56 protein-coding genes (2 of these 56 only partly in view) are annotated in these 55,766 nt (G+C 68.7%); 34 read left to right on the top strand and 22 right to left on the bottom strand.

Annotated elements, in window-relative coordinates; translation table 11 throughout:
• Positions 1-726, top strand: the 3' portion of a protein-coding gene (locus tag ACGFIF_RS23915) for a hypothetical protein (RefSeq protein WP_393157370.1). Its footprint begins 276 nt before the window's first position; only the last 726 of its 1,002 coding nucleotides appear in the window; the start codon falls outside the window, past its left edge; it ends in the stop codon at positions 724-726.
• Here ACGFIF_RS23915 and ACGFIF_RS23910 read toward each other — a convergent pair.
• Complete coding sequence (locus ACGFIF_RS23910) at positions 705-1,490, bottom strand: phytanoyl-CoA dioxygenase family protein (protein ID WP_393157369.1); 786 nt, start codon at positions 1,488-1,490, stop codon at positions 705-707. The two genes, ACGFIF_RS23915 and ACGFIF_RS23910, sit on opposite strands and share 22 nt — an antisense overlap.
• A gap of 50 nt (positions 1,491-1,540) precedes the next feature.
• Here ACGFIF_RS23910 and ACGFIF_RS23905 point away from each other — a divergent pair, with 50 nt between their 5' ends.
• Positions 1,541-2,341, top strand: a complete 801-nt coding sequence (locus ACGFIF_RS23905; RefSeq protein ID WP_393157367.1) for a helix-turn-helix domain-containing protein — start codon at positions 1,541-1,543, stop codon at positions 2,339-2,341.
• Here the strand turns inward: ACGFIF_RS23905 and ACGFIF_RS23900 are convergent.
• The 4 genes from ACGFIF_RS23900 to ACGFIF_RS23885 all read right to left on the bottom strand — a co-directional run bounded on the left by ACGFIF_RS23900 (position 2,338) and on the right by ACGFIF_RS23885 (position 6,087).
• Positions 2,338-3,105, bottom strand: coding sequence for an alpha/beta fold hydrolase (locus tag ACGFIF_RS23900; protein ID WP_393157365.1), 768 nt, complete (start codon positions 3,103-3,105; stop codon positions 2,338-2,340). The genes ACGFIF_RS23905 and ACGFIF_RS23900 overlap by 4 nt on opposite strands.
• Positions 3,106-3,115: 10 nt before the next feature.
• Complete coding sequence (locus tag ACGFIF_RS23895) at positions 3,116-3,409, bottom strand: hypothetical protein (RefSeq protein WP_393157363.1); 294 nt, start codon at positions 3,407-3,409, stop codon at positions 3,116-3,118.
• A gap of 78 nt (positions 3,410-3,487) precedes the next feature.
• Positions 3,488-4,879, bottom strand: coding sequence for a M28 family metallopeptidase (locus ACGFIF_RS23890; RefSeq protein ID WP_393157362.1), 1,392 nt, complete (start codon positions 4,877-4,879; stop codon positions 3,488-3,490).
• 143 nt (positions 4,880-5,022) lie between these two features.
• The gene (locus tag ACGFIF_RS23885) at positions 5,023-6,087 is read right to left on the bottom strand and encodes a fatty acid desaturase family protein (protein WP_393157361.1); all 1,065 of its coding nucleotides are present in this window, start codon (positions 6,085-6,087) and stop codon (positions 5,023-5,025) included.
• A 226-nt stretch (positions 6,088-6,313) separates the two neighbouring features.
• Here ACGFIF_RS23885 and ACGFIF_RS23880 point away from each other — a divergent pair, with 226 nt between their 5' ends.
• The 9 genes from ACGFIF_RS23880 (at position 6,314) to ACGFIF_RS23840 (ending at position 14,693) form a co-directional block, all read left to right on the top strand.
• Positions 6,314-7,609 carry a sensor histidine kinase gene (locus ACGFIF_RS23880; RefSeq protein WP_393157360.1) on the top strand — a complete coding sequence of 432 codons (1,296 nt, stop codon included), beginning with the start codon at positions 6,314-6,316 and terminating at the stop codon, positions 7,607-7,609.
• Positions 7,561-8,208 carry a response regulator gene (locus ACGFIF_RS23875; protein ID WP_393157359.1) on the top strand — a complete coding sequence of 216 codons (648 nt, stop codon included), beginning with the start codon at positions 7,561-7,563 and terminating at the stop codon, positions 8,206-8,208. The genes ACGFIF_RS23880 and ACGFIF_RS23875 overlap by 49 nt, the downstream gene beginning before the upstream one ends.
• A 36-nt stretch (positions 8,209-8,244) precedes the next feature.
• Complete coding sequence (locus ACGFIF_RS23870) at positions 8,245-8,724, top strand: VOC family protein (RefSeq protein WP_393157357.1); 480 nt, start codon at positions 8,245-8,247, stop codon at positions 8,722-8,724.
• Positions 8,725-8,850: 126 nt separating this feature from the next.
• On the top strand, positions 8,851-9,936 hold the full coding sequence (locus tag ACGFIF_RS23865; RefSeq protein ID WP_393157356.1) for an exo-beta-N-acetylmuramidase NamZ domain-containing protein: 1,086 nt from the start codon (positions 8,851-8,853) through the stop codon (positions 9,934-9,936).
• Positions 9,936-10,901 carry a GNAT family N-acetyltransferase gene (locus ACGFIF_RS23860; protein WP_393157354.1) on the top strand — a complete coding sequence of 322 codons (966 nt, stop codon included), beginning with the start codon at positions 9,936-9,938 and terminating at the stop codon, positions 10,899-10,901. The genes ACGFIF_RS23865 and ACGFIF_RS23860 overlap by 1 nt, the downstream gene beginning before the upstream one ends.
• A gap of 1 nt (position 10,902) precedes the next feature.
• Positions 10,903-12,177, top strand: a complete 1,275-nt coding sequence (locus tag ACGFIF_RS23855; protein WP_393157352.1) for an extracellular solute-binding protein — start codon at positions 10,903-10,905, stop codon at positions 12,175-12,177.
• The gene (locus ACGFIF_RS23850) at positions 12,174-13,109 is read left to right on the top strand and encodes a carbohydrate ABC transporter permease (protein WP_393157351.1); all 936 of its coding nucleotides are present in this window, start codon (positions 12,174-12,176) and stop codon (positions 13,107-13,109) included. Before ACGFIF_RS23855 ends, ACGFIF_RS23850 begins: the two co-directional genes overlap by 4 nt.
• On the top strand, positions 13,106-13,975 hold the full coding sequence (locus ACGFIF_RS23845; protein ID WP_393157350.1) for a carbohydrate ABC transporter permease: 870 nt from the start codon (positions 13,106-13,108) through the stop codon (positions 13,973-13,975). The genes ACGFIF_RS23850 and ACGFIF_RS23845 overlap by 4 nt, the downstream gene beginning before the upstream one ends.
• 10 nt (positions 13,976-13,985) lie before the next feature.
• A complete protein-coding gene (locus ACGFIF_RS23840) occupies positions 13,986-14,693 on the top strand; it encodes a PIG-L deacetylase family protein (RefSeq protein ID WP_393157349.1) in 708 nt (235 codons plus the stop codon).
• A gap of 11 nt (positions 14,694-14,704) precedes the next feature.
• On the opposite strand, the gene ACGFIF_RS23835 is transcribed toward ACGFIF_RS23840, so the two are convergent.
• The gene (locus ACGFIF_RS23835; RefSeq protein WP_393157348.1) at positions 14,705-15,115 is read right to left on the bottom strand and encodes a hypothetical protein; all 411 of its coding nucleotides are present in this window, start codon (positions 15,113-15,115) and stop codon (positions 14,705-14,707) included.
• A gap of 305 nt (positions 15,116-15,420) precedes the next feature.
• Here ACGFIF_RS23835 and ACGFIF_RS23830 point away from each other — a divergent pair, with 305 nt between their 5' ends.
• Complete coding sequence (locus tag ACGFIF_RS23830; RefSeq protein WP_393157346.1) at positions 15,421-16,521, top strand: HoxN/HupN/NixA family nickel/cobalt transporter; 1,101 nt, start codon at positions 15,421-15,423, stop codon at positions 16,519-16,521.
• Here ACGFIF_RS23830 and ACGFIF_RS23825 read toward each other — a convergent pair.
• From ACGFIF_RS23825 to ACGFIF_RS23810, 4 genes are all read right to left on the bottom strand, one after another.
• Positions 16,492-16,929, bottom strand: a complete 438-nt coding sequence (locus ACGFIF_RS23825; protein ID WP_393157344.1) for an ester cyclase — start codon at positions 16,927-16,929, stop codon at positions 16,492-16,494. The genes ACGFIF_RS23830 and ACGFIF_RS23825 overlap by 30 nt on opposite strands.
• Before the next feature lies 1 nt (position 16,930).
• The gene (locus tag ACGFIF_RS23820) at positions 16,931-17,494 is read right to left on the bottom strand and encodes a YceI family protein (RefSeq protein ID WP_393157343.1); all 564 of its coding nucleotides are present in this window, start codon (positions 17,492-17,494) and stop codon (positions 16,931-16,933) included.
• 68 nt (positions 17,495-17,562) lie between these two features.
• A complete protein-coding gene (locus ACGFIF_RS23815) occupies positions 17,563-18,690 on the bottom strand; it encodes an RNA polymerase sigma factor (RefSeq protein ID WP_393157341.1) in 1,128 nt (375 codons plus the stop codon).
• A gap of 38 nt (positions 18,691-18,728) precedes the next feature.
• Entirely contained in the window at positions 18,729-19,067 is a 339-nt protein-coding gene (locus ACGFIF_RS23810; RefSeq protein WP_393157340.1) for a YciI family protein, read from the bottom strand.
• A gap of 114 nt (positions 19,068-19,181) precedes the next feature.
• On the opposite strand from ACGFIF_RS23810, the gene ACGFIF_RS23805 reads away from it, so the two are divergent.
• Positions 19,182-19,487, top strand: coding sequence for a hypothetical protein (locus tag ACGFIF_RS23805; protein WP_393157339.1), 306 nt, complete (start codon positions 19,182-19,184; stop codon positions 19,485-19,487).
• Between the two features lie 286 nt (positions 19,488-19,773).
• On the opposite strand, the gene ACGFIF_RS23800 is transcribed toward ACGFIF_RS23805, so the two are convergent.
• The 5 genes from ACGFIF_RS23800 to mce all read right to left on the bottom strand — a co-directional run bounded on the left by ACGFIF_RS23800 (position 19,774) and on the right by mce (position 26,141).
• Positions 19,774-21,339 (bottom strand): AI-2E family transporter, encoded by a 1,566-nt coding sequence (locus ACGFIF_RS23800; protein ID WP_393157337.1) that lies wholly within the window; start codon positions 21,337-21,339, stop codon positions 19,774-19,776.
• Positions 21,336-23,105 (bottom strand): transposase, encoded by a 1,770-nt coding sequence (locus tag ACGFIF_RS23795; protein ID WP_393157335.1) that lies wholly within the window; start codon positions 23,103-23,105, stop codon positions 21,336-21,338. Before ACGFIF_RS23795 ends, ACGFIF_RS23800 begins: the two co-directional genes overlap by 4 nt.
• A 94-nt stretch (positions 23,106-23,199) precedes the next feature.
• Complete coding sequence (gene ccrA / locus ACGFIF_RS23790) at positions 23,200-24,531, bottom strand: crotonyl-CoA carboxylase/reductase (protein ID WP_393157334.1); 1,332 nt, start codon at positions 24,529-24,531, stop codon at positions 23,200-23,202.
• 136 nt (positions 24,532-24,667) lie between these two features.
• Positions 24,668-25,570 (bottom strand): anti-sigma factor RsbA family regulatory protein, encoded by a 903-nt coding sequence (locus tag ACGFIF_RS23785; protein WP_393157333.1) that lies wholly within the window; start codon positions 25,568-25,570, stop codon positions 24,668-24,670.
• Between the two features lie 136 nt (positions 25,571-25,706).
• Positions 25,707-26,141 (bottom strand): methylmalonyl-CoA epimerase, encoded by a 435-nt coding sequence (mce, locus tag ACGFIF_RS23780; protein WP_393157332.1) that lies wholly within the window; start codon positions 26,139-26,141, stop codon positions 25,707-25,709.
• Between the two features lie 65 nt (positions 26,142-26,206).
• On the opposite strand from mce, the gene ACGFIF_RS23775 reads away from it, so the two are divergent.
• The 5 genes from ACGFIF_RS23775 (at position 26,207) to ACGFIF_RS23755 (ending at position 31,031) form a co-directional block, all read left to right on the top strand.
• A complete protein-coding gene (locus tag ACGFIF_RS23775) occupies positions 26,207-27,511 on the top strand; it encodes an AMP-binding protein (RefSeq protein WP_393157331.1) in 1,305 nt (434 codons plus the stop codon).
• Between the two features lie 53 nt (positions 27,512-27,564).
• Positions 27,565-28,779, top strand: a complete 1,215-nt coding sequence (locus ACGFIF_RS23770) for an acetyl-CoA C-acetyltransferase (RefSeq protein WP_393157330.1) — start codon at positions 27,565-27,567, stop codon at positions 28,777-28,779.
• A gap of 21 nt (positions 28,780-28,800) precedes the next feature.
• A complete protein-coding gene (meaB, locus tag ACGFIF_RS23765; protein ID WP_393157329.1) occupies positions 28,801-29,757 on the top strand; it encodes a methylmalonyl Co-A mutase-associated GTPase MeaB in 957 nt (318 codons plus the stop codon).
• A gap of 294 nt (positions 29,758-30,051) precedes the next feature.
• Complete coding sequence (locus ACGFIF_RS23760) at positions 30,052-30,210, top strand: hypothetical protein (RefSeq protein ID WP_393157328.1); 159 nt, start codon at positions 30,052-30,054, stop codon at positions 30,208-30,210.
• A gap of 107 nt (positions 30,211-30,317) precedes the next feature.
• Entirely contained in the window at positions 30,318-31,031 is a 714-nt protein-coding gene (locus ACGFIF_RS23755) for a PH domain-containing protein (RefSeq protein ID WP_393157327.1), read from the top strand.
• A gap of 8 nt (positions 31,032-31,039) precedes the next feature.
• Here the strand turns inward: ACGFIF_RS23755 and ACGFIF_RS23750 are convergent, their stop codons facing one another.
• The 4 genes from ACGFIF_RS23750 to ACGFIF_RS23735 all read right to left on the bottom strand — a co-directional run bounded on the left by ACGFIF_RS23750 (position 31,040) and on the right by ACGFIF_RS23735 (position 33,919).
• Positions 31,040-32,272: an RNA polymerase sigma factor gene (locus tag ACGFIF_RS23750; RefSeq protein ID WP_393157326.1), complete on the bottom strand. Its 1,233-nt coding sequence runs from the start codon at positions 32,270-32,272 to the stop codon at positions 31,040-31,042.
• A gap of 4 nt (positions 32,273-32,276) precedes the next feature.
• A complete protein-coding gene (locus ACGFIF_RS23745; protein ID WP_393157324.1) occupies positions 32,277-32,624 on the bottom strand; it encodes a YciI family protein in 348 nt (115 codons plus the stop codon).
• A 78-nt stretch (positions 32,625-32,702) separates the two neighbouring features.
• Positions 32,703-33,440, bottom strand: coding sequence for a maleylpyruvate isomerase family mycothiol-dependent enzyme (locus ACGFIF_RS23740; RefSeq protein WP_393157323.1), 738 nt, complete (start codon positions 33,438-33,440; stop codon positions 32,703-32,705).
• 32 nt (positions 33,441-33,472) lie between these two features.
• Positions 33,473-33,919: a DUF4231 domain-containing protein gene (locus ACGFIF_RS23735; protein WP_393157321.1), complete on the bottom strand. Its 447-nt coding sequence runs from the start codon at positions 33,917-33,919 to the stop codon at positions 33,473-33,475.
• A gap of 32 nt (positions 33,920-33,951) precedes the next feature.
• Here ACGFIF_RS23735 and ACGFIF_RS23730 point away from each other — a divergent pair, with 32 nt between their 5' ends.
• From ACGFIF_RS23730 to ACGFIF_RS23670, 13 genes are all read left to right on the top strand, one after another.
• On the top strand, positions 33,952-34,455 hold the full coding sequence (locus tag ACGFIF_RS23730; RefSeq protein ID WP_393157320.1) for a MarR family winged helix-turn-helix transcriptional regulator: 504 nt from the start codon (positions 33,952-33,954) through the stop codon (positions 34,453-34,455).
• 156 nt (positions 34,456-34,611) lie between these two features.
• Positions 34,612-36,198, top strand: a complete 1,587-nt coding sequence (locus ACGFIF_RS23725) for an ABC transporter substrate-binding protein (protein WP_393157319.1) — start codon at positions 34,612-34,614, stop codon at positions 36,196-36,198.
• The gene (locus ACGFIF_RS23720) at positions 36,195-37,571 is read left to right on the top strand and encodes a M14 family zinc carboxypeptidase (RefSeq protein WP_393157318.1); all 1,377 of its coding nucleotides are present in this window, start codon (positions 36,195-36,197) and stop codon (positions 37,569-37,571) included. Before ACGFIF_RS23725 ends, ACGFIF_RS23720 begins: the two co-directional genes overlap by 4 nt.
• Entirely contained in the window at positions 37,571-38,497 is a 927-nt protein-coding gene (locus ACGFIF_RS23715; protein WP_393157317.1) for an ABC transporter permease, read from the top strand. Before ACGFIF_RS23720 ends, ACGFIF_RS23715 begins: the two co-directional genes overlap by 1 nt.
• Positions 38,490-39,371: an ABC transporter permease gene (locus ACGFIF_RS23710; RefSeq protein ID WP_393157316.1), complete on the top strand. Its 882-nt coding sequence runs from the start codon at positions 38,490-38,492 to the stop codon at positions 39,369-39,371. The genes ACGFIF_RS23715 and ACGFIF_RS23710 overlap by 8 nt, the downstream gene beginning before the upstream one ends.
• Positions 39,371-40,831 (top strand): serine hydrolase domain-containing protein, encoded by a 1,461-nt coding sequence (locus ACGFIF_RS23705; RefSeq protein WP_393157315.1) that lies wholly within the window; start codon positions 39,371-39,373, stop codon positions 40,829-40,831. Before ACGFIF_RS23710 ends, ACGFIF_RS23705 begins: the two co-directional genes overlap by 1 nt.
• Complete coding sequence (locus ACGFIF_RS23700) at positions 40,831-41,334, top strand: GbsR/MarR family transcriptional regulator (RefSeq protein WP_393157314.1); 504 nt, start codon at positions 40,831-40,833, stop codon at positions 41,332-41,334. The genes ACGFIF_RS23705 and ACGFIF_RS23700 overlap by 1 nt, the downstream gene beginning before the upstream one ends.
• Complete coding sequence (locus tag ACGFIF_RS23695; RefSeq protein ID WP_393157313.1) at positions 41,331-42,959, top strand: dipeptide ABC transporter ATP-binding protein; 1,629 nt, start codon at positions 41,331-41,333, stop codon at positions 42,957-42,959. Before ACGFIF_RS23700 ends, ACGFIF_RS23695 begins: the two co-directional genes overlap by 4 nt.
• Before the next feature lie 67 nt (positions 42,960-43,026).
• On the top strand, positions 43,027-44,700 hold the full coding sequence (locus tag ACGFIF_RS23690) for a methylmalonyl-CoA mutase (protein WP_393157312.1): 1,674 nt from the start codon (positions 43,027-43,029) through the stop codon (positions 44,698-44,700).
• A gap of 67 nt (positions 44,701-44,767) precedes the next feature.
• Positions 44,768-46,411 carry an NAD-binding protein gene (locus ACGFIF_RS23685; protein ID WP_393157311.1) on the top strand — a complete coding sequence of 548 codons (1,644 nt, stop codon included), beginning with the start codon at positions 44,768-44,770 and terminating at the stop codon, positions 46,409-46,411.
• 52 nt (positions 46,412-46,463) lie between these two features.
• Positions 46,464-47,423, top strand: a complete 960-nt coding sequence (locus tag ACGFIF_RS23680; protein ID WP_393157310.1) for a co-chaperone YbbN — start codon at positions 46,464-46,466, stop codon at positions 47,421-47,423.
• Positions 47,424-47,540: 117 nt separating this feature from the next.
• A complete protein-coding gene (locus ACGFIF_RS23675; RefSeq protein ID WP_393157308.1) occupies positions 47,541-48,425 on the top strand; it encodes a MurR/RpiR family transcriptional regulator in 885 nt (294 codons plus the stop codon).
• A 32-nt stretch (positions 48,426-48,457) separates the two neighbouring features.
• Entirely contained in the window at positions 48,458-49,885 is a 1,428-nt protein-coding gene (locus tag ACGFIF_RS23670; RefSeq protein WP_393157307.1) for a hypothetical protein, read from the top strand.
• A gap of 4 nt (positions 49,886-49,889) precedes the next feature.
• On the opposite strand, the gene ACGFIF_RS23665 is transcribed toward ACGFIF_RS23670, so the two are convergent.
• Positions 49,890-51,050, bottom strand: a complete 1,161-nt coding sequence (locus tag ACGFIF_RS23665; RefSeq protein ID WP_393157305.1) for a citrate/2-methylcitrate synthase — start codon at positions 51,048-51,050, stop codon at positions 49,890-49,892.
• A 74-nt stretch (positions 51,051-51,124) separates the two neighbouring features.
• On the opposite strand from ACGFIF_RS23665, the gene ACGFIF_RS23660 reads away from it, so the two are divergent.
• Positions 51,125-52,264: a citrate/2-methylcitrate synthase gene (locus ACGFIF_RS23660; RefSeq protein ID WP_393157304.1), complete on the top strand. Its 1,140-nt coding sequence runs from the start codon at positions 51,125-51,127 to the stop codon at positions 52,262-52,264.
• Between the two features lie 44 nt (positions 52,265-52,308).
• Here the strand turns inward: ACGFIF_RS23660 and ACGFIF_RS23655 are convergent, their stop codons facing one another.
• A complete protein-coding gene (locus tag ACGFIF_RS23655) occupies positions 52,309-53,751 on the bottom strand; it encodes a flavin-containing monooxygenase (RefSeq protein WP_393157302.1) in 1,443 nt (480 codons plus the stop codon).
• A 196-nt stretch (positions 53,752-53,947) separates the two neighbouring features.
• Between ACGFIF_RS23655 and ACGFIF_RS23650 the strand changes: the two genes are divergently transcribed.
• Together ACGFIF_RS23650 and ACGFIF_RS23645 are read left to right on the top strand one after the other, a co-directional pair.
• Positions 53,948-54,319 carry a YciI family protein gene (locus tag ACGFIF_RS23650; RefSeq protein WP_393157301.1) on the top strand — a complete coding sequence of 124 codons (372 nt, stop codon included), beginning with the start codon at positions 53,948-53,950 and terminating at the stop codon, positions 54,317-54,319.
• Positions 54,320-54,400: 81 nt separating this feature from the next.
• A complete protein-coding gene (locus ACGFIF_RS23645; RefSeq protein ID WP_393157300.1) occupies positions 54,401-55,624 on the top strand; it encodes an RNA polymerase sigma factor in 1,224 nt (407 codons plus the stop codon).
• Between the two features lie 114 nt (positions 55,625-55,738).
• Here ACGFIF_RS23645 and ACGFIF_RS23640 read toward each other — a convergent pair whose 3' ends face one another.
• On the bottom strand, positions 55,739-55,766 hold the 3' end of the coding sequence (locus ACGFIF_RS23640; protein ID WP_393157298.1) for a MerR family transcriptional regulator. The gene runs 416 nt beyond the window's last position; the window shows 28 of its 444 coding nt (coding positions 417-444); the start codon falls outside the window, past its right edge; the stop codon is at positions 55,739-55,741.

Genomic DNA, 55,766 nt, shown 5'->3' with positions numbered 1-55,766 from the left:
CAGGCGCTGCCGCAGCACGTCGTCGCGCCGCTCGCGATCGACCCGGAGCGCGGCTGGTTCCTGACCGCCGACCAGGGGCCGACGCTCGGCGATCAGGAGGGCACCGACTGGCGTCGGCTCGTCATCGAGTACGCCGGTCTCCAGCGCGACACCGTTCCGGTCGGGGACGCGTTGCTCGGCAGCGGTCTGACCTCACTGGCGCCGTCCCACCTGTCCGGGGCGCTGCATCACGTCGCCGGCTGGTTCACGGGTCTCTCGGACGACCATCCAGTCCGCCCCGGTCCGGAAACGCTTGCCGGCGTCCGACGTGCCGCCGACGCCGTGTCCGAGGTGGAGAGGTTGCTGCCGGGCGTCGTACCGATGGCGCTTGATCAGAACGACCTGCATGCGCGGAACGTCTTCAGGCCCGATCCGGCCGGTCCGTTCCGGTTCTTCGACTTCGGTGACGCGGTCTGGGGGCATCCGTTCGCGACGCTGGCCAGTGTGCGTGAGGACGTCGACGAGGCGGTCGTGACGGCGTACCTGGAGGAGTGGTCGGACCTGGCGCCGCTCGACGTACTCCGCAAGGAGCTGGAGATCGCCGAGCCCCTGCACGTCGTCCATCGGATGGTGTCCTGGCACCGACTGCTGGAGCACGCGGACGAGATCGAGTGCGCAGCCTGGGTCGAACACATCGAGCACTGGCTGCGTGAGCTCGTCCGGGCTTACGGCTCCGCCTTGGCGTAGTCGCCGCACGGTCCGCCGCCGATGGCCTCGGACAGCGTGGTCGAGCGGCGGTCGGGGCGCACCAGTGGGTTGTAGAAGGCCGCGATCTCGGTGCTGGCCTCGGGGATGTAGTGGAAGATCAGCGAACGACGGAAGCGGTCGGCCGACGTGTTCGGGCGCGAGCCGTGGACGACGCTGCCGTGGAAGAACAGGACGTCGCCGGCCTTCATCCGGGTCTGGACCCTGGCCAGTCCATCGGGCACCGGGACCTCGGCGTTGGTGAAGGACTCGGTCAGGTCGGCGGGCTCGGGACAGACGAGCTCAGTTGTGTGCGAGCCGGGGACGACCGCGAGACCGCCGTTCTCGGCGTCGACGTCGTCGACCGCGATCCAGGCGGCCAGGCAGGTCTCGGGATCGGCGCGCAGGAACGTGTTGTCCTGGTGCAGCGCCTGCCCACGTGCACCCGGCGGCTTGAAGTAGAACATCGACTGAGCGCCCAGCGCGGGCCCGATCAGCGCGGTGACGACATCGAGGATCCGGCTGTCCAGCATGAGCTCGAGCGAGAGCTGGCCAGCCTCGACATCGGTGCGGCGATGCGGGTGCACGAACCGTGGGAAGCGGGCGAGCGGGTCGTCGTCCGGTACGCCGTCGTCGATCGCCAGCGAGTGGTCGGCGGCGACCTGGTCCATGAAAACAGACCTGACCCGCTCGATCTCGGCGTCCTCGAGGAGCTGCGGGACCTGGACGATCCCGTCACGGCGATAGATCTCTGCCAATGAACTCATACCGAAAGTGTGGGTCGGCGGCACTGGGAGAGTGGATACCCTATCGAGCTGTGAACCTTCGAGATCCTGCTACACCCGACTCGCCGACGCCAGTGGTCCGGCGGCTGCTCACCGGTGAGTTCGACGAAGGACCGGAGTACGAGACCTATCGCCGCCGCGGTACGACGGACTGGTTGCTGGCGCAGACCCTGGACGGCGGCGGGAGGTTCGGAGCCGTCGACGCCGATCCCGGCACGATCACCCTCGTCCGGCCCGGAACGCTCCACGATTACGGCACCAGGGGTGAGCGCTGGCACTTCCTGTACGCGCACTTCCATCCGAAGCCGGACTGGTCACCGCTGCTCGACTGGCCGGAAGTTGCCCCCGGCATCCTTCAGCTGAACCCGGCCGGCCCGGCCGCAGAGCGGATCGCCGGTCACTTGCGCGACGCCGTCCGGCATCAACGCAGCGTCCTCCCGCAGGGCGAGCAGCTGAGCGCGAACGCTCTCGAAGCCGCGCTCCTGTGGTGCGACACCCAGAACCCCAAGGCGGTCCGGATCGACGACCGGCTGCTGCGCGTGATCGAACTGATCGACCAGGACCTCAAGGCCAGACTCGACCTGCCCAAGCTGGCCCGCGCGGTCAACCTGTCGGTGTCTCGGTTCGCCCACCTGTTCCGCGAGCAGCTCGGCGTCAGCCCGCAGCAGTTCGTCGAACGCCGTCGCCTCGACGCGGCGTGCCGCCTCCTCGAGCTCACCACCCGCCCGATCGCCTCAGTCGCCGCCGAGGTCGGCTATCCCGACCCGCTCTACTTCTCCACCCGCTTCCGCCACCACACCGGCGTCAGCCCCACGTCGTACCGCCGCGGTTAGGGGAGGAAGGGCGTCAGTACGGCGAGGAAGTCGTCGAGGCGTTCGGCGTGGACCCAGTGGCCGGCCTCGGGGACTTCGGCGTACTGGACCTGGGGGAAGTACGACGCGATCGCGGCGCGGTGATCCTGCTGCACATAGTCGGACTTGCCGCCGTAGATGAAGAGGGTCGGGCCGGCATAACTCAGTCCTTCGGCCTCTGAGGGCCAGCCCGAGATCGCCGGGAGGGCCGCCTCGATCACCGGGAGGTTGGGACGCCAGCGGGCGCCGGACTCATCGAGGATCAGGTTCTGCAGGAGGAAGGCGCGGGTGCCGGGAGACTGGACCGCCTCGGCCAGTTGGGCGTCCACGTCGGCGCGACGCTGGACCGACGACAAGTCGGCGGTGCGCATCGCCTGCGCGTACTCGACGAAGGCCGGGGGATAGGCCACCGGTGCGGCGTCGACCACGATCAGCCGCTCGACGACCTCGGGGTACCGGAGTGCCGTGAGCATCGCGGTCTTGCCGCCCATCGAGTGACCGACCAACGCGACCGGCCCGACCCCTAGCGAGTCGATCGTCTCGCGGACGTCGTCGGCCATCTCCGGGTAGCTCATCGTGTCGGTGTGTGGCGACGTGCCGTGGTTGCGCAGATCGAAGGCGAAGACACGATGGTCGCCGGACAGTCGCCGGGCCGCGGTCATCCAGTTCCGTCCGGAGCCGAACAGACCGTGCATGACTACGACCGGCGTACCACTTTCGCCGTACGACGTGACCGGGAGCTTCATCTACTACCTCTCACCGACGGCGCTGCCAGCAGGCGGAGTGCCAGTGGCGTCGCTCGTCGAGGGACTGGGCGCCGCCGATCGCGGCGAGCAGGCTGGGGTTCTCCGGCCAGACCACGACGTGCGGCGTGGCGGGCGGGATCAGCTGGTCGCACCCGGGGCAGCGGTAGGCCTTGCTCGACGCGGAACCGGACACACGGCGGACGATCCACTCGCCGTCGGACCGCACCTCCCGCTCCTGGGCACCACCGACCAGCGGCCGCTCACTGACGGGCCGCTGCCACTTGGACGGTCTCCGGCGCGACATAGCGCCTCAAGGCTAGCTGTATGCGCCAGCTCACCCCGGGGTGGACCACCGTACGGCGGCCCACCCCTCAGGCAGTCGTCAGCTGCGGGCGACGGCGTACGCCGCGGTGCCGATCAGCTCCATCGAGACCTGGAGGCGCTCCAGGCTGACGTTCTTCGCGATGGTGTCCTCGGGCGAGTGGTACGGCGGCTCGAGGAAGGCCGGCGAGATCTCGCCCCGCCAGGAGAAGTTGGCCGACGCGATGCCGACCTCCTGGAAGGACTGGTGGTCCGACGCGCCGCGTTGGACCGGGCCGACCATCTGCGGGTCGTACCCGAGCCGCAGACCGGCCGCCCGGACCGCGTCCGTCGCCGTGTTCGCCAGGCCGGTGAACGACAGCAGCCAGTAGGTGATGGCCGGGTCCCAGCTGGTCGCGACCATGTCGTTCTGAAACACGGCCGCATGCCGGTCCCGCTGGTCCTGAGCCAACTGAGCCACGTGGTACCGCGACCCGATCAGACCCTGCTCCTCCGAACCCCACAACGCGAACCGCAACGTCGCGTTGGTCGGGATCCGGCTGAACACCCGGGCCAGCTCCATCGTCAGCACGGTGCCGGAGCCGTCGTCGTTCGCACCCGGTGCACCGATGACCGAGTCGTAGTGGCCGCTGACCACCACGATCGGCGAGTTCGGGCCACCCTTGCCGCGCCGCTCGCCGATCACGTTGTTCGAGATCAGTCCACGGTGTGCCGTGGTGCTGATCCGCAGCGGCAGCGAGTTCACCACCGCGAGCGCCTCCCGGATCAGCCGCTTCTGCACCTGGGCCACCCCGATCACCGGGATCGGCGCGGCGGTGAGACCGGCGGGTGCGAACGCGGACGCCCGGCGCGGGAACACCAGGTCGGCCGGCAACAGGATGACTCCGACAGCACCTCGCGCCGCGGCCTCCGCGACCAAGGCCGGGCGCGCGGCTGCGGTGTCGTCGGCGATGACGATCGAACCGGCGACGTCAGCCGGCCAGACCGGAGCAGTCGCGGGGCCGACGTCCCGGACCGGACCTTCGACGGTGACGTCCAGCTTGCCGCCAGGAGCGGCACCCGCCTGCCAGCACAGGTCGTTCGGCAGGATGTTGCGAACGTCGTCGATCTGGGCGGTGAACTTGTCCGCGACCGGGAACGGCTCCAGCTTGGTGTTGTAGCCGTACTTGTCGAGCTGGCCGGCGATGTAGTCGGCCGCCCGCTTCTCACTCTGAGTGCCGCCGATCCGTGGTCCGATGTGCTCGGACAGCACTTGCAGGTGGCGCAGCGCCTTCTCCGAGGACAGGCCGGACACGATCTGCCGGTCGTACCTGTCGAGTTTCGGCTGGTTCACCGCGCCGGGCCGCTGGTCGTCCGCGGCCCAGGCAGGAGCGGCGGGCAGGGCCGAGGCTGCGGTGACTCCGGCGACGGCGCCGAGCAGGCCGCGACGACTCAAGCCGGATCTTTCGGTCATGCAGGTCTCCTCACAAGGTGGGCGGCCCCGAGTGCTGAGACCGTAACCGATCCATCACCCGGGGCGCCGCACTTCGTGAAGTTTTTCCTGAGCAGGTAGGGGAATCCCGCAGTTGGTCCGGCCCGACGTCCGCCGGACCAGAACTACTGCTGTGCGGCGCGAAGCTCGCTGCCGACCTCGTGCATGTGGCGCAGCCCCATCCGGTACGACTCGGCCAGGGTGGTGCTCACGTACGGCATGCCGATGCGTTCGCAGTACTGCCGGACGATCGGCTGGGCGAACCGCAGGTTGGCCCGCGGCATGCTCGGGAAGAGGTGGTGCTCGATCTGGTAGTTCAGGCCGCCCATCATCCAGTCGGTGACCAGGCCGCCGTTCACGTTGCGTGAGGTGAGCACCTGCTTCTCCAGGTGACCCCACTGGGTGTCGGCGTCCGGCATCTCCATGCCCTTGTGGTTCGGCGCGAACACGCTGCCCAGGTGCAGGCCGAAGAACATGTGGTGGATCAGGGCGAACAGGACCGCCTGGCCCGGCGCCATGATCAGGAAGAGCGCGCCGAAGTACAGCACCAGGTGGGCGGCGATCAGGCCGAGCTCCAGCCGGGCCTCGCGGCGCGGGCGGCCGAGCAGACTGTGTTGCCGTCGAAGGAAGAGGACGCTGGAGACCTTGAGGTTGAACCCCTCGAGGGTGAGCAGCGGGAAGAAGATGCGGGCCTGGTTACGGCTCAGCCAGCCGTGCAGGCCGGTCCGGCCCTCGGCCTGCTCGAGCGTCCAGACCAGGACGCCCTCGCCGACATCGGGGTCCTTGTCGGTGTGGTTCGGGTTGGCGTGGTGCCGGTTGTGCTTGTCGTTCCACCAGCCGTAGCTCATCCCGAGCAGCAGGTTGCCGTGCACCAGGCCGACCGCGTCGTGCAGCTTGCGGGAGCCGCCGATCTGCTGGTGGCCGGCGTCGTGGCCGAAGAACGCGGCCCGGGTGGTGAGGACGCCGAGCGGGATCGCCAGCAGCAGCACCCACCACGAACTGCCCAGGATCGCGACCCCGGCCCAGGTCGCGGCCATCAGGGCGACGTTGATCCCGATCGCCATCGCGTAGGCCGCCGTCCGCCGCTCCAGCAGCCCGGCTGCCTTGATCTCGCGGAGGAGGGGTGCGAAGTCGCTGCCCTTGGTGGCAGGGCGCGTGGCAATAGGGGGTGATACCGATGGCTGAGCCATTCAGGTCCTCGTCTCAGAGCGGTGAAGGCCTAGGCGTACAGCCACGGCCAGCGTACGTCATCAAGCCTCATCGCACTAACAGCCGAAGACATGAGTGCTATTACCCGAACTCGATGGGGAGACAGTGCCCCGGCGACAGTGGACCTAACACCACTGAGACCGGACTCACCCTCGGTCATGATGGAGGGGCTGGGCCGCAACAGGCCCTGGAAACGGGAGATCACGCATGACCACCATCGCCATCCAGGCGCCGCCGATGCGCTACCCCAAGCTGGCGCAGCCGTGGATCGCGCTGTTCCTGGCGATCCTGGCCGAGATCGGCATCGCCTTCTTCGTCCTCAACGTGGTGGCCGTCCCGCTGATCGCGGTCTGGGTCGGCATTCCGATGCTGCTGGTGTTCGTCCCGGCCACCCGCTGGTTCGCGAACTGCCACCGGACCATGCTGGCCGGCTTCACCGGTGAGGCGATCCCGCGCCCGTACAAGAAGCCGCCGATGCCCGGCATCCTGATGTGGCTGCGGACCACGCTGACCGACCCGGCCACCTGGCGCGACATCGTCTGGCTGATCGTGAACGCGACCATCGGGTTCACCCTGAACCTGCTGTCCGCCGTCCTCTTCCTGGCCGGCCTGTTCTACCTGGTCTACCCGCTGCTGGTCGGCGTCACCCCGGAAGGCGTGTTCACCGAGCCGTTCGGCGGGCTCGTCACGGTCAACTTCTGGACCAGCTTCCTCGTGGTCCCGGTCGCGCTGATTGCGTTCATGATCTGGCAGGCGGCCGGCGAGCGGCTGCTGAAGGCGAACGCGTTCATGGCCCGCTCGCTGCTCGGCCCGACCGAGAGTGCCAAGCTGGCGCTGCGGGTCCGCGAGCTGGCCGAATCCCGCGCCGAGACCGTCGACACCCAGGCGGCCGAGCTGCGCCGGATCGAGCGCGACCTGCACGACGGCGCCCAGGCCCGGCTGGCCGCGCTGAGCATGAACCTGGGTATGGCCGAGGAGATGGTGAACCGCGACCCGGCGCAGGCAGCGGCCCTGCTGACCGAGGCCCGCGAGTCGGCCAGTACGGCGCTGTCCGAGCTGCGCGACCTGGTCCGCGGGATCCACCCGCCGGTGCTCGCCGACCGTGGGCTGGAGGGTGCGGTGAAGGCCCTCGCGCTGTCCTGCCCCTTCAAGGTCGACGTCACCTTCGACGTCCCCGGGCGGCCGGCCGCGCCGGTCGAGTCGGCGGCGTACTTCGCGGTGGCCGAGGCGCTCGCGAACGCGGTCAAGTACTCGGCCGCGACGAACGCCTGGATCCAGATCACCCACGAGCAGGAGAAACTGCACATCCTGGTCGGTGACGACGGCGTGGGAGGTGCGGTGATCCGGCCCGGTGGCGGTCTGTACGGTATCGAGCGGCGGCTGGCCGCCTTCGACGGTACGTTGACCGTGGTCAGCCCGAGCGCCGGGCCGACCACCGTGATCATGGAGCTGCCTTGCGAGTCCTCATCGCTGAAGACCACGCCCTCCTCCGGGACGGCCTGATCCGCCTGCTCGAGGCGCACGACTTCGAGGTCGTCGAGGCAGTCGACAACGGCCCCCGGCTGGTGCCCGCCCTGGTGGAGCACCAGCCGGATGTGGCCGTGGTCGACGTACGCCTGCCACCCACGTTCACCGACGAGGGCCTGAAGGCCGCGATCGAGGCCCGCCGTCAGGTCCCCGGTCTGCCGATCCTGGTGCTGTCGCAGTACGTCGAGCAGCTCTACGCGCGGGAGCTGCTGACCGGAGGCGGCGGCGCGGTCGGCTACCTGCTGAAGGACCGGGTCTCGAACGTCGCCGACTTCCTGGATTCGGTCCGGCGAGTCGCCGCCGGCGGGACCGCGATGGACCCGGACGTGATCGGCCAGCTGCTGGCCCGCAACACCCGGGACGAGCCGATCGGCCGGCTCACCCCGCGGGAGGCCGAGGTCCTTGGGCTGATGGCCGAAGGCCGCTCGAACGCCGCGATCGCGAGCGCCCTCTTCGTCACCGAGAAGGCGGTCAGCAAGCACACCAACAACATCTTCGCCAAACTCGACCTGCCACCGTCGGAGGACGACAACCGCCGGGTGATGGCTGTTCTGACCTATCTGTCGTCCCGCTGATCCCTTACCTTGCGAAAGCAAGGGGAAGGGGGAGTCATGCCGAACTTTGGGGGAATCGACCATCTGAGCCTGTCGGTCACCGATCTGGACCGGAGCGAGCGCTTCTACACCGAGGTGCTCGGGCTGATGCCGTTGTTCGACTTCGGGATCGCGCGGACGTTCATCGACCGGCCGAGCGGGTTCATTCTGAGCCTGATCCGGCATGAGGCGGGGACGGCGGCGCCGTTCACCGAGCTCACCACCGGGCTCGACCACATCGGGCTGACCGCGGCCAGCCGGGACGAGCTGGTCGAGTGGGAGCGCCGGTTCGACGCGTTCGGGGTGACCTACACACCGATCCGGGACATGGAGTTCGCGTCCCACCTGAACTTCCGCGACCCGGACAACATCGCGCTCGAGTTCAGCGTGTCGAACGAGGTGATGGCCGGCTGGCTCGAGGAGCTGAAGACCCGCGAGTTCACCCAGGAGGAGATCAAAGCCCGGGTCGCGGAGTACTTCGCGACACTCCACACCTGACGGTCCGCCGCTGTGCGCGGTGTGTCCGGGTAAACGTTTGTCAGTAATCTATTGACCTCTGCCTGAAGGCCTCGGTAAGTTTTCTACCCAGTTCCTGCATGATCCACGATCTGGGTGGTGGTGGCGATGGCAGTCCGGACCGGCGCGGAGCGTCTGGCCGGCGAGCCGGGGCTGGTGGACGACGGGCGCCTCGGACTGATCACGAACTTCACCGGCGTCCTGCCGGACCTGCGTCCGACCTCCGTCGCCCTGCTGGACGCCGGCCTTCGGTTGACAGCTCTGTTCGGCCCGGAGCACGGTCTGCGCGGCACGGCTCAGGCCGGTGCGAGCGAGGCCGAGGGGATCGATCCCGACACCGGGCTGCCGGTGTTCGACACCTACGGCCGCCAAGAGCTGGACGAATTGTTCGCCGATGTGGATGTGCTGCTGTTCGACATCCAGGACATCGGGACGCGGTTCTACACCTACATCTGGACGATGTACGACTGCCTCCAGGCGGCCGCGCGGCTCGGTAAGCGCTTCGTCGTCCTCGACCGGCCGAACCCGCTCGGCGGTCTGCGGGTCGAAGGGCCACTGCTGCAGCCGGGCTTCGAGAGTTTCGTCGGGCGCGCGCCGATCCCGGTGCGACACGGCCTGACCGTCGGCGAGCTCGCGCTCCAGCTGGGCGCGGCCGAGGTGATCGCGATGGAGGGCTGGACCCGCGACTCGTGGGGGACCGGTGGAGTGTGGGTGCCGCCGTCGCCGAACATGCCGACCCTCGACACCGCGCTCGTCTATCCCGGCACCGGACTCTTCGAAGGCACCAATCTCAGTGAGGGCCGCGGCACCACCCGTCCCTTCGAGACCATCGGGGCACCGTTCCTCGACGACCGGTTCGTCCCGGCGCTGCGCGATTTCGAGCTGCCTGGCGTCGTCTTCCGCCGTACCTGGTTCGAACCGGTCTTCAGCAAGTACGCCGGACAGGCGGTGCCCGGTGTCCAGCTGCACGTCGTGGACCGGACGACGTACGAGCCGGTGCGGACCGCGCTGGAGATGCTCCACGTGCTGCGGCAGTTGTATCCGGACGACTTCGGCCTGCTGCCGTCCCTCGACAAGCTGTGGGGCTCGGATTCGTTGCGCAAGGCACTCGAAGCCGGTGACGACCCGCTCACGCTGTTGCCCGAGGCAACACTCGACTGGGCCGGGCCACTGCTCTACGAAAGGACCGCGTGATGATCCGATCCTTCGAAGTCGGCGACGGACCGGCTCTCGCCGAGGCCTGGACCGCGGCGGCGCCGGCGGATCCGATCGGCTACCAGCGCTTCCGCGACCTGTTCCTGCTCGACCGGAACTTCGACTCGGCCGGCCTCAAGGTCGCCGTAGACGGTCATCAGGTGGTCGGCGCGGCGTACGCAGTACGACGTCTGGTCGCGGCGGCCGGTGACGATCTCGAACCGTCGGCCGGGTGGATCCCGTTCTTCTTCGTGCATCCGGACCATCGTGGTCGCGGACTCGGCCGCTCGTTGCTGACCGCGGCGCTGGACTGGCTCCGCGCTCTCGGGCGGACCGAGGTGTTCTTCTCGTCGTACACGCCGAACTACTTCCTGCCCGGACTCGATGTCGCTCGCTCCCCGGATGCTGCCCGGTTGCTGTCGGCGCTCGGCTTCGAGCGGCAGTACGACGCGGTCGCGATGGACCGGAGTCTGGTCGGGTACGAGATCCCGGCGGAGGTCCGGGAGCAGATCCACGGGCTGGCGGCCGACGGCTACAGCTTCGGGACGCCGACCGGGGACGAGCTGACCGCGCTGATCGCGATCGCGGGCTCGGAGTTCAACCCGGACTGGGCGCGGGTGATCCGTGAGGCTGTCGTCGCCGGGCTGCCGCTGGAGCGGATCGTCCTGGCGCGCGACCCCGCCGGCGGCGTGCTCGGCTGGGCGATGCACGGGACGTACGAGGGCGTGATCGATCGGTTCGGCCCGTTCGGCGTACTGCCGGCTTCTCGTGGCACCGGCCTCGGCAAGGTGCTGCTGCATCTGACGCTGGAGCGGATGGCCGGGCTCGGCGCGCACAGCGCGTGGTTCCTCTGGACCGGCGAGCAGTCCGCGGCCGGGCAGCTCTATCTCAAGACCGGCTTCACCATCACCCGCACGTTCACCATCCTCCGGGCGCCACTGGTCCGGGCTGACGGGAAGGACTGACATGCTGAGGACAGGCGTTCGGCTGGCCGTTGTTCTGGGGCTCTTGGCTACCGGAGCGGCCTGCTCAGGGGGCGAGGGGGCGGGGGACGGCGGCAAGGTTCAGCTCACGCTGCTGAGTCACTACGGTTCCGATCCGGCCAAGGGCGGGCTGGACAAGATGATCGCGCAGTGGAACCAGGAGAATCCCGACATCCAGGTGAAGTCGGAAGTGGTGAAGTTCGACGACCTGCTCACCACGCTGACCGTCCGGCAGACCGGCGGCCGCGGCGCCGACATCGTCAGTGCGTACGGACTCTGGGGCGGTCAGTTGCAGAAGGCCAACGTGCTGGGCAAGGTCCCCGATGACGTTGCCAAGAGCATCAAGACGAGCTACAGCCCGGCCGCACTCGGCGCCGTGACGACCGGTGACACGCTGCTCGGCTACCCGACCGAGCTGAACACCTACGTGCTGTTCTACAACAAGAAGATCCTCGCCGCGGCCGGGGTGACGAAGCCGCCGGCCACCTGGGCCGAGCTGCAGGACGTGGCGTCGAAGGTGGTGAGGCGGGATGCCAAGGGCAACATCCAGGTCGAGGGTCTGAGCCTGATCCAGGACGGTGACAACAAGTCGGTGCATCCGTTCCTGTCGCTGCTCGACTCCGCCGGCGGTAAGTTCCTCGGTCCGGACGGCACCGCGCAGTTCGACAACACCGAGGGTAAGGCGGCTTTGAAGCTGGAGGCCGACCTGGCCGCGGCGAAGGCGACCAACACCTCGGTCTCGCCGACGAAGCAGTTCCGCAGCGGGGGAGTGGCGATGGCGATCCAGGCCGGCTGGTGGGTCGGCAGCCTGAAGACCCAGATGGCGGACAAGTACTCCTCCGATGTCGGCGTGGCACCGATCCCAGGTCCGACGGCCGGGAGCAAGGGGTCGCTGGCCTACGGCTTCTTCATGGGCGTGAACCAGCGCAGCAAGCACGCGGACGAGGCCTGGAAGTTCCTTGCCTGGCTCAACGACCACAAGACCGCCAGCGGTGTCACCGGGATGGGGCAGTACCTGGCCGACATGGGCCTGATTCCGCCGCGGACGGCGGACCTGACGACGTTGAAGAAGTCGCTGGACGACCCGAACCTGGTGCCGATCTACGACGCGGCGTCGTACGCGATGCCGGAACCGAACCAGCCGGGCGCCTATGAGGCGAAGACCGCGCTGCACAACTCGATCATGACTGTGCTTGCCAATGGCAAGAGTCCGGACGAGGCGCTGGCCCAGGCCGCGAAGGCAGTCAAACCGCAATGACGACGGCGGTCCGGGTCGGCGCGCTCCGGGTGCCGGTCGCACGCGCCTCAACCTTTCACCGGGAGGGGCGGGCGGCGTACCTGTTCCTCGCGCCGTCGTTGCTGTTCTTCTGCATCTTCCTGATCCTGCCGTTCATCTTCGCGATCGTGCTGGCCTTCTCCGACTGGGGTGGCTTCGACCTCGGCACGATCGAGTGGGCCGGGGTCCGGAACTTCTCCGAGGTGCTGAGCTTCGACAGCGCGTTCGTCAAGCCGATCCTGGTGAACACGCTGCTGTTCGCCTTCGGGTCGGTGCTGCTGGCGACGGTCGGCTCGGTGCTGGTGGCGCACTGCATCGAGCAGTTGCACTTCCAGGGGTTCTGGCGGGTGCTCTACTTCCTGCCGGTGGTCGCGACCGTGGTGGCGATCGGCAACGTGTGGAAGATGATGTATCAGCCGGCCGGGTTGATCAACGGTGTACTGAACAAGCTCGGCGTCAACAGCATCGGGTTCCTGTCCGATGCGTCGTACGCGCTGCCGTCGGTGACCGTCGTCCACGCCTGGGCCTCGATCGGCGGCGCCGTACTGATCCTGACCGCCGGTCTCAAGGCGATCCCGGACATGTACTACGAGGCCGCCGCGGTCGACGGGGCCACGCCGTGGCGGATGTTCTGGCAGATCACGCTGCCGTTGCTGCGGCCGTCGCTGTTGTTCGTGCTGATCACCCAGTTCATCGGTGGACTGCAGTCGTTCGCGTTGATCATTGTCATGACCGGTGACGGTGGACCCGTCAACGCGACCAATGTCGCCGCCTTCGAGATGTATCAGCAGGCGTTCAAGTTCGGCGCCTGGGGGACGGCGAGCGCGATGGCGATGGTGCTGTTCGTGGTCATCTTCGTAATCACGCTGCTGCAGCTGTGGATCGCCCGGCGGCGTGGGGAGGAGACGTCATGAAGCGGCGCTTCCCGTGGTTCTCCTACCTGGTGGTGATCATCGGCGGGGTGGCGATGGTGATGCCGTTCCTCGACATGGTGATGAGCTCGTTCAAGGGCGCGGGGGAGTACGGCGTGATCCCGTACCAGTTCCTGCCCAAGTCGTTCAGCCTGGACAACTACCGCGACGCCTTCTCCCAGCTGGAGCTCGGCCGGCTGTTCCGCAACAGCGTGATCGTCACCGTCAGCGTGACCGTGAGCGTCCTGGTCACGTCGTCGATGGCCGGCTACGCGCTGGCGAAGTTGCGCTTCCGCGGCCGTGCGGTGATCTTCCGGTTCATCCTGGCCACGATGATGCTGCCGCCGTTCCTGCTGCTGATCCCGGTCTTCCTGATCATGCTCAACTGGCCGCTGGCCGGCGGCAACGACATCCTCGGCCGCGGCGGCGACGGCGGTCTCACCACCAGCCTGCTGGCGCTGATCCTGCCGTTCACGGTCAGCGGGTTCGGCATCTTCCTGATGCGTCAGTTCATGGTCTCGCTACCGGACGAGATGCTCGAGGCGGCCAAGATCGACGGCGCCAACCAGTGGCAGATCTGGCGGCAGATCGTCCTGCCGCAGACCAAGCCGGTCGCGATCACCCTCGGCCTGATCACGTTCATCGGGATGTGGAACGAGTACATCTGGACCCTGCTGATCTCGTCCTCCGACCCGTCCCTGCAGACCCTGCCGGTCGGCATCCAGCTGCTGCAGAGCTTCCTCGATCCCGACCGCACGATGCCCATCGTGATGGCCGGCCTGGTCGTCAGCACGCTGCCCGTGCTGGTCGTGTTCCTGCTGTTCCAGAAGTACTACGTGCGAGGCGTCGTACTGAGTGGCCTGAAGTGAGGAGTTGCTTGTGACCAGAACAGTGCTCGCCATCGGAGCGCACATCGGCGACATGGACCTGACCGCCGGACCGACCCTGGCCAAACTGGTCCTGGAAGGGGCCAACGCGACCATCATCGCGCTGACCCCGGGCGAGCGCGGCCACCCCCGGCTCGCGCCGTCGGAGTACAAGAAACAGAAGATCGGCGAGGGCGAGGCGTTCGCCACCGCCATCGGCGCCGACTTCATCGTCCTCGACCACAGCGACGGCTTCCTCCCCGACACCGACGACGTCGCACTGGAACTGGCCACCATCATCCGCGAGAAACAGCCCGACACCCTCATCACCCACTGGAAGCACAGCATCCACCGCGACCACGAACACGCCGCCCGGCTGTCCGAACGCGCCCGCTTCCTGGCCGGCCTGCCCACCGAAGACCTGGGCAAGCTGGACGAGCACCCCCGCCATTCGGTCCGCACGTTCCTGCACGCCGAGAACTGGGAGGACATGGAAGGCTTCCAGCCGACCATGTACGTCCCGATCCCCGACGAGGCCTTCTACCGCTGGGTCTCCGCCATCCGCCACCAGGCCTTCGCCCGCGGCGAAACCTACGGCTTCCGCTACATCGACTACTACACAGCCCTGATGACCACCCGAGGCTGCCTGGCCGGCTACCCCCGAGCCTGCGCCTTCCACGCCAACCCAACCCCCGAGGTCACCAAACTCGCCGGCCCGTAGAAGTCCCGGGATCAGGTCCTGCTTGGTCGTGTCTGCATCAGGGCCCAGATGGCCCACGCGCTGAGTGCGACCAGGAGCACTGACCAGACCGGCGCCTTGGGGATGAACAAGAAGAAGTTGATCGCGCTCACCACAGCCAGGACGATGGCGACCACCCGTGCCCAGGTCACGAACCTGAAGAGACAGAAGCCGGTCACGATGATGGCGACGCCCAGGACGAGGTGGATCCACCCCCAAGCGGTCGTGTCGAGGTTGAACGTGTAATGCCTGGTGACGACGAAGTGGTCGTCGTTGATGATCGCGGCGAGCCCGACGATCGTCGAGAACGCACCGATCAAGATCAGAACGGAGCCTGCGAACGCGACGCCGCCGACTGCCCACTTCGAGTCGCCCAGGCCCTCGTCGATGCTGCTGTAGGTCATCTGTCTCGACCCTCCCTGGTCGTCCGACACCCGTGCATGTCGAAGACCGCCGACACTAGGCCTACTCGAGCGGCCGCGCTTCACCCTTGGCGGAGTACCTCCACGGTCACGGTCTGACACCGACGGTCGCCCCCAGTTCCCAGTCCCACACCATCCGTGCACGACGGTGCCGGCTCACCCATCCACCACCGTGGTGGTGCCGAATTCCCCACCTCAAGGGAGGCAGCCACCATGTCGCACCATCTCGACTCACCGCCGGCCGTCAACGTCTGTCACTTCCAGTACCTGCCGACGGCGAGCTGGCGATGAACGCCAGGTTGAGCAGCATCCGTCCAGCGATCGTCGCGATGGCGGGCTTCATTCTGCTGTTACACCTTGTCGGATGGGGTGTGCTCGTCGGGTTGGTCGCGCCGAGGCAGTACAGCCTCGGCGCGTCCGGCGGATTCGGGGTCGGTCTGGGGCTGACGGCGTACACGCTCGGGATGCGGCATGCGTTCGACGCTGACCACATCGCGGCGATCGACAACACGACACGGAAGCTGACCGCGTCCGGGCAGCGGCCGGTGTCTGTCGGGTTCTGGTTCTCGCTCGGTCACTCCAGCATCGTCTTCGGGCTTTGCCTGCTGCTCGCCCTCGGTGTGCGGTCACTGGTCGGCCAGGTCGAGGACGACTCCTCCACGCTTCAGTCGACGACGGCGCTGATCGGTACGGCGGTGTCCGGCGTGTTCCTCCTCGTGATCGGCTTGGTCAACTTCGCCGTCCTCGCACGCATCGCGGGGGTCGTCCGCCGGATGCGGCAGGGTCACCACGACGAGGCCGAGCTCGAAGCGCAACTCGATCGCCGCGGCCTGCTCAACCGGCTGCTGCGCCCGGTGACCAAGGCCGTGCGCAGGCCGAGCCACATGTACCCGGTCGGCCTGCTGTTCGGCCTTGGTTTCGACACCGCCACCGAAGTGTCGCTGCTGGTCCTGGCCGGCGGAGCCGCGGCGTTCGCGCTGCCGTGGTACGCCGTACTCGTCCTGCCGATCCTGTTCGCGGCCGGCATGAGTCTGCTGGACACGATCGACGGCTGCTTCATGAGCGTCGCGTACCGCTGGGCCGTCATCAAACCGGTGCGCCGGGCGTTCTACAACCTCGTCGTCACGGCGCTGTCCGTGGCCGTCGCCCTCTCCATCGGCATCATCGAGATCCTGTCCATCGTGACCGATCAGCTCGACATCCCGTCGGGGCCGCTCGTGGCCATCAGCCGGCTCGACCTGAATCACGCCGGTTTCGTCATCACCGGCGTGTTCGTCGCGATCTGGGCCGTCGCGCTGCTCGTCTGGCGCTACGGCCGGATCGAGGACCGCTGGTCCGGCCGGAGCGTCGCCGCTGAGTCAGGACGGCGGTTCGGGGAGGAGGCCTAGCTGGCGCATCTGCGAGAGGACGTTGACGATGCCCCAGGTTTCGGTGATGCGGTCCTCGGCGAACCGGAAGATGAAGATCTCGTTGTACGTGATGCGTTTTCCGGTGGGTGGGACGCCCATGTACTCGCCCCGGTGGGTGCCGGTGACGGTGTTGCGGATGACGACCTTGTCGTCTTCGGCGATCAGGTCCTCGACCTTCACGTGCAGGTCGGGGAACGCGTGGAGGAGCATCGCCCAGATCTGCTTGAAGGCCTCGGCGCCGGTGGCATCGATGGGTAGTGGGGTGCTCATGCGTACGTTGGGGGCGGCGACCTCGTCGACCGCCTTCGCGATGATCTCGGGATCGCGGGAGTTCATCGCCTCGTGGAGGCGGTGGAAGGTCGCTTTGTTGCGGGCTGCTACGGACATGTCAGGTCTCCTCTTCCTGCAGGACGGCCTGGATCTCGAGGCTGATCGACACCTTGTCGCCGACCGCGACGCCGCCGCCGTCCATCGGGATGGTGAGGTCGATGCCGAAGTCGCGCCGGCTGATCTGGGTGGTCGCGGTGAACCCGACCCGCTGGCCGCCGAACGTGTCCGCGCCGAACCCGCCGACCTCCACGTCCAGCGACACCGATCGCGTGACCCCGTGCAACGTCAGTTCGCCGTCGATGGCCCAGCCTTCGGCGGGACGACGTACGCCGGTCGAGCGGTAGGTCATCGTCGGGTACTTCGCCGCCTCGAGGTAGTCGGCGGACCTGAGGTGGTTGTCGCGCGTTTCGTTGCCCGTGTCAACGGACGTGAGGTCGATGGTCGCGGTGACGGAGGACTCCAGCGGATCAGGGGCGGTCAGGATCGTGGCGTCGTACGAGGTGAATCGTCCGCGCACCTTGGTGATCATCAGGTGGCGGGTGGTGAAGGAGATCTCGGAATGCGCCGGGTCGACCTTCCAGGTGCCGACCAGGTAGCCGGGTATCGCGACGGCGACGGTCATGTTTCCTCCAAGGATGCTTCGTCTACATCCAGGCGACGAACGAGCATTCGCCGTGGGGACAACCCTCGTCAGAGTTCTTCGAGCCGCCGGGTCAGGAAGCGCCGCTCCGGAGTCGTCGCGGCCAAGTCGAGGGCTCGGAGGTACGCCGCTCGTGCTTCGGCATCACGGCCGAGCCGCCGGAGCAGCTCGCCGCGGGTCGAGTGGAAGTAGAGGTAACCGTCCAGGTCGAGGCGGTCGACGGCCTGCAACGCCGCAGCGGGCTCGCCGGCCTGCGCCATCGCGACGGCGTGATTGAGCTCGACCACCTGCGATCCGGTGAGTTCGGCCAGTCGCCGGTACAGCTCGGCGACCTGCGGCCAATCGATCTGCTCACGCGTCTGCAGCGACGCGATGGCAGCCTGTACGACGTACGCGCCGCGCCCGCCCAGCGCGATCGCCCGATCGAGCACTGCCCGTCCGGCCGAGATCTGGCCCAGGTCCCACAGTTTTCGGTCCTGATCCTCGAGCAGGATGAGGTCCGCACCGTCGGTGGAGAAGCGGGCTTGCCGCCGGGCGTGATGGATCATCATCAGCGCGAGCAGCCCGTGGACGTCCGGTTCGTCGGGCATCAGCTCGGCGAGGACCCGTCCCAGGCTGATGGCTTCGGCGCCGAGGTCGATCCGGCCGCTGTAGCCCTCGTTGTAGATCAGGTAGATGACGGCCAGCACCGCGTCGAGACGCTCGGGCAGTCGATGCGGATCGGGGACGGCGAACGGGATCCCGGTCGCCTTGATCTTGGTCTTCGCGCGGGTCAGCCGGCGCTTCATGGTCTCCTCGGACACCAGGAACGCCCGGGCGATGTCAGCCGTCTGCAGACCGCCGAGCGCGCGCAGCGTGAGCGCCACCTGCCCGTCCAGCGCCAACGCCGGGTGACAGCAGGTGAAGATCAGCTCGAGCCGTTCGTCCTTGATCACGGTCTCGTCGAACTCGTCCATGACTGCCTCGGTTGCCGGTAGCAAATGGATCTTCTCGGCCAGGGTGCGCTCCCGCCGGATCCGGTCGATCGCCCGGTTGCGGGCCGTCGTCGTCAACCACGCGCCCGGGTTCGACGGCGTACCCGCTTCGGGCCAGCGCTGCGCCGCGAGCGCGAACGCCTCCTGGGCAGCCTCCTCGGCCCGATCGAAGTCACCGAGGAACCCGACCAGTGAGGCCAGCACCCGGCCCCACTCGTCGCGGAAGACTTGCTCGAGCGTGGTCAGCGCTGCACCACCGGCCTGATCTCGACCGTGCCGCCGAACCGTAGGGCAGGGATGCGCGCGGCCAGGTCGATCGCCTCGTCCAGGTCGTCCGCGTCGAACAGGCAGAACCCGCCGAGCACCTCCTTGGCGTCCGCGAACGGCCCGTCGGTCATCAGCGTCCGGCCGCCATCCACGCGGACACCGGTCGCCGTCTCTGCAGGCTGCAGCCGCGCGGCCCCGACACACCGGTCGTCGTCGAACAACACCGAGTACTCGGCGAGCATCGCCGTACGCTCCACGTCCGACAGCCTCTCGTCGTACCCAGGCTCGGTGTAGATCATCAACGCGTACCGCATCACAACCTCCAGGCGAGTGGTCCCTCACCAGTACGACGAACCGGCGACGGCGGAGGGGACACCACGAATCCCGCAACTCTCTGTAACAACCCTACGCGCCACACGATGAACGCAGTGGGGGATGTCATCACGCTCAGCCGACGAAACCAACGCCGGGTGATGGCACGAGGGGGAACCATGGGACCAGCACTCCAGGGCTACTTGGCCACATCAGGCATTCTCTCCGTGGTCGGGGGAGTGATCGGCCTGTTCATCTTCAATGCCGTCGCCACCCCGGCACCGACCTGCATCCTGCCCGGCTCAGACGTCTGCCTCGAAGCCTTCGGCCTGACCTTCATGTCCTTCATCCTCTTCACCGCAGCCATCGGCGGCGCCATCGGCCTGATAACCCAATACATCAGAAGCCAACGCACCGCCTAGGTGCCGCGACTCTCGATCAGTGACAGCTCCACCGGCTCGGAGGGGTGTGCGTTGTCGATCGCTGGAATCAGGTTGGCCGGTGGGTGGCCGGCCAGGTCCACGGTCCGCTGGCGCACGGTGGGTCGCACGATCGTGGTTGAGGCGCGGGCGATAGCACGCAGGTCAGCGGCGATAAGCCGCGCAGACGGGTGGGTGGGGCTGCCGGGCGAGCACGCGACGGAGGAGCGCGCGTAGCCGGCTGCGGGGGTCTTCCGCGCGAGTCGGCTGCGCTCGCTCCTCCGGGGTGTTACGAGGCGTCGGCTTTGCGGACCCAGACTTCTCGGATGATGAGGAGGAGGGCGGCGGCGGTGGGGATGGCGAGGAGGGCGCCGACGACGCCGAGGAGGGCGCCACCGAGGAGGGCGGCGATGACGGTGACGGCGCCGGGGATGTCGACGGCTCGGCGCATGATGCGGGGGGCTATGACGTAGTTCTCGATCTGCTGGTAGACGATGCCGTAGGCGAGGCAGGCGACGCCGGTCCACAGGCCGGTGGTGAAGCCGATCAGGGCGACGATGACGACGCCGATCAGGCCACCGACCATCGGGATGAAGGCGGTGAACATCACCACGATCGCCAGCGCCAGGGCGTACTCGCGCAGGCCCACGATCTGCAGGAAGACGAACATGAAGAAGCCGGCGCAGGCCGCGACCACGAACTGGCCGCTCACGTAGCCGCCGACCCGGCTGAGCACCTCGTCGCCGAGGATGGCGACGCGGGGACGGCGGCTGGCCGGGACCAGGCTGTACGCCGCGCGCTTGACCGACGGCAGGGACGCGAGGAAGTACAGCGTCAGGATGAGGATGGTGAAGGCGGAGAACAGGGCGTTCGCGACCACCCTGCCGACGCCGAGGATGCCGCCGAACGCTCGCTGCGCCAGCGCCGGGTCCTGGATGTAGTCCTGGGCCTTCTGGATGAACTGGTAGCGGTCGTTGAGCTCGTTCAGGGTCCGCGACTTGGTCAGCAGGTCGAGGTAGTCGGGCGCGTTCTTGATCAGGCTGTTGATCTGGTCGGTGACGACCGGGACGATCGCGAAGCCGACGCCGGCCACCGCCATGATCATCAGCAGGAAGACGACGCCGACGGACAGGCCGCGCTTCAGGCCGCGGCGCATGAACCACTCGACCAGCGGGTTCAGGCCGACCGCGATGAACATCGACACCAGCAGCAGGATGAGGACGGACCGGGCCTGGCCGAGTGCGTTCCACAGACCCCAGGCGACCAGTACGCCGAGGGCCGCGAAGAACCCGAACATGAACGGGTTCGACCGGCGCAACGGCGGACCCGGCAGGCCCATGCCGACGTCGGGGTGCCGCTCCTCGATCAGCAGCTCGCCGGCCATGTTGTCGTCGGCGGCGGTGGCCGCCTTGTCGTGGGCGACGGCCGCTTCGACCTGGTCGGCCGCCCGATCGGCCTCGTCCGCCGACCGATCGGCCTCATCGGCCGACTTGTCCGCCTCGCCGGCGGCGTCCACAGCCTTGCCGGACGCATCCACAGCCTTGCCGGACGCATCCACAGCCTTGCCGGAGGCATCCACAGCCTTGTCGGCGGAGGCAGCGGCCTTGCCAGCGGCGCCCTCAGCCTCGTCAGCAGCTTCTTCGGCCTCGGTTTCGGACTCCTCCGCCTCGTCGGCCGAGTCGTCGGCCTCCTCGGCGGCTCGCTCGGCCTCCTGCGCCGACCGCTTGGCGCCCGCGGCCGCGGCCTCCGCCTCGGCGGCGGCCGCCTGGGCGGAACGGGTGACCTCCGCGAGCTCCTCGATCTGCTCGCCGGGTGCAGGCGTCGCTGTGGAGTTTTCGTCGCCGGGTGGCGTCACATCTTGTCCTTCGGGGATCGCGAGCCGGACACGGCCTCGTCGGTCTTCTCGTCGTCGGCGGGCTCCTCCTCATCGGAAGCCTCAGCCGATGCGTCCGGAACCGCCTGGACCCGAGTCTCCTCGTCGTCGAGGTCAGTCAGCCGGAACTCGTCGATCTTGGTCGAGTCGGCCGGCTCCTCGTCGGCGTCCGCGGGCCCGCCGGCGGACTTGCTGGTGAGCTCGTCGGCCAGCTTGGTGTCCACCCGCAGCCCGGTGTCGATCCGCGTCTCGTCCACCCGCGCGTCACCCGCGCCGGTGCCGACGAACGGGCTCGAGCCGGTGAACGGCCCGTCCTCTTCGTCGTACGACGACGTCGTGCCGGCGACCGGAGCGTCGTCCTTCGGCGCGAACGGGCTCGTCACGTCCTCGTCCGGGTCCGGCGCGAACGGGCTTGTCACGTCCTCGTCCGCCTTCAGCGCGAGCGGGCCGTCGACGGTCTCGTCCTCGTCCTCGTCCTCATCCGGCTTCGGGGCGAACGGGCTCGGCGCCGCCAGGGAGTTCTCCCGGGGCGCGAACGGGCTGTCGACCGGACCGCCGGACTCGGCCGGCGCGCCGTTGGTGGGACCGGAGTACGCGTTGTCCCGCGGCGCGAACGGCGCCGGGGGAGCGGCGGGCGGCGCGGCAGGGGGCGGCGTCTGCGGCCGGGCGAACGGGTTCACGTACGCCGGTGCGGCCGTCTCGGAGTCGAGCTCGGCGGCCTGGCGGGCGATGTTGCTGGCGATCTCGTTCAGGCCGGCGATCTGGGTGAGGATGCCGTCGCGGCGCTTGGCCAGCCGCTCGGTCTCGCGGGCGACGATGGTGCGCGACCGCTCGGCCTCGTCGGCGGCGTTGGCCAGCTCGGCCTCGGAGCGGGTGCGTGCGGTGGTGAGCAGTTGCTCGGACTCGCGACGGGCGCGGGAGATGGTCCGCTCGGCCGACTCCTCGGCCTCGGCGCGGATCTTGCGGGCCTGCTCGGTCGCCTCGGCGACGCGCCGCTCGGAGGCTTCGGCGGCCTCGCGCATCTGAGTGGTCAGGTTCTCGGTGTCGGCCGCGATCTGCTGGTGCTTGTCGGCCAGCTCCTTGGCCTGCTGCTCGCGCTCGTCGGCCAGCCGGGCCCGCAGCGCGGCGGACTCGCGCTGGATCGCGGTCCGGATCTTCTCCGCCTCGTGCAGGGCGCCGTTCTTCAGCGTGCTGGCCTGCGACTCCGCGGTCAGCATCAGCTGCTCGGCCTTGCGCCGCGCGGTCTGGAGCACCTCGGCGCCCTCGGTCTCCGCGGTACGGCGGAGCTCCGCGGCGTCACCCTCGGCGGTCCGGCGCATGCTGTCGGCCTCGTTCAGCGCGACGCTGCGGATGTCCTCGGCCTCCCGCTCGCCGGTCGCGCGGGCAGAGGCGGCCTCTTTGGCCGCGGTGGCGCGCAGCTCGTCGGCCTCACGCCGCGCTTCCTCGAGGGCCTCGGACGCCTGGTCCTGGGCCAGCCGGAGGATCTGCGCGGCCCGGTCGCCGAGACCGGCGTACGACGGGTTGGCGCTGGCCTCCAGCTGCCGCCGGGTCTCCTCGAGCTGGCGCTGCATGGGCGCAACACTGCCCTGGAGTTCGTCGGCGCGGTTGCGGGCCTCGACGAGTTGCATCTCCAGCGCGCGGACATAGTCGTCCACGGCCTGCTTGTCGTACCCACGGCGACTGACCGGGAATCCCCCGGCCGCGGTCGCCGTACGGTCGAAGAATGGCAGGCTCGACTCGTCAGGCATTTCCCGAGATTCCCTTCTGGCGGCTCAGCGTGAATCCCCCACCTTAAGCCTGTCAGAACACAGGTGTAACCAGCCAATCGGCCCCCGTGGACAACTACCTGTTGCGGAAGCGATTAATGGCCTCTTCATGCTGTGCCCGGAGCGAAACATCGCGAACCCCGAGGCCTTCGGTCGGGGCGAGAGTGAGGACGCCGACCTTGCCCTGGTGCAGGTTGCGATGGACGTCGTACGCGGCCTGGGCCGTCTCCTCCAGCGAGTACACCCGGCTGACGGTCGGGTGGACCATGCCCTTGGCAATCAACCGGTTGGCCTCCCAGGCCTCGCGGTAGTTGGCGAAATGGGAGCCGATGATCCGCTTCAGGTTCATCCACAGATACCGGTTGTCGTACTCGTGCATGAAGCCCGAGGTCGATGCGCACGTCACGATCGTCCCGCCGCGACGGGCGACGTACACCGAGGCGCCGAACGTCTCCCGCCCCGGGTGCTCGAACACGATGTCCGGGTCGTCGCCACCGGTCAGCTCCCGGATCCGCGCGCCGAAGCGCTTCCACTCCTTCTGGTCCTGGGTGTTCTCGTCCGACCAGAACCGGTACCCCTCCGCCGACCGGTCGATGATCAGCGAGGCACCCATCGCCCGGCAGATCTCCGCCTTCTCCGGCGACGACACCACGCACACCGGGATCGCCCCGCCGTTCAGCGCGAACTGGGTCGCATAGGAACCGAGGCCGCCCGACGCGCCCCAGATGAGTACGACGTCGCCCTGCTTCATGTCGGCGCCGTTCGAGGAGACCAGCTGCCGGTACGCCGTACTGTTCACCAGACCCGGCGACGCGGCCTCCTCCCAGGTGAGGTGGGCCGGCTTGGGCATCAGCTGGTTCGACTTGACCAGTGCGATCTCGGCCAGCCCGCCGAAGTTCGTCTCGAAACCCCAGATCCGCTGCTCGGAGTCGAGCATCGTGTCGTTGTGCCCGTCCGGCGACTCGAGCTCCACCGACAGGCAGTGCGCGACCACCTCGTCGCCGGGCTTCCAGGCGTTCACACCGGGGCCGGTCCGCAGTACGACGCCGGACAGGTCGGAGCCGACCACGTGGTACGGCAGGTCGTGGCGGGCGGTCAACGGCGACAACTTCCCGTACCGCTTCAGGAAGCTGAACGTCGACACCGGTTCGAAGATCGACGTCCAGACGGTGTTGTAGTTGATCGCGCTGGCCATCACCGCGACCAGCGCCTCACCCGGGCCGAGCTCGGGGGTGGGGACGTCGTCGAGGTGCAGGCTCTTGCGCGGATCCTTCTCCTTGCTGTCCAGACCCTCGAACATGGTCGCCTCGTCGGCGTGCACGGTGATGCCGCGGTAGTGGTCCGGTACGTCGAGCGCACCGACGGCCGCGGTGTCACCGGACAGAATCGCTTCGAGGATCTGCTTCACGTCGTACCTCCTGCAGCGGCGGTCTGGGTGAGCGGAACTTACCGCTGAGTATGCCCGCCTGGCTGTGCCTTGTGACACAGCGCGGGACGGGTGAGACGACCGTCACTTTTCCAGTCCACCGTTGTCAGTGGTCTTATCAGCGCAGGCGAGTGTGCAGCCGCACCTGGGTGAAGTCGTCACCGGATCTCAGCTGGACCAGATCGCACAGCTGGTTCGCCAGCCAGACACCGCGCCCGCCGAGCCCGTCGAGGGGCGGCAGCACGCGGCCGACGAGCAGGTCGTCGATCCGGCCGCCGTCCGCCACGTCGCAGATCAGCGCGCCGTCCGCGATCCAGACCGACAACATCCCGTGTCCGCCTCCGAAGCGGATGCTGTTCGTACAGACCTCGTGCAGCGCCAGCTCCAGGTCGTCCAGCCGGTCCCGCGACACCCCGTGCGACGACGCGTGCGCGTTGACCCACTGCCGCACCTGCCCGAGATCGGCCAGCCCGAACTTCCACCGCTCGGCCCGATCCGGTACGTCGCTCAGCGGCATCCGGAACGTCTTCTCCGCAAGGGCTTCCGCGCCGGAGTGGGTTGCCGTGGGGTCGATGCCGACCGAGGCCTCGTACGGGCAGAGCAGCCGGAAGCGGGTGTCGTTGGCGAACGCGATGTCGAGGAGGGCCTCGTGCAGGATCGCCTCGTCGTACTCGGCCGCGTTCCGGCCGGCGTACGCCGGTTCGCCGAGGCCGCGGACCGGGCGGCCCGGGTTGCGCTCGAGGGCGTCGCGCCACAGCGGGATGAGGCGGGCCGGGTTGCGGCCGGCGATGGTCATGTCGATGAAGCCGACCTGCTCGCCCTCGGGCCCGAGCGCCTCGCGCAGGCGAGCGATCCGGGCCGGCGGCAGGGCAGCCACGATCGCGTCACCTGTTGCCAGGCCGTCGCGGACGAAAGGTGTCGCGAGCCGCACGAACTCCTCGTCCGATGCGTAGACGAAGGCGTCGTGCTGGAACCCCGTCGGCACACCGTCAAGAGCGTCGGTGGCGCTGTCCCTCAGCACCCGAACAGCCTAGTCCGCAAAACGCCACTCAGTACCGTGTCGGCGCGTGCCGTCACCCCCTGTTCGAGAGCGGTGACGGTGAGGTTTCCTCAGCTTATCGAGCAACACCCTCAGCGTTGCCCCAATCACACAGAGGTCACGCGGGCTCGACGAGCTCGACCAGCACGCCCCCGGCCGACCGAGGATGGATGAAGTTGACCCGCGACCCGCCCGTGCCCCGCTTCGGCTCGTCGTACAGCAACTGTGCACCGCGCTCGCGCAGCGTGGCCGAGACCGCGTCCAGGTCACGCACCCGGTAGGCGAGCTGCTGGATCCCCGGGCCGCGCTGGTTCAGGAACTTCGCGATCGGCGACGCGTCCGACAGCGGCGCCAGCAACTGGATCGACGAACCGGACCCACCCACGGACAGCATCGCCTCGCGGACGCCCTGCTCCTCGTTGATCTCCTCGTGCGCGACGGTCATCCCGAACACGTCGGCGTAGTACCGGACGGCCTCGTCGAAGTCGGCCACGGCGATCCCGACGTGATCGATCGCCTCGAACAGTGTCTTGGTGGCGGTGAGGTGGTCCATACCGCCAGCGTGGACCAGTCGACTGCGTGATTCCAATGAAAAGTGGCCGATGCGACACTCGAGCTGTGGTGGGGGATGTGCTCATCGGCCTCGGCCGACTGCTGGCGGCCGTGCAGCCCTGGCGTGCGCCCGGGGCCTTCCACCGGCACGGCCTGACCCTGGCCACCCTGACGACTCTTGCCGCGCGCAACCATCCCGGCGACGTCGCGCTCATCGACGACGACGGTGCGCTCACGTACGCCGACCTCGAGCAACTGAACCACGACGCCGCCGACGGCGAACGGATCGCGGTCCGCGAGCCCAACGGGCGGTCGTTCGTCACAGCCGTCGTCTCCGGTCTGCGGGCCAACGCGGATGTCGTCCTGGTCGATCCCCGCGCACCGGCCGTCGAGGTGGGGACGCGACGGGCCGGGCGGCGCGGTCAGGTCGTGGTGATGACGTCCGGCAGCACGGGTACGCCGAAGGTCGTCGATCGGAAAGTGAGTACGGCGCAGGTCGTGCCGGTCGCGACCCTGCTACGCCGATTGCCCTTGCAGCGTGGGGTTCCGCTGGTGATCACGCAGCCGCTGTTCCACGGGTTCGGGGTGGGGTTCCTCGCGTTGGGGTTGGCGTTCGGGATGCCGGTCGTCGTCCGGCGGCGCTTCCAGGCGGACGAGGTGGCGGACTTCTTGCACGACCACCCGGGCGCGGTGCTGACCGGCGTACCGCCGATCCTGTCGAAGGTCGCGCGAACCGGAGTCGTGGTTCCGCTGGCGGCTGTGGTGAGTGGCGGCGGGTCGCTGCATCCGGTGGTCGCGGATCGGCTGACGAAGGCGTTCGGGCCGGCGCTGTTCAACCTGTACGGATCGACTGAGCTGGGTTGGTCGACCCTCGCGACACCCACCGATCTTGCCGAAGCGCCAGGGACGATCGGCCGGCCCGCGGTCGGTGTGACGCTGGCGATCCTCGACGATGCCGGTCAGCCGTTGCCGCCCGGCGAGATCGGTCGGTTGTGGGTCGGTGGGCGACTGGCCGGGCGATTGGCGGACTCCGGTGACCGTGGGCATCGCGACTCGGCTGGGTGGTTCTTCGTCGACGGGCGGGCCGACGACCTGATCGTGACGGGCGGGGAGAACGTATTCCCCGTCGAGGTGGAGAACGCGCTGCTCAGTCACCCGGCCGTGGCCGACGTCCGCGTGGTCGGCGTACCGGACGAGGAGTACGGCGCTCTGCTCGAGGCGCACGTCGTACGACGGGATGCTGTCGACGGATGGGAACTGCTCCGGCACGCGCGGACCCGGCTGAGTCCGGCGAAGGTGCCGCGGTCGATCACGTTCGTGGCCGAGCTTCCGGTCACGTCGACGGGTAAACCGGCCCGGCGTGTGACCTGATCGACAGGGTCGGACCTGGGGCGTACCAGTGCTGTCGCAGGTATCGTGACAACATGTCTGACGCCTCTCGCAGCTCGCAGAACCAAACCGTCATAGTGGCCGGCGCACGCACCCCGATCGGGCGGCTGCTGGGTGGCCTCAAAGGCTTCACCGGCGCCGAGCTCGGCGGGTTCGCGATCAAGGGCGCACTGGAGAAGGCCGGGGTCGCACCGGACCAGGTCGAGTACGTGATCATGGGCCAGGTGCTGCAGGCCGGCGGCGGTCAGATCACCGCCCGCCAGGCCGCGACCAAGGGCGGCATCCCGATGAGCATCCCGGCCATCACGATCAACAAGGTCTGCCTGTCCGGCCTGAACGCGATCGCTCTGGCCGACCAACTGATCCGCGCCGGTGAGTACGAGATCGTCGTCGCCGGCGGGATGGAGTCGATGACGAACGCCCCGCACCTGCTGCCGAAGTCCCGCGAGGGCTTCAAGTACGGCGACACCACGCTGGTCGACTCGATGGCGTTCGACGGGCTGTGGGACGCGTTCACCGACCAGGCCATGGGTGCGCTCACCGACCAGGCGAACAACACCGGCCTCAAGCTCAGCCGGGAAGAGCAGGACGAGTTCAGCGCCCGCTCGCACCAGCAGGCTGCGGCGGCCTGGAAGAACGGCGTCTTCGCCGACGAGGTGGTGCCGGTCGAGGTGCCGCAGCGCAAGGGCGACCCGATCGTGGTCGACAGTGACGAAGGCGTTCGCAGCGACACGTCGGCCGAGTCGCTGGCCAGGCTGCGGCCGGCCTTCGGCAAGGACGGCACGATCACCGCGGGTTCGGCCTCACAGATCTCCGACGGCGGCTGCGCCGTGGTCGTGATGAGCAAGGCGAAGGCCGAGGAGCTCGGGCTGAGCTGGATCGCCGAGATCGGCGCGCACGGTTCGGTCGCGGGTCCGGACTCGTCGCTGCAGAGCCAGCCGGCGAACGCGATCGTCAAGGCCTGCGCGAAGGAAGGGATCGAGCCGGCCGCGCTCGACCTGATCGAGATCAACGAGGCCTTCGCCGCCGTCGGGATCGCCTCGGCGCGCGAGCTCCAGGTCGACATCGACAAGGTGAACGTGAACGGCGGCGCGATCGCCCTCGGTCACCCGATCGGCATGTCCGGCGCCCGCCTCGTGCTGCACCTGGCGCTGGAGTTGCAGCGTCGTGGTGGCGGGACCGGCGCGGCCGCGCTGTGCGGTGGTGGCGGTCAAGGCGACGCGCTCATCGTGCGTGTGCCCAAAGGCTGACGCAGAGCTGATGCAGAGTTGATGTCACGACGCACCGCTCCGGTCGGCGAGCTGGTCGAGCGTGCCCGGGAGGGTGACTCCCGGGCCGTCGCCCGGCTGATCTCGCTGGTCGAGGACGAATCGCCGCTGCTGCGCGAGGTGATGGCGGCACTGTCGCCGTACGCCGGTCACGCGCACATCGTCGGGATCACGGGCTCGCCGGGTGTCGGCAAGTCCACGTCGACGTCCGCGCTGGTTTCGGCGTACCGGGAGACCGGGAAGCGGGTCGGCGTACTGGCGGTCGACCCGTCGTCGCCGTTCTCAGGCGGTGCGTTGCTGGGGGACCGGGTGCGGATGCAGGACCACGCGACGGACGCCGGGGTGTTCATCCGGTCGATGGCGTCGCGGGGGCATCTGGGCGGGCTGGCCTGGACGACTCCGCAGGCGTTGCGGGTGCTGGACGCGGCCGGGTTCGACGTCGTTCTGGTGGAGACGGTCGGGGTCGGGCAGTCCGAGGTGGAGATCGCCGGGATGGCCGACACGACGCTCGTGCTGCTGGCGCCGGGGATGGGTGACGGGATCCAGGCGGCGAAGGCCGGCATCCTCGAGGTCGGCGACATTTACGTTGTGAACAAGGCCGATCGGGACGGCGTGCAGAACGTCACCCGGGATCTGCGGGCGATGCTCGCACTGGCCGAACGGCCCGAGGGCGCCTGGTCGCCGCCGATCCTGAAGACCGTTGCCTCACGCAACGAAGGGATCGCCGAGGTGGTCACCGCGATCGAGGACCGGCTGGCCTGGATGGAGGCGAACGGCGTCCTGGACGAGCGCCGGCGCAGCCGGGCCCGGGACGAGATCGAGGCGATCGCGATGACGGCGTTGCGGTCCCGGTTCGCCCATCTGCACGGCGACGCCCGGCTGGACGTGCTGGCGGCCAAAGTGGCCGAGGGCAACACCGACCCCTACACCGCCGCCGACGAGCTGATCGCCGCCCTCTGAACCGGCGCAGATGGAACACTCGACCACTGTCTGTCACATTGTGTCGCCGGATGTGGTGAGAGTGGATCGAGTTCCGAAATCGGGCAAATACCGCAAGATTTCCGCATCCCGGCGCGATCCGCGTCTCACGGCGGCGCGCCGGTGGCTGCCATGCCCCCGAATCCGTTACAGAATGGACCTTGTAGCTGGTGAGCATTGTGCGGTGGGCTGTGTTCAGTCAGTGACAATTGGTGACGGTCCGTGATACAAACACAAACACAGTCGACCGAGTGGTTGCGAACGAGGAGTGGTGACATGCCGAAGAAGCTGTTGATCTGGTCGGTCATCGCCTTTGCGGCTTTCTATCTGTTCACGCAGCCGGCGAACGCCGCCGACGCGGTGGGGGGCGCGTTCTCAGCCGTCGGCGACGCGTTTCAGAGCGTGATCACGTTCCTGACCGCGCTGTTCAACTGATCTGCTGTCCGAGTGTCCCGTTGCGAGCGATCGTGCGGGACACTTGGCTGTAAGGGACGTGGCCGGAGCCGACCGGCCGACAGCGAGGTGTTCAGGGGAGTGAACGGATGGCCGGACTAGGCCTGTTCCGGATCTTCGACCCGAAGGTCCGGCGCCACCTGATCTCGGACGAGGGCGAAGTCGTCATCGACGAGGTCCGGCAGCACTGGGTGGTGTACACGGTGCCGATGCTCGAGGTGGTGCTGGCGACCGCACTGCTGGTCGCGCTGGCGAGCAACTCGATCGGCGGCACGCAGGTGCTGCTGGCGATCGTGCTGGTGCTGCTGTCGCATGCCTTCTGGACGTTCCTCACCCACCACCGGGATCGGTTCGTGGTCACCAACATGCGGGTCATGCGGATCCGCGGCGTCTTCTCCCAGACGGTGGCGACCACGCCGATCGCGCGAGTCCTCGACATCACCCTGCAGAAGCCGATCATCGGCCGGATCCTCGGCTACGGCCACTTCGTCTTCGAGTCGGCGGCGCAGGACCAGGGCTTCCGGGAGATCAGGTGGGTCAGCCGCCCGGACGACCGGGACCTCACCATCCAGCGGGTCATCCAGCGCACCGGTCTGCGCGCGTCGGCGAGCGTCGACGTGGTGGAGGGCGACGACGACTCCGACGACGACGGCACCGGACCGATCGGGATGGACTCCGCGCAGGAGGTCACCACGACGGTGGCCCCCGCGCCCGCCCATCAGGCCCGCCCGGCGGCCGGCGGGTCCGGGACGAAGTCCATCTTCAACAGCGACCGCGGCAACTGGACCGACGACCCGGACTGACTGACCAGTCAGTCGGGGTGGGCCTGGCTCAGGAAGGCTCGGCGACGACGTTCGCGGTGTGCGCGTTCCGGGTCCGTGGCCGGTCCGTCGAGTGCTTGGGTGAGCTCCGCGGCCGCTTCGGCGTACCGGTGATCGCGGGCGAGCAGCTCGGCGCGTACGGCGTGCCAGCGCGGGCTCGGCGGGAGGTCGTCGAGCATGGCGAGCCCGGACGCGGTGCCGTCGGCCTCGGCGGTGGCGACCGCGTGGGCCAGGTGCGCGGACGTGCTGGGTGCGATCGACACCAGCAGGTCGTACAGGCGGACGATCTCGCGCCAATCGGTGGCGGAGTAGCTGGGCACGCGGGCGTGTTCGGCCGCGATGGCCGCCTGGAGTTGATAGGCGTCGGCCTGCTGCCCCGAGCGCAGGAGCGAGTCGTTCAGGAGGGCGATCCCGCGCGTGATCGCGGTCGTGTCCCACCGCGTGCGATCCTGCCGGTCGAGCGTGACCACCTCGCCGTCGTCGTCAAGCCGAGCCGGGCGACGCGCCTCGGTGAGAAGCAGCAATGCCAGTACGGCGGTTGGCATCGGCTGCTCGGGTAGCAATTCGTGGAGCAACTCGGCCAGCCGGATCGCCTCGGTGCAGACGTCGACGTCGTACGCCGTCTGTCCCTCGACCGGAGCATGGCCCGACGTGTAGAGGCTGTGGATGACTCCGCACACGGCCGGCAGTCGAGCGGGTAGCTCGTCCTCGGTCGGCACCCGGTACGGGATCCGGGCCGCCGCGATCTTCTGCCGGGCCCGGGTCAGCCGCTTGGTGGTCGCGACCTCGGTGGTGAGTAGTACGCCGGCGATCTGGGCCGGCGACAGCCCGCACAACGTGCGCAGCGCGAGCGCGATCCGGGTCGGTGGCGACAGCGCGGGATGACAGCAGGTGAAGATCAGCCGCAGCAGGTCGTCCTGTACGACGCTGTCCGGCACGATGCCGTCCGACTGGGAGAGCTCCATCAGTTCCAGCCCGTCTCGTTCCTTGCCGGGGCGTGCACGCTCGCGCCGGATGATGTCGATCGCCTTCCGCCGGGCGGTCACGGTCAGCCAGGCGCGCGGTTCCGGCGGTACCCCGGTGACCGGCCAGGCGCCGAGGGCCGCCAGAGTTGCCTCCTGGACGGCGTCCTCGGCGAGCTGGACGTCGCCGACGGTCCGGATCAGGGTCGCCAGGATGCGCGTCCCCTCGACCCGGATCGTCTCCGCGACCGCGTCGTACATGGTGTTACTTGGCCAGGATGACCGGCCGCACCTCGACGGCGCCGTTCCACGCGGCCGGGATCTGCGCGGCGATGGCGATCGCTTCCTCCAGGTTGTCGGCCTCGATCAGGTAGTACCCGGTCAGTGCTTCCTTCGTCTCCGCGTACGGCCCGTCCGTCGTGACGACCTTCCCGCCGCGCGCGCCCTCCACCCGGACGACGGTCGCCGTCGGCGTCGGATGCAGGACGGCACTCGCCTTGATGGTGTCGGCGTGATCCACCCCGAACTGCCGGTACTCCGCCAGCTCACTCGCCTGCTCAGGCGCCCACCAGTCGACGTCCGCGGTGTAGGTCAGTGCAAGGTACTGCGCCATCGGAACACTCCTTCTTCGCCAGGCCCACTGTGGCCCCTCAGCAAGTGAACGAACAGCCGCCCGCCGCCAGGACATCGCTCAGGTGGTGCACTCCGCGACCCGCGCCCGGAACTCCCGTACGACGTTCGCGTCACCGGCGGACCGGATCGCGGAAGCATCCAGCCGGCCCCACAACCACAGGAACACCGCATCCGCCGACCCGAAGATCTCGGCAGCCACCTCACCCTCGGCGCCCTGACTCACCACGACACTCGTCGCGTCGGCACGGACCGTCCACGACCTGCCCTCAGCCGTGATCCGGACGGCGGCGTCGACGGGATGCGCGGTGTCGCCTTCCTCCCACCAGGGACCGGCGAGGTTGGGGAAGAGCAGCTCGTCGATACCGTCGAGGGCCAGCTCAGAGTCGATCGGTGTGACCACGTCATGAGCCTGCTCGACGTCGATCCGGTGGACCACACTCTCCAGTGCCATCCGCCGGTACCAGAACCCCGAGGTCTTGTCGTCCGGGTTGAACGTCCACGTCTCCAGGTCGGTCCCGGCCCTCTCCAACGCGTCCACGATCGCCGCGCGCGCCTCGTCGTACAACTCGAGCGCGTCCCGCCCGCCGAAGTCCGGCGGCCACGGGTCCGGCAACGCGCCGAGCCGCAGGACCTCCACCTTGTGCAGATACACCGTCGCCACATGCCGCACGACCGAATCGACCGTCCAGCCGGGACAGCTGGGCACCGCGGCATCCAACCCCATCCGGCCAACCTCACCCAGTCGCGCAGACTCAGCCCGCACATGCCCGAGGTAGAACCCAGCCAGCTCCGTCATACGGCTGAGCATGACACCTCCCGCGGACACTTTCAGATGCTGCGGGCCCGCAACGCGCTCTCCCAGTCGACCGTCTCCGACCGGCTGATCTCGACCACGCGCTCGGCGAGCAGTTTGAGCGGGTCGTCGGCCTCGTCGTACCGGCCGGCCCGCTGGGCGTAGAGCCAGGCTTCGCTGCGCAGCTCCTCGGCGGCCCGGCGGTAGGTCGGGTAGGAGTCCTTGAAGCCGAAGAGCGTGCGGATCCCCTCCGCGAGGGCGATGACACCACCCAGCGCCGGGGCCGCCCAGACGGGTACGTCGAAGGCGACCGAGATCGCGATCAGCAGCGCGGCCACGAGCTGCACGACGCCCAGGGCCCGATAGGCGATGCGTGCCTGATTGGCCTGCCGGTGATACCAGCGGAAGCGGATGTAGATCATCTTCTCGGCGGGCGCGTCCTGGCCGAGCTTGGGGAAGTCGGAATCTCTGAGGTTCGACATGGTGTGCCTAGTCTCCAGCTAATCTTCGGCACATGGCGAGGAAGAGGGCGTTGCCGTTCGATCCTATCGACGAGGCTTCGCGGCAGTGGGGGCGACGGTGGGGGGCGGTCGAGCAGATGCGGGCCGTCACGTCGCTGATGCGGGCCCAGCAGATCGTCATCGGTGAGCTCGACGACATCCTGCGCAAGCACGGGCTGACGTTCGCGCGGTTCGAGGCGCTGGTGCTGCTGACGTTCTCGCGGCGCGGGTCGTTGCCACTGGGCAAGATGGGCGAGCGGCTGCAGGTGCACCCGACCTCGGTGACGTCGATCGTACGGCGCCTGGAAGCGGCCGGCCTGGTCACGCGGACCCCGCACCCGGACGACGGCCGGGCCGTCCTGTGCGAGATCACCCCCGAGGGCCGCGACCTGGTCGAACGCGCCACGGCCGACCTGGTCGCCGCCGACTTCGCTCTGTCCGGCCTCACCGACGAACAGCTCAAGATGCTCTGGTCGGTCCTCGAACCCCTCCGCCACAGCGCCGGCGACTTCACCTGACCGCCGCGAAACCGGTCTGGGCCGGCTCCGCCTTGTGTTAAGAGTTCATTTCCTACTGAAACTTCCCAAGGTTCCCTATTGCCAGACACGCACCCCGGCCCCCAGGATCGGGAGGAGTCGGCCGGCGCCACGGCCGCGACGTAGCTGGAGGACCCCATGAAGCGTGCTGCTGCCGTTCTCCTCGCCGGCATCCTCACGGTGACCGGCTGTTCCGGAGGCGGCTCCGGCGGGTCGGCCGAGGGCGGGACCAAGTCGGTCTCGTACGCCGTCTCGGACCCGGTGACCCTGAACCCCGGCCGGCAGACCATCGCCTTCGCGCAGGTCAGGACGCTGTTCTCGAGCCTCACCTTCGTCAAGGCCGACGGCTCGCTGACCTATCTGAACGCCGAGTCGGTCACGTCGGCCGACGCCGTGCACTGGACCATCAAGCTCCGCCCCGGCTGGACGTTCCACAACGGCGAAAAAGTCACCGCCGAGAGCTACGTGAAGGCGTGGAGCACGGTCGCCTACGGCCCGAACGCCTGGGAGAACAGCGGTCAGCTGGTCAACATCGCCGGGTACGACGCCCTGAACCCGGCCAAGGGCAAGCCGGCCACCAGCCAGCTCTCCGGCCTGAAGGTCGTCGACGACCTGACCTTCACCGTCACGCTGAAGAGCCCCGACGGTCAGTTCCCGACCCAGCTGTCCCAGGCGCAGAGTGGGTTCTTCCCGCTGCCCGAGGCGGCGTACAAGGATCTGGACGGTTTCGCGAAGCAGCCGATCGGCAACGGCCCGTTCGAGATGGTCGGCAGCTACACCGAGAACGAGCCGATGACGGTCAAGGCGTTCGCGAACTACCAGGGCCCGAAGCCGACCGTCGACGAGATCGTGTTCAAGCCGTACACCGACATGACCACGGCCTACACCGACGTCCAGGCCGGCAACACCGACATCATCTTCGTCCCGGCGGCCCGGATGGCGCAGGTGAAGAAGGACTTCGGCGACCGCGCGTACGTCTTCGAGGGCCTCGGCATGAACTACCTCGGGCTGCCGCTGTGGGACAAGCGGTACCAAGACGTCCGGGTCCGGCAGGCGATCTCGATGGCGATCGACCGGCAGGCCGTCAGCAACGTGATCTACGGCGGCATCTGGACCCCCGCGACCGCGCTCACTCCACCCGGTGAGCCGGGGACGCCGGCCGGCCTCTGCGGCGAGCTGTGCACGTTCAACCCGGACAAGGCCAAGCAACTGCTGGCCGAGGCGGGCGGTTTCACCGGGAAGATGGAGATCCGCTATCCCGGCGGCTCCGGTCTGGACGACCTCTACAACGCCTACGCCAACCAGCTCCGGCAGAACCTCGGCATCAAGGACGTCACCGCGACGCCGACCACCGACTTCCCGGAGTTCCAGAAACTGCGCAACGAGAAGAACCTGAGCGGCCCGTACTTCTCCCGCTGGGGCGCCCTCTACGCCAGCCAGCAGAACACGCTGCGGTCCTTCTACACCAAGGCCGGCGGCTGTGTGAACTGCATCCCCTACTACACCCCGCAGGTCGAGCAGCTGCTGGCGAAGGCCGACGCGCAGGTCGACCAGAAGAAGGCGATCGAAGGGTACGTCGAGGTGCAGAAGGCGATCCTCAAGGACTTCCCGGCCCCGCCGATGTTCTTCGAGAAGTACACGTACGCCACCTCGGACCGGGTCGCCAAACTCGCCGAGGGCGCGGGCGCCCTGGAACTCGAGAACACGATCCTGGCCGACAGTTGACGAGCGCAACCAACGGCCCGCTCCAGTCGATCCTGGAGCGGGCCCACCGCGTCCCCGACACCGACCACTTCCCGGGGGTCGACGAGATCGCCGCGCGTCTCGACGACCTCGTGAGCAACCACCCGGACCTGATCGCCAAACGCAGGATCGGTACGTCGCGCCTCGGCGAGCCGATCACCATGTACTCGATCGGCACCGGCCCCGACCAGGCGCTCGTGTACGCCGGGGTGCACCCGAACGAGCCGATCGGCTTCTGGACCGCGATCCGCCTGGCCGAGGAGCTGTGCGCGGACGAAGAGCTCCGCAAGCAGACGAGGTGGAACATCATCGGCTGCATCGACCCGGACGGCGCCCGCCTCAACGAAGGCTGGTTCGCCGGCCCGTTCAACCGGGTGCACTGCCTCGAACACTTCTACCGGCCGGCTCCGGCCGAGCAGGTCGAATGGTCGTTCCCGTTCCAGTACAAGGACGCGTACTTCGACCAGGTGATGCCGGAGGCGTTCGCCCTGATGCGGGTGATGGACGAGCTGAAGCCGGCGATCGCGGTCTCGCTGCACAACACCGAGCTCGGCGGCGTCTACTACTACGTCACGAAGGAGCTCGAGGGCTTCGTCGACGAGCTGCACGCGATCACGGCGTCCTTCGGGCTTCCTCTCGACCTGGGTGAAGCCGAGTCCCCGGTTGCCCGGCCGCTCGGGCCGGCGGTCTACGAGATGATCTCGGCCGCGGCGACGTACGACTACACCGAGAGTCTGGGGATGACGCCGTACTCGGGCTCGGGCGCCTCGTCGGCCGAGTACGCGCAGCGGCACGGGACGGTGAGCCTGATCGCCGAGTTGCCGTACTGGACGCATCCGGCGATCGACGACCAGACCCCGACGGACGTGCCCTACCGCGAGGTGCTGGCGGCGAAGGCGGATGCGCTCGGCAAGGATCTGGACGCACTGGTGGAGATCTTCGAGGCCGGTCGCCCGTACCTGTCCGGCGACTCGCAGCTGGTCCGGGCGACCGCGGCCTTCCTGCCCTACCTGGTGAAGCGGCCGGAGCGCGACCGGCGCCGGGCCGAGCAGGAGGACCCGGCCCGGATGGCGACGGTGGCGGAGGCGTTCGGGCTGACGGACATCCAGCGATCCTTCCGGCTCCGGTTCGGCGGCATGCTGTTGCGCGCGATCGAGGGCGAGATCGCCCGCGGCAGTGCGGCCGCCCCGCTGCACCCGCTCGGGCGGCGGATGCGGGAGCTCTACCGGGAATGGCAGGACGAGGCAGCATCGCTCGACCAGGAGTTGCGGACCGTGCCGATCAAGCACCTGGTCGGAGTGCAGTACGCCGCCACGCTCGCGCTGCTGTACGCCGCACGACGGGAGGCGAACTGATGCTCCGATTCACGATCAGACGACTGATCGAACTCGTCCTCGTCTTCTTCGGCGTCACGTTCGCCATCTATGCGGCCGTGTTCGCGTTGCCTGGTGACCCGATCTCCAGCCTCGGCGGTGACCAGCCGTTGTCGCCGGCGGTGGTGGAGCGGATCCGCGAGCTCTATCACCTGAACGATCCACTCTGGTCGCAGTACCTGCGCTATCTCGGCCACCTGGTGACCGGGGACCTCGGCGTCGACTTCCGCGGCCGCTCGGTGGCCGGACGGCTGGCGGACCGGTGGCCGGTGACGATCCGGCTGGCGCTGACCGCGTGGGTGATCCAGGTCGTGATCGGGGTCGGGCTCGGCCTGATCGCCGGGCTGCGGAAGAACACCTGGATCGACCGTGGCGTGCTGATCCTGACCATCCTGATCGCGTCGGTGCCGATCTTCGTGATGGCGGTGACCGCGCAGCTGGTGTTCGGCGTGAAGCTCTCGCTGGTCCCGATCGCCGGGGTGAACGACGGCTGGCCGGTGTCGTACTTGCTGCCGGCAACGGTGCTGGCGATCTACGGACTGGCCGCGGTCGCCCGGCTGACCCGGGGGAGCGTGATCGACACGATGAGCTCGGACTTCGTCCGGGCGCTGTGGGCGAAGGGTCTGATCCGGCGCCGGGTGATCGGCGTCCACGTGCTGCGGAACTCGTCGATCCCGGTGCTGACCTACCTGGCGATCGATCTCGGCGCGCTGCTCGGCGGTGCCGTGGTGACCGAGGGGATCTTCAACCTGCCCGGCGTCGGTCAGTTGCTGTTCGAGTCGATCCGGGTGCACGAGGGTCCGACCGTGGTCGGGATCGCGACCGCGCTGATCCTGATCTTCCTGCTGACCAGCGTGGTCGTCGACCTGCTCAACTCGCTGCTCGACCCGAGGATCCGCCATGACTGACCAGGTGCTGGCCCAGGCCGTCGAAGAGGACCCGCTCGCCGGACGCGGTGTCTGGGCGACGGTCCGCCGCCGCGTGCTGTTCTGGCTGCCGTTGGGTGTGCTCGTCGTACTGGTCCTGATGGCTGTCTTTCCGCAGTTGTTCGGCACCGCCCACCCGCGTGCCTGCGACATCTCCGCCAGCGCCCGTCCGTCGTCGCCGGGGCATCCGTTCGGCCAGGATCTCCAGGGCTGCGACGTCTACGCGAACGTCGTACACGGCGCTCGCGCGTCGTTGTCGGTCGGCCTGTTCTGCACGCTGATCGCACTCGTCATCGCCGTACTGGTCGGCACCATCGCCGGGTACGTCGGCGGTTGGACGGACTCGGTGCTGGCGCGGCTCACCGACGTGTTCCTCGGCTTCCCGTTCCTGCTCGGTGCGATCGTCGCGCTGAACAGCCTGGGCGACCGGTCGGTGCTGTCGATCTCGCTGGTACTCGCGTTGTTCTCCTGGCCGACGCTGGCCCGGATGGTCCGTACGACGGTCCGCGCGACCCGCGACGCCGAGTACGTCCAGGCCGCGAAGGCGATGGGCTTTCCGGTCACCCGGATCCTCACCCACTACGTGCTGCCGAACTCCATCGGCCCGGTGCTCGCGGTCGCTACGCTCACCGTCGGCGGCGTCATCGTCGCGGAGTCGACGCTGACCTTCCTCGGCCTCGGCCTGCGCGCGCCGTCGATCTCGTGGGGCCTGCAACTCGCCACCGCGCAGTCCAGGTTCCAGCAGGCACCGCACACTTTGATCTATCCGGGCATCTTCCTCGCCGCGACCGTACTGAGCCTGATCACCCTCGGCGACGTACTCCGCGACGCGGTGAACCCGAAGGGACGCTCCTGATGACCACCCACAACAGAACGGACGCCGCCTTGTCCTCTTATCACCCGACGATTGCCCGGGAAGCAGTTCCCGCCATCGAAAGCTGGCTCGAGTACCAACGCCGCTACCTCCGTACGCCCGGAGTCCAGGCAGCGATCCGGATCGGTGACGAGCTCGTCCTGTCGACCGCACTCGGCTTCAGCGACGAGGTCGCCGGGACGCCGCTGCGCACGGACCACCTGTTCCGGATCGCGTCGCACTCGAAGACGTTCACCGCGACCTCGATCCTGCAACTCGTCGAGCAGGGCAAGGTCCGGCTGGACGACCCGATCGACGCCTACGTCGCCGAACTCGCCGGCAGCGCACTCGGCCCGGTCACCGTGCGGGAACTGCTCGGCCACCAGGGCGGCGTGATCCGCGACGGCGTGGACAAGGACTACTGGCAGCTGATGGACCCGTTCCCGGACCGGTCCGCGCTGATCGATCTGTGCCTGTCCGATGGCCGCGTTTTCGAGCCCAACGAGTACTTCAAGTACACCAACATCGGCTACTCCCTGCTCGGCCTGGTGATCGAGTCGGCCAGCGGCCTGTCGTACGGCGACTACGTCGAAGCCAACATCACCAGCCGCCTCGGTCTGACCCGCACCGGCGCCGAGTGGGATCCGTGGCGGGCCGGTGAGTACGCCGCCGGACACACGGGTCTGCTCGACGGCAGCGACGTACGCGAGACGATCCCGCACGTCGACACCCGCGCGATGGCAGCGGCCACCGGCTTCTACTCCACCGCCGAGGACCTGACGTCGTACGGCGCCGCGCACTTCTTCGGAGCCGATCAGCTGCTGTCGGACGCGAGCAAGCGACTGCTGCAGCGGGACGAGAGCCTGGTCAATGCCCACGGCAACGAGATCGGCCGGTACGGGCTCGGGATGGACATCGTCAAGGTCGGCGACCGGCGGCTGGTCGGTCACAGCGGCGGGTACCCGGGGCACATCACCCGCACGTTCATCGACCCGGTCGATCAGATCGTCGTCTCGGTGCTCACCAACTGCATCGGCGGTCCGGCGGGCACGCTCGCGACCGGCGTGGTCAAGCTGCTCAACCTCGCCGCGAAGGCGCCGGCCGGGTCGCAGGTGCCGTCCGACATCGATCCGCGCCGGTTCTGCGGGAACTTCGCGAACCTGATGGGCGTGATCAGCGTCGCGCTGCTCGGCGGCCGCCTGGTCGCGTTCTTCCCGGCCGCGCCGGACCCGGTCGAGAGCTACGAGGAGCTCCAGGTCGTCGACGAGAACACGCTGGCCGTGGTCCCTGCCGCCGGTTTCGGTTCGATCGGCGAGAAGGTGGACTACAGCTGGGACGCGGACGGGCAGCCGTCGGTCGTCCGGTACGGCGGCAGCTCGCGCTGGCCGGTCGAGGCGTTCCGGGCCCGGCGGTCGGCCCAGATCGCGGATGCCAAGGTGCACGAGTTGGCGAGGAGGTCGTGATGGTCGACGACGATGCGTGGGAGGAGGACTCGCGTCGCGCGGACTTCGTCGAACAGTTCGCCCTGCTCAGGGAGCTCGCGGGCTCACCGCGGATGGAGGGGCGCGTCCTCGGCTACCTGATGGTGAGCAACAAGCCCTACGTCTCGTCGGCCGAGCTGGCCCGGGCGTTGTCGGCGAGTGCCGGCTCGATCTCGAGTACGACGCGCCGGCTGATCGACCTCGGGTTCGTCGCGCGGCACGCCGTACCGGGGGATCGCAGTCACTACTTCAAGGTCGACGACGACATCTGGGGCAGCTTCCTGGCCGGCGAGCGCCGGTCGCTGGGCAAACAACGGCAGCTCTTCGCGGACATGCTCGAGGAGCTGCCCGACGACATGCCCGGTCCACGCAGACGGCTGCGGAACGCGCGCAACTACTTCGAGTGGCTGACGTCGTACCACCGCAAGATGCTGGCCGACTGGCAGGAGTACCGCGACAAGCTGGACGCCGAGGAGGGTGAGTGAGCGACGTTCTGCGCTTCGAGGACCTGACCGTCGACTTCCAGGTCGGCGGTACGACGCATCGCGCCGTCGACAAGGTGAGCTTCGCCGTCCGGCCGGGCGAGGTGCTCGCGGTGGTGGGGGAGTCGGGGTCGGGGAAGAGCGTCACGTCGCTGGCCGCGCTCGGGCTGCTGCCGTCGAACGCGACCGTCGGCGGGCGGATCACCTTCGGCGGCGACGACGTACTGTCGATGTCGCGGGCCGAGCTGACCGCGTTGCGCGGGCGGCGGATCGCGATGATCTTCCAGGACCCGGTCGGCGCGCTCGACCCGGTGTTCACGATCGGGTCGCAGCTGATCGAGATGATCCGGGCACACCAGCCGTCGCTGTCCCGGGCGGAGGCACGGACGCGGGCCGTCGAGCTGTTGACGCTGGTCGAGATCCCCGAGTCGCGGCTGAAGTACTACCCGCATCAGCTGTCCGGCGGGCAGTGCCAGCGGGTGATGATCGCGATCGCGGTCGCCTGCGATCCGGAGCTGCTGATCGCGGACGAGCCGACGACGGCACTCGACGTCACCGTGCAGCAGGAGGTGCTCGACGTACTGCTCGCGATGAGGTCGAAGATCTCCGGCGCGATCATGATCATCACCCACGACATGGGGGTGGTCGCGGATGTGGCCGACCGGGTCGTTGTCATGCGCAAGGGATCGGTGGTCGAGACCGCGGACGTGCATGCGCTGTTCGACCGGCCGACGCAGCCGTACACGAAGGCCTTGCTGGATGCGGTCCCGCGGGGTGGCGAGCGGGAGGATGCCAAGCCGGTCGAGGTCGTCCGCGACGAGCCGGCGCTGGTGATCGAGGATCTCGTCGTCGAGTACCGCGGTCGCCGGGGTCGTTCGGTCCGGGCGGTCGACCACGTGGATCTCGTGCTCACGCCCGGCGAGATCACCGGTCTGGTGGGGGAGTCGGGCTCGGGGAAGTCGACGATCGGCAAGTCGGTGCTGGGGCTCGCTCCGATCACCTCAGGTGAGGTCCGGGTCGCCGGGCAGGCGCTGACCACCGCGCCGTCCTCGGTACTGCGGCAGACTCGGTCGCGGATCGGGGTCGTGTTCCAGAACCCGGCCGGCTCGCTGAACCCGCGGGCCACGATCGCGCAGTCGATCGGTGAGCCGCTGGCCGTGCACTGCGGCGTACGCGGCGCCGAGCTGCGGGGCCGGGTCGAGGACTTGCTGGACAGCGTCGAGCTGCCGCGGGCGTGGGCCAGTCGGTATCCGCACGAGCTGTCCGGCGGTCAGCGCCAGCGGGTGTCGATCGCCCGGGCGATCTCGCTGGACCCGGCGTTGCTGATCGCCGACGAGCCCACCTCAGCCCTCGACGTGTCCGTCCAGGCCACCGTCCTGGAGCTGTTCCGGTCTATTCAGGAACGCCTTCACTTCGCCTGCCTCTTCATCAGCCACGACCTGGCCGTCGTGGATCAGGTCTGCGACCGCGCCGCCGTCATGAGCCGCGGCAAACTGGTCGAACAAGGCGACCGTGAGTCGGTTCTCCGCAATCCTCAGGACCCCTACACCACCCGTCTGCTCGAGGCCGCGCCCGTCCCCGACCCGCGCGAACAGTCCCGGCGGAGAGGGCTGCGGCTGGCGGGTTAGCGTTCACCAGTTGGAAATAGTTGGACGTCCTAGTATTTTGGGACCAGTTCCCGAGGAGGTCTGACTGATGGATGCCGAGCAGATTGCGGCCGGCCGGAGCCGGTGGCAGCAGCGGTACGACGCGGCACGGCGGCGGGAGGCGGATTTCACCACGCTGTCCGGCACCGAGGTCGAGCCGGTCTACGGACCCCCCGAGGGTGTCGACGACCCGCGGATGGACCGGATCGGCTGGCCCGGTGAGTTCCCGTTCACCCGGGGTCTGTACCCGACCGGCTACCGGGGCCGCACCTGGACGATCCGGCAGTTCGCCGGCTTCGGGAACGCCGAGCAGACCAACGAGCGGTACAAGATGATCCTGAACGGCGGTGGCGGCGGCCTGTCGGTCGCGTTCGACATGCCGACGCTGATGGGCCGCGACTCCGACGACCCGAAGTCGCTCGGCGAGGTCGGGCACTGCGGTGTCGCGATCGACTCCGCCGCCGACATGGACCGGCTGTTCAAGGACATCCCGCTGCAGGACGTCACGACCTCGATGACCATCTCGGGTCCCGCCGTACCGGTGTTCGTGTTGTACCTGGTCGCGGCCGAGCGCCAGGGCGCCGACATCACCAAGCTGAACGGGACGCTGCAGACCGACATCTTCAAGGAGTACATCGCGCAGAAGGAGTGGCTGTTCCCGCCCGAACCGCACCTGCGCCTGATCGGCGACCTGATGGAGTACTGCGCCTCGACCATCCCGGCGTACAAGCCGCTCAGCGTCTCCGGCTACCACATCCGCGAGGCCGGCTCGACCGCCGCGCAGGAGCTGGCCTACACGCTCGCCGACGGATTCGGGTACGTCGAGCTGGGGCTCAGCCGGGGTCTCGACGTCGACGTGTTCGCGCCCGGCCTGTCGTTCTTCTTCGACAGCCACCTCGACTTTTTCGAGGAGATCGCGAAGTTCCGCGCGGCCCGCCGGATCTGGGCCCGCTGGCTGCGCGACGTGTACGGCGCTCGCACCGAGAAGGCCCAGTCGCTGCGGTTCCACACCCAGACGGCCGGGGTGTCGCTGACCGCCCAGCAGCCGTACAACAACGTCGTACGGACGGCTGTCGAGGCGCTGGCCGCCATCCTCGGCGGGACGAACTCGCTGCACACCAACGCACTCGACGAGACCCTCGCGCTGCCGACCGAGGAGTCGGCCGAGATCGCGCTGCGGACCCAGTCGGTGCTGATGGAAGAGATCGGGGTCACCAACGTCGCCGACCCGCTCGGCGGATCCTGGTTCGTCGAGGCGCTCACCGACGACCTCGAGGCGCAGGCCGAGGAGATCTTTGCCCGGATCAAGGAGATGAGCCCGGACGGCACGATGACCGGCGGAATCCTGCGCGGGATCGAGGACGGCTGGTTCATGGGCGAGATCGCCGACGCCGCGTTCGAGTACCAGCAGAAGCTGGAGAAGGGCGAGAAGAAGATCGTCGGGGTGAACACCCTGACCGACACGGTCTCCGGTGAGCTGTCCATCCTCCGGGTCAGCCACGAGGTCGAGATCGAGCAGTGCAGGGTGCTCGCGGAGCGCAAGACGCACCGCGACGAGGACCGGGTACGGCGTACGCTGTCGGCTCTGGTCGAGGCGGCCAGAGGGACCGGCAACCTCATCGAACCCATGCTGGAGGCGGCGCGTGCGGAGGCCACGATGGGGGAAATCTGTCACGTTCTTCGGGAACAGTGGGGCGAGTACCGAGAGCCCGCCCGCTTCTGAGGACACCCCGGCAGAGCCTCAGCCGGCCACGGCGGCCGCCGCGGTCGGTCCGCTCGACGGTCACAGCGTGGTCGTCTGTGGTTCGGACCGCACGATGCTGCGGGTCGTCACCGAACTGGTCGGCTCCGGCGAGCGGGTCACCGCGATCGTCAACCCCGCATCCCGGCACTACGAACGGATCGGCGAGCTCGGCGCGCAGGTGATGGGCGTCCGCGTCGTCAGCGAGGCATTGCTGCGGCGCGCGGGGATCGATGCCGAGGACGGGCAGCCGTCGACCGCGCGTGCCCTGGTGCTGCTGGACAACGACGACGTCCACAACGTCCACACCGCGTTGACCGCGCGGGACATGGATCCGAATCTGCGCATCGTGGTGCAGATGGTCAACCCGCGGCTGGGCGAGCAGTTGCACCGGCTGCTCGGCGACTGTGTGGTGATCTCGGGCCCGTCGCTGGCCGCGCCGGCGTTCGTGTCGGACGCCCTCGAGGACGACGAGCTGACCTGGCTCGACATCGGCGGGCGCCGGCTGGTCGCCGGTCAGGCCGAGCTGATTCGTGAGCCGCATCTGGCCGTGCTCGCCGACACCACGTCGTCGGCGACGCCGGAACTGCTGCCGATCGTGAGCTCCGACCCGACCGGCGACATCGTCCTCGGCACCGGCGTCCGCAGCGTCTGGCGGACCAAGGACGTACGACGGGCCGGCTGGCTGATGGCGATGCGCGACGTCTTCGATCGCCGGGTCCGGCGGATCGCCGCGGTGATGCTGTTCCTCGTCCTCAGCGGGACGGTGCTGACGCACTACATCGCGAACCCGAACATCGACTGGTTGCGTGCGCTCTACCTGGCCGCCGGCGCGGTGACGTCGGCCGGGATCGAGGACGATGCGTTCTCCGGCGCGGCGCCCTGGACGAAGGTGGCCGCGGTCGTCGTGCAGTTGACCGGCATCGTGCTGGTGGCGCTGCTGACCGCGGTGATCGTCGACTCGCTGATCGGGGCCCGCCTGTCGCGGGTGATCGGCGGCGTCCGCGGCCGGCCGCGGAACCATGTCGTCGTCTGCGGTCTCGGTACGGTCGGCGCCCGGGTCCTGGAGATCCTGGCCGAGCGTGGTGTCGCGGTGGTCGGGGTCGAGCACGACGAGGACGCGCCCGGCGTACAGACCGCGCACCGGTTGCGGATCCCGGTGGTGATCGGTGACAGCAGCAACGAGGAGACGCTGCGGTCGGCCGGCGTCCAGCGCTGTCAGTCGGTGCTGGCGCTCACCGACGGCGACATCACCAATCTGGAGTCCGCGATGGTGGTCCGCGATCTGAATCCGGAGGCGCGGATCACGATGCGAATGTTCGACCACGACCTGGCCCAACGGGTCGAGCGACGCCTCGGACTCGGGCACAGCCGGTCGGTGTCGATGCTGGTCGCGCCGGCGATCGCGGCGGCGGTGGCGAACCGGCGCAGTCAGGTGACCGTGCCAGCCGGTCGCCGGGTTCTGCTGCTGACCGAGGTGACCGTGGAGCCGGGGTCGATCGCGACCGGTCTGCGGCTGGGCGAGCTGGGTGAGGCGGGCGGTCTGCTGATCCTCGCGCGGCGGAACGGGACCACCTGGGACTGGTCGCCGGCCTCCGGCAAAGTGCTCCAGCCGGGCGACCGGATCGCCGTCGCCGGCACCCGCAGCGGCCTCGCCCGACTGCTCCTGGCCACCCGGGCGCACCATAGTTGAGGCCCGTCGGGGAGGATGGACCCGTGAACGTGAACGGAATGCGAGGGCAGTCGTGAGTCAGTCGAACTTCTCCCGTCCCGGGGCGATCGATCTGTCGTCCCTGCGCAAGCCTGGCGCGGCGCCCGCCGGCCCTGGTGGCGCGCCGGCCGCGGGTGGTGCACCGGCCGGCGGCGGCGCCGCGGGGTCGTATGTGCTGAACGTGAGCGAGCCGACCTTCCAGGCCGATGTGATCGAGCGGTCGCTGCAGGTACCGGTGGTGGTCGAGTTCTGGTCGCCGCGGTCGCAGGCCTCGACCGCGCTCGGTCCGGTGCTGGTCCAGCTGTCCACCGAGTACGCCGGCAAGTTCCTGCTGGCCCGGATCGACATCGACGCGAATCCGCAGCTGGCCCAGGCGGTCGGCGTCCAGACGGTTCCGCTGGTGATCGCAGTACTGCGGGGTCAGGTGGTCCCGCTGTTCCAGGGCGCGGTGGGGGAGCCGGAGGCGCGGCAGTACTTCGACCAGCTGCTCACGGTCGCGGTCGCGAACGGCATCACCGGGCGGGCCGAGCCGGTCGGTCCGGCGGCCTCTGGGGATGCTTCGGCGGAGGAAGAGGAGCCGCCGCCGAACCCGCGCTACGAGAAGGCGGAGAACGCGGTCGGCGCCGGTGACCTGGACGGTGCGATCGCGGCGTACGAGGAGCTCCTGAAGGAGACCCCGAACGACGCGGAGGCGAAGTCCGGCCTGGCCCGGGTCCAGCTGGTCAAGCGGACCCAGGACGTGCCGGCCGACGTCCGGACCCGCGCGGCCGACAACCCCGCGGATGTCGAGGCGCAGAAACTGGTCGCCGACGTCGACCTGATGGGCGGCCACATCGAGGACGCCTTCAACCGGCTGATCAACACCGTCCAGGTGACCGCGGGCGACGAGCGCAACGCCGTCCGGCTGCATCTGCTGGAGCTGTTCGAGGTCGTCGGCGCCGACGACGAGCGCGTGATCAAGGCCCGGCGCCGGTTGATGGCCGCGCTGTTCTGATCTGGTCTGTCTGAGACCCCCTCGACCTGCGCGGTCGAGGGGGTCTTTGCGTGTGTCCGTTCTCGGCCTGGTGTGAACTCTTGCAATCTGACTCATCCTGGTTTGAGAATTATTCACATGAGCGCAGTCGCCGCGTCACCGCAGCCGAGTCTGGAAGCCCGGATCAACGGGTTGCTGCCCGCGCTCAGCCCGGCGCAGGCCCGGATCGCGACCGAGGTACTGCGGGATCCGGCCGGTGTCGCGGCGTCGACGATCGGCCAGTTGGCGGCCCGGTGCGGGACGTCCCTGCCGAGTGTCACCCGGTTCTGTCTCGCCCTCGGGCTGTCCGGGTACGCCGAGCTGCGGCTGTCACTCGCGGCCGAGAGCGGGCGGACCAGCAGCAGTTGGGAGCGGGGGACCGGTGCCGAGGTCGGGCCGGACGACTCGCTCGACGATGTACTGCGGACGCTGCTGCGCGCCGACACCCGGGCACTCGAGGACACGGTCGCGTCGATCGACGTGGGTGCCCTCGGCCGGGCGGTACGGGCGATCTCCGACGCGCGGCGGATCGACATGTACGCCGTGTCCGGGTCGGCGTCGGTCGCCGAGGACCTGCGGCTTCGGCTGCACCGGATCGATCGAGCGGCCAGCACCTGGAGCGATGTGCACAACGCGTTGACGAGTGCGGCGTTGCTCGGGCCGGGTGATGTTGCCGTCGGCATCTCGCACAGCGGCGAGACGGTCGAAGTGCTGGAGCCGTTGCAGCGCGCGGGCCGCGGCGGTGCGACGACAGTTGCCGTGACCAACTACCCGCGGTCGCCGCTGGCCTTGAGTGCGGACGTCGTACTGCTGACCGCTGCTCGTGATGTCACCTTCCGCACCGGCGGGATGTCCGCTCGCCACGTGCAGATGCTTGTCCTCGATGCGCTGTATCTCGGGGTCGCCCAACGCGACTACCCGCTGGCCGAGCAGGCCTTCGACGCCACTGCCGAGGCCGTTGCGTCCCATCGCAAGCGCTCGTGATCACTCCGTCCACCCGCCCGTGAAGGAGAACCATGCAGAGCCCTCATCGAACCCTTGGTCCCAGCCGTCGCACGCTGCTGCTCGGCGCCGGCGCCACCGCCCTCACCGCTGCTGCCTCGACCACCTCGGCCGCGGCTGCCTCGACCACCTCGGCCGCGGCCGCCTCGACCACGTCGGCCGCGGCCGCATCGATCTCGTCGGCCGCGGCCGCATCGATCTCGTCGGTGGCGATCCCGTCGCCGGACGACCTGCCGCTGACGGGTGGGCCGGAGTTCCCGATCGGGTTGTTCTGGCCGCCGCACCCGTACGCGAGTACGCCGGAGCGGTACGCCGAGATCAAGGCGGCCGGGTTCGACTTCGTCATCTCCGGCAACTACGCCGGTGACGGCAACATCTTCCAGTACCAGCTCGGCCTGGCCCGCACCGCCGGACTGCAGATGCTGATCTCGGACGACATCCAGATCCGTAACATGTCACGCTGGTTCTCCATCTCCGACAACCCGGCCGACTTCCTCAGCGTCACGCCGGACGAGGCCCGCGCCCTCTACATCCGCGCCCGCGATGCCTACGGCCCCTACTCGTCGCTGGCCGGCTTCAACCTGTACGACGAACCCGGCGCCGGCTGGTTCGGCACGCTGGCGAAGACCGTCGCGGTGTCTCGCGAGTTGGCTCCCGCGTTGCTGCCGTACATCAACCTCTTCCCGTCCGACGATCCGGCGTACTACCGGAGCTTCGTCGACGTCGTGAAGCCGTCGCTGATCTCGTTCGACCGGTACCCGCTGCTGTCCGAGGGCCGCGAGGACGGGAACTACTTCCACAACTGGGCGATCGTTCGCGACGCCGCGCTGCACGGCGACATCCCGTCCTGGGTGTTCATCCAGACTCTCTCGTACAACAACCACCGGGAGCCGACCGCGGCCGAGCTCCTGTGGCAGGTCAACATCAGCCTCGCGTACGGCGCGAAGGGCATTCAGTACTTCACCTACTGGACGCCGGAGGCCGCGCGCGGTGAAGGCTTCGGACCGGCGCTGATCACGGTCGACGGCCGGCGCACTCCCCGGTACGCCGCCGCCCGGGAGATCAACACCACGTGGCTTCATCAGGTCGGTCGCGAGCTCAAGCCGCTCGTGTCCGAGTCTGTTGTCCACGCCAACGAGACACCGCTGCCGAACAGCACTGTGGGGTTCACTCCGACAGAGTTGATCTCCGGCATTTTCGGTTCCCCTGTGGTGGTTGGCACCTTCCGCTCGCGCGACGGCTCGGCTGATCGGTGGGTGCTGGTCGCCAACCGGTCCCACTCCGCCGAAGCCCGGGCGACGCTGACGCCGCGGTTGTCCGGTGTCTCGGCGGTCGGTGTGTTCAACCCCCGCACGCAGACCTACCGGGCGCGCGGCACCGGTCCTGTCCCGATCATGCTGGCTCCGGGCGCCGCCCTGTTGCTCAAACTCGAAGCCCGCTGAGGGCTCAGCCGGTCTGACCGGTGTAGATGCCCAACGCCCGGAAGCGCAGAGCCGGCGCCGCGTACTCCTCCAGCGCATGTGCGGTCCATCCGATGATCCGCGCCAGCGCGAACAACGCGTCGCCGGCATCTGCCCGGAACTCGAAGGCATGCATCATCGCCGCCACGGCGAGATCGCTGTTCGGGAACGACGGCATCCGCGCGGCCAGGACCTGAATCGTCTCGACCACCGGGTGGTCGCCGAGCATGCCGAGCAGCACCTCGGCGCGCGGATCCCGCTCCCGGTAGATCCGGTGGCCGAATCCCGGCACCGGTTCTCCCGACCGGAGCTGATCCGACAAGGCCTGGAGCGGGTCCCGCTGGGCTCTTTCGAGGAACTCGTACGCCAGGGTCGGTGCGGCGCCGTGGTACTGCCCGTCCAGCGCGCCCAGCCCGGCCGACACCACGGCGTACAGATTCGCCCGGGCGCTGGCCGCCACTCGGGCTGCGACTGTCGACACCGCCAGCCCGTGGTCCGCCAGAAGGATCAGCGCGGCCTCCAGCACCTCCGGCCGGGGCGGGTGCGGCGAGAGCTTCGGCCACAGCCTCTTGCCCAACGAGTCCTGGGCGCCTGCCGGCCGCCCTGGCAGAGCAGCAACCAGTACGCCGATCAGCTTCTCCGCGGCGATGACCACCGACCGCAGTGTCAGGTCGAACCGCATCTGATCGGCGGCTCCTAGTACGGCGACCGCGACTCGGAGTTGGTCGGTCAGGCGGGCCGAATCCGGGAGGACGCTCATCGCCGATCGGGCGAGCTGGACGGAATCAGCCGGCGCCGGGAACACGTGGCGCTTGGTCAGCTCACCGGTCCAGAGCAGGTGGGCGACCGATTCGACGGTCTGGTCGGTTGCGAGCTGCCGGACCGAGTGGCCGCGGTAGTACAGCTCGTCGTCCTGCAGGAGCGTGAGCTCGGACTCGATCTGCTCGACGACGCCGGAGTGCTCCACGGACTTGCTGGCCAGCCGCTCGACGTCCGCGGCCGCGAAGAGGCTGCCACGCCGGCCGCGGGCCCGGACGCTCGTCAGCAAACCACGGCTCACGTACGCGTAGATCGTCTCCGGCTTCACCTTCAGCTTCCGCGCGACCTCGGCCGTGGTCAGGTAATTCTCGTCACTCTGCTGACTCATCCAGCGCTCCTCCGCGCACTTATGTTGACTGGATCAACATTGACAATACTTGATTGCCTGTCAACCCTGAAGATATGTCAACAACGATCAATGTTCCGCCTGGCCTGCGCAACGTCGTCGTCACCGAGACGACCCTCGGCGATGTCCGCGGTGACGAAGGGTTCTACCACTACCGCCAGTACTCGGCGATCGATCTCGCCAAGTCGAAGACGCTCGAAGACGTCTGGTTCCTGATGTTCGAGGAGCATCTCCCGACCACCGAGGAGCGCGACCGCTTCGTCGCCGAGGTGGCGGCGTTGCGCGTGCTGCCGGACGAGGTTCGCACGGTGCTGCCGGCGATCGCGACCGCCGGGCCGTCGTTCAACCCGCTGGCCGGTCTCCGCACCGCGTTGTCGCTACTGGCCGCCGTACGGAGTCTCCCGCCGTTGTGGGACGCGGACCCGGTACGGCGGAAGGCCGACGCGATGCTGGTGTGCGCGGTGACGCCGACGATCCTGGCGGCGCTGTATCGCCTGCGTGAAGGACAGGAACCGCTCGAGCCACGTGCCGACCTCACCGCCGCGGCGAACTGGCTGTACATGGTGACCGGCGCCGAGCCGAGCGCCGTACAGGCCGCTGCGATCGAGCACTACCTGGTCGCGACCGTGGACCACGGGTTCAACGCGTCGACGTTCACCGCCCGCGTGATCGCGTCGACGGGTGCCGATGTCGTGGCGGCCATCGCCGGTGCGATCGGCGCCTTCTCGGGACCGCTGCACGGTGGTGCGCCGGACCGGGCGCTGGCCAGCCTGGACGAGATCGGCACGCCTGACCGCATCGACGCGTGGGTGCGCGCGAAGGTGTCGGCAGGCGACCGGATCATGGGCTTCGGGCACGCGGTCTACCGGACCGAGGACCCGCGGTCGCTGATGCTGCGCGACATCGCCCGCGGCCTGGGCGGGGATCTGGTGGACTTCGCCACCACCGTGGAGCAGCGCATCGTCGACGTACTCGCCGAGCTCAAGCCGGGCCGCAACCTCTACGCCAACGTCGAGTTCTACGCCGGCGTGGTGATGGAGCTGTGCGGCCTGCCGCGCCCGATGTTCACGCCCACCTTCACGGTCAGCCGCGTCATCGGCTGGTCCGCCAACATCCTCGAGCAGGCCACCGACCCCAAGATCATCCGCCCCATCGCGACCTACGTCGGTCCGCAGCCACCGGTTCCGGTCGGGTAGCCGGCGGGAGTGCGGCCGCTCGTCCCAGCGGCCGCCTCGCCTGCTCAGGCAGCGGGTTTGAACCGCATCGACTCGTCGGTGATCGGTCCGAAGCGGAGCAGAACCAGATCGCGGGGATAGTTCTGGCGGAGGCGCCAGGGCCCGCGGGTGCCCTGGCGGGGGAGGACCGACGCGGCTCGCTGGATGTAGCCGGAGGACAGGTCGACCACCGGACGGCGTGGGGCGTCGTACTCGGACTGGTCGATCTCGGGCACGCAGATGCTGGTGCCGGTGGCGGTGAGGTGGTTGAGCAAGCGGCAGACGTACTGCGACGTCAGGTCGGAGCGGAGCGTCCAGGAGTTGTTGGTGTAGCCGATGCACCAGGCAAGGTTCGGTACGCCGCTCAGCATCATCCCCTTGTAGACAAAGGTGTCGTGCGGATCCACCGCCTGCCCGTCGACCGTCAGCTGGATGTTGCCGAGTGCAACCATGCGCAGTCCGGTCGCGGTGACGACCAGATCGGCCTCCAGTTCCTGACCGGACCGCAGCCGCAGACCGGTCGGGATGAAGGTCTCGATCTCGTCCGTGACCACGGAGGCCGAGCCGTCACCCAGGACCTCGAACAGGTCCGCGTCCGGCACCAGACAGAGCCGCTGGTCCCATGGCTTGTAGCGCGGGGTGAAGTGCGGGTCCACGGGGATCGAGTCCGGCAGTTGCCTGGCCACTGTGCTGTTCAGGAGCCAAGCAGCGTGCGCCGGCCACCTCCGGAAAGCGCTGTAGACCGCCGAACTGAAGAGGACGTTCTTGCCCCTGATCAGCCGGTGTGCGAGCTTCTCAGGCAGTACGGCGCGCAGCCGGTCGGAGAACGCGTCGTGAGCCGGTCTGGACGCGACGTAGCTCGGTGAGCGCTGCAGCATCGTCACGTGCTCCGCCGTTCGAGCCATAGCCGGCACCAGCGTGACAGCCGTTGCACCGCTGCCTACGACCACTACTCGCTGACCGGTGTAGTCCAAGTCCTCCGGCCAGTGCTGCGGATGCACGACCTGCCCTTGGAACTCGCTCTGCCCCGGAAAGTCGACCACATAGCCCGAGTCGTAGTCGTAGTAGCCGCTGCACACATACAGGAACGAGCACGTGTACGACTCCTGTGTCGTCTCCACGGTCCACCGCGCATCCGCCGACGACCACGACGCCCGTACGACGCGCTGCCCGAAGCGGATGTGCTTGTCGATGCCGTAGGTGGACGCGGTCTCGTGCAGGTACTCCAGGATCGACGGCCCGTCCGCGATCGCCTTCGCCGCCGTCCACGGGTGGAACGGGAAGCCGAGGGTGAACATGTCGGAGTCGGACCGGATCCCGGGGTAGCGGAACAGGTCCCAGGTGCCGCCGATGCTGTCGCGCGCCTCGAGGACGGCGTACGTCCGGTCCGGGCACTGGGTCTGGAGTCGGTAGGCGGCGCCGATCCCGGACAGGCCGGCCCCGACGACAAGGACGTCCAGGTGCTCCATGAATGCCTCCTGGGTTCCTGTTGAGTTCCTGGTCAAGGTTACGTGCCGTGGGCACGATGGTGCTGTTCGTGTCCGCCACGTCACAGGAGGTGAGCCGGAAACATGACTGCGAAGTTTGTCGCCGGTGCTGTCGATTCCCCCTGCCGCCGATCGTCAGCAGTATGTCCAGTACAAGCCCGACACAAGGGAGCCGGAGATGGCGCAGTACGTGTTCTTGCTGTACGACAGCGAAGACTGGTTCGACAACCTCACGCCGGAGGAGTGGCAGCAGGCGATGAAGCTGCACGGTGCCTTCATGGAGGCCGTGGAGAAGGCCGGCGCGCGGGTCCTCGGCGGGGAGGCGCTGGAGCGGTCGACCACTGCCAGCACGGTGCGGCAGCGCGAGGGTGCCGAGCCGCTGGTCACCGACGGTCCGTTCATCGAGACCAAGGAGGCCCTGGGCGGTTACTACGTGGTCGAGGCCCGCGATCTCGACCAGGCCCTCGAGCTCGCCAAGGTGTGCCCGTCGGGGAACGTCGAGGTCCGCCCCGTCATGGACACCTCGTCGGATGCCGAGCCCCCGGCCTGACATGTCACCGCAGCCGGGTGCTCCGACGGCCGTTCCGCCGTCGGCGCACCCGCCTGCCCGGGGGTGAGTGAGGTGGCGCCGGTGTCGGTGGTCGAGGTCGCTCGGGCAGTCGATCGGGCGCACCGGGAGAGTTGGTCGACGGTGCTCGCGTCGGTGGTGCGGCTGACCCGGGATCTGGATCTGGCCGAGGACTGCACGCAGGACGCGTTCGTGCAGGCGTTGCGGACCTGGCCGGACGGGCTGCCGACGAACCCGGGCGGTTGGCTGACCACGGTCGCGCGAAGGCTCGCGCTGGATCGGATGCGGCGGGAGACGAACCTGCGACGGAAGCTCCCGTTGCTGGTGGAGGATCCGCTCACACCGGGCGACGACGAGCAGCCGACGGATCCGCTCCGGCTGGTGTTCACCTGCTGCCACCCGGCGCTGGCGCGGGATTCGCAGGTCGCCTTGACGTTGCGGCTGATCTGCGGCCTGACCACCCGGGAGGTGGCGGCCGGGCTGCTGATCAGTGAGCCGACTGCAGCCGCCCGGATCACCCGGGCGAAGAAGAAGATCGCAGCGGCCTCGATCCCGTACCGGATCCCGGCCGATGACGAGTTGCCGGCTCGGCTGGACGCCGTACTGACGGTTGTGCATCTCGTGTACACGGCCGGGCATGTGGCGGCAGGGTCCGAGCTGACTCGCGCGGACCTGACCGGGCGGGCGGTCGAGTTGGCGCGGCTGCTCGTGCGGTTGATGCCGACAGAGGCTGAGCCGCAGGCGTTGCTGGGACTGCTGTTGATGACGGAGGCGCGCGGTGGTGCGCGGCTGAGCGAGGACGGGGAGTTGGTGCTACTGGCGGATCAGGACAGGTCGCGGTGGGACATCCGGCTGCTGGCCGAAGGTGTGTCGAGGGCGACGACCGCGCTGGAGCGGGGACAAGGGCGGTTCGCGCTGCAGGCAGCCGTGGCTGGGCTGCATGTGACCGCGCCGTCGTGGGAGAAGACGGACTGGGGTCAGGTCGTGCGGATGTACGACGCCATGATGGTCAGCTGGCCGACCCCCATCGTCGCCCTCAACCGAGCCGCCGCGCACAGCCTCGTCCCCGGCGCCGACCTGGACACCGTCCTCGCCGAGCTGGATGCCCTCGGCAACGAGCCCGCCCTCAAGACCTACGCCTACCTTCCCGCCGCCCGCGCCGACGTTCTCGCCCGCCTCGGCCGCACCGACGAAGCAGCCGACGCCTACAAGACCGCCATCACCCTCACCGCCAACGAAACCGAACGCCGCTTCCTCACCCACCGCCTCGCCACCCTGCCCGCTTGACTGCCCGGCCCGCCCGGATCGCCGGCCCCCGGCCCGCCCGGATCGCCCGGATCGTCCGGCTCGCCCGGACCGGCTGGATCGCCCGGAGTGCCCGTATCGCTCGGCTTGATGTGGTCAGCGGGCGGAGTCGCTGTGGTCGGCG

The sequence above is a fragment of the Kribbella sp. NPDC049174 genome (genome assembly GCF_043197365.1).
Lineage (GTDB): Bacteria > Actinomycetota > Actinomycetes > Propionibacteriales > Kribbellaceae > Kribbella.
The sequence above is the reverse complement of the archived record's forward strand: the minus strand, read 5'-3'. Positions and strand labels throughout refer to the sequence as shown.

What these genes read in the sequence shown, in the direction of transcription:
- ACGFIF_RS23910 (WP_393157369.1), bottom strand. Translation starts at nt 1,490, where the DNA reads ATGAGTTCATTGGCAGAGATCTATCGCCGTGACGGGATCGTCCAGGTC.
- ACGFIF_RS23900 (WP_393157365.1), bottom strand. Translation starts at nt 3,105, where the DNA reads ATGAAGCTCCCGGTCACGTCGTACGGCGAAAGTGGTACGCCGGTCGTA.
- ACGFIF_RS23895 (WP_393157363.1), bottom strand. Translation starts at nt 3,409, where the DNA reads ATGTCGCGCCGGAGACCGTCCAAGTGGCAGCGGCCCGTCAGTGAGCGG.
- ACGFIF_RS23890 (WP_393157362.1), bottom strand. Translation starts at nt 4,879, where the DNA reads ATGACCGAAAGATCCGGCTTGAGTCGTCGCGGCCTGCTCGGCGCCGTC.
- ACGFIF_RS23885 (WP_393157361.1), bottom strand. Translation starts at nt 6,087, where the DNA reads ATGGCTCAGCCATCGGTATCACCCCCTATTGCCACGCGCCCTGCCACC.
- ACGFIF_RS23880 (WP_393157360.1), top strand. Translation starts at nt 6,314, where the DNA reads ATGACCACCATCGCCATCCAGGCGCCGCCGATGCGCTACCCCAAGCTG.
- ACGFIF_RS23870 (WP_393157357.1), top strand. Translation starts at nt 8,245, where the DNA reads ATGCCGAACTTTGGGGGAATCGACCATCTGAGCCTGTCGGTCACCGAT.
- ACGFIF_RS23865 (WP_393157356.1), top strand. Translation starts at nt 8,851, where the DNA reads ATGGCAGTCCGGACCGGCGCGGAGCGTCTGGCCGGCGAGCCGGGGCTG.
- ACGFIF_RS23860 (WP_393157354.1), top strand. Translation starts at nt 9,936, where the DNA reads ATGATCCGATCCTTCGAAGTCGGCGACGGACCGGCTCTCGCCGAGGCC.
- ACGFIF_RS23855 (WP_393157352.1), top strand. Translation starts at nt 10,903, where the DNA reads ATGCTGAGGACAGGCGTTCGGCTGGCCGTTGTTCTGGGGCTCTTGGCT.
- ACGFIF_RS23850 (WP_393157351.1), top strand. Translation starts at nt 12,174, where the DNA reads ATGACGACGGCGGTCCGGGTCGGCGCGCTCCGGGTGCCGGTCGCACGC.
- ACGFIF_RS23845 (WP_393157350.1), top strand. Translation starts at nt 13,106, where the DNA reads ATGAAGCGGCGCTTCCCGTGGTTCTCCTACCTGGTGGTGATCATCGGC.
- ACGFIF_RS23835 (WP_393157348.1), bottom strand. Translation starts at nt 15,115, where the DNA reads ATGACCTACAGCAGCATCGACGAGGGCCTGGGCGACTCGAAGTGGGCA.
- ACGFIF_RS23830 (WP_393157346.1), top strand. Translation starts at nt 15,421, where the DNA reads ATGAACGCCAGGTTGAGCAGCATCCGTCCAGCGATCGTCGCGATGGCG.
- ACGFIF_RS23825 (WP_393157344.1), bottom strand. Translation starts at nt 16,929, where the DNA reads ATGTCCGTAGCAGCCCGCAACAAAGCGACCTTCCACCGCCTCCACGAG.
- ACGFIF_RS23820 (WP_393157343.1), bottom strand. Translation starts at nt 17,494, where the DNA reads ATGACCGTCGCCGTCGCGATACCCGGCTACCTGGTCGGCACCTGGAAG.
- ACGFIF_RS23810 (WP_393157340.1), bottom strand. Translation starts at nt 19,067, where the DNA reads ATGCGGTACGCGTTGATGATCTACACCGAGCCTGGGTACGACGAGAGG.
- ACGFIF_RS23795 (WP_393157335.1), bottom strand. Translation starts at nt 23,105, where the DNA reads ATGCCTGACGAGTCGAGCCTGCCATTCTTCGACCGTACGGCGACCGCG.
- mce (WP_393157332.1), bottom strand. Translation starts at nt 26,141, where the DNA reads ATGGACCACCTCACCGCCACCAAGACACTGTTCGAGGCGATCGATCAC.
- ACGFIF_RS23770 (WP_393157330.1), top strand. Translation starts at nt 27,565, where the DNA reads ATGTCTGACGCCTCTCGCAGCTCGCAGAACCAAACCGTCATAGTGGCC.
- meaB (WP_393157329.1), top strand. Translation starts at nt 28,801, where the DNA reads ATGTCACGACGCACCGCTCCGGTCGGCGAGCTGGTCGAGCGTGCCCGG.
- ACGFIF_RS23760 (WP_393157328.1), top strand. Translation starts at nt 30,052, where the DNA reads ATGCCGAAGAAGCTGTTGATCTGGTCGGTCATCGCCTTTGCGGCTTTC.
- ACGFIF_RS23755 (WP_393157327.1), top strand. Translation starts at nt 30,318, where the DNA reads ATGGCCGGACTAGGCCTGTTCCGGATCTTCGACCCGAAGGTCCGGCGC.
- ACGFIF_RS23750 (WP_393157326.1), bottom strand. Translation starts at nt 32,272, where the DNA reads ATGTACGACGCGGTCGCGGAGACGATCCGGGTCGAGGGGACGCGCATC.
- ACGFIF_RS23745 (WP_393157324.1), bottom strand. Translation starts at nt 32,624, where the DNA reads ATGGCGCAGTACCTTGCACTGACCTACACCGCGGACGTCGACTGGTGG.
- ACGFIF_RS23740 (WP_393157323.1), bottom strand. Translation starts at nt 33,440, where the DNA reads ATGACGGAGCTGGCTGGGTTCTACCTCGGGCATGTGCGGGCTGAGTCT.
- ACGFIF_RS23735 (WP_393157321.1), bottom strand. Translation starts at nt 33,919, where the DNA reads ATGTCGAACCTCAGAGATTCCGACTTCCCCAAGCTCGGCCAGGACGCG.
- ACGFIF_RS23730 (WP_393157320.1), top strand. Translation starts at nt 33,952, where the DNA reads ATGGCGAGGAAGAGGGCGTTGCCGTTCGATCCTATCGACGAGGCTTCG.
- ACGFIF_RS23725 (WP_393157319.1), top strand. Translation starts at nt 34,612, where the DNA reads ATGAAGCGTGCTGCTGCCGTTCTCCTCGCCGGCATCCTCACGGTGACC.
- ACGFIF_RS23715 (WP_393157317.1), top strand. Translation starts at nt 37,571, where the DNA reads ATGCTCCGATTCACGATCAGACGACTGATCGAACTCGTCCTCGTCTTC.
- ACGFIF_RS23710 (WP_393157316.1), top strand. Translation starts at nt 38,490, where the DNA reads ATGACTGACCAGGTGCTGGCCCAGGCCGTCGAAGAGGACCCGCTCGCC.
- ACGFIF_RS23705 (WP_393157315.1), top strand. Translation starts at nt 39,371, where the DNA reads ATGACCACCCACAACAGAACGGACGCCGCCTTGTCCTCTTATCACCCG.
- ACGFIF_RS23700 (WP_393157314.1), top strand. Translation starts at nt 40,831, where the DNA reads ATGGTCGACGACGATGCGTGGGAGGAGGACTCGCGTCGCGCGGACTTC.
- ACGFIF_RS23690 (WP_393157312.1), top strand. Translation starts at nt 43,027, where the DNA reads ATGGATGCCGAGCAGATTGCGGCCGGCCGGAGCCGGTGGCAGCAGCGG.
- ACGFIF_RS23675 (WP_393157308.1), top strand. Translation starts at nt 47,541, where the DNA reads ATGAGCGCAGTCGCCGCGTCACCGCAGCCGAGTCTGGAAGCCCGGATC.
- ACGFIF_RS23670 (WP_393157307.1), top strand. Translation starts at nt 48,458, where the DNA reads ATGCAGAGCCCTCATCGAACCCTTGGTCCCAGCCGTCGCACGCTGCTG.
- ACGFIF_RS23665 (WP_393157305.1), bottom strand. Translation starts at nt 51,050, where the DNA reads ATGAGTCAGCAGAGTGACGAGAATTACCTGACCACGGCCGAGGTCGCG.
- ACGFIF_RS23660 (WP_393157304.1), top strand. Translation starts at nt 51,125, where the DNA reads ATGTCAACAACGATCAATGTTCCGCCTGGCCTGCGCAACGTCGTCGTC.
- ACGFIF_RS23655 (WP_393157302.1), bottom strand. Translation starts at nt 53,751, where the DNA reads ATGGAGCACCTGGACGTCCTTGTCGTCGGGGCCGGCCTGTCCGGGATC.
- ACGFIF_RS23650 (WP_393157301.1), top strand. Translation starts at nt 53,948, where the DNA reads ATGGCGCAGTACGTGTTCTTGCTGTACGACAGCGAAGACTGGTTCGAC.